Below are 56,964 nucleotides of genomic sequence, written 5' to 3'. Positions count from 1 at the left end.
ACCACATCCGCCGCACGCAGCACTACGTGAGGGCGCTGGCCCGCGCGCTGCGGCACGACCCGCACTTCAGCGCGCAACTGGACGACCGCACCATCGACCTGCTGTTCAAGTCCGCCCCGCTGCACGATATCGGCAAGGTCGGCATTCCGGACAGCATCCTGCTCAAGCCGGGCAAGCTGACCGCCGAAGAGTTCGAGATCATGAAGACCCACACCATGCTGGGCCGCGATGCCATTGCCGACGCCGAAGCCCAGTGCGGTACGCGTAATTCCTTCCTGCGCTACGCACGGGAGATTGCCCAATACCACCATGAGAAATGGGATGGCAGTGGCTATCCGGAGGGGCTTGCCGGCGATGACATCCCGGTTTCCGCACGGCTCATGGCGTTAGCGGACGTCTACGACGCGTTGATTTCAAGACGTGTCTACAAACCCGCGTTCTCGCACGAAGAGGCTGTGCGCATCATTGCGGAAGGCCGGGGCCGGCATTTCGATCCCGACATGGTCGACGCATTCCAGGGCATCGCCGACGAATTCCACGCCATTGCCCTGCGCTTTGCCGATCCTGAACACGAGCCGCAGCGCCGTTTGCCGCCCGCAATCTGAACGATGTCCAAGCCTAATCAAGACGCGGGCTTCTGGCTGCGCGGCTCCCTGCTGGCCTACGGCGCACTGTTGATCCTGGCTGTCTGGCTGGTGGCGTTCGCCGCGATGTCGATGGTGCGCCAGAACGAGCAGGCCAGCGTCGGCGCGCGCCTGGGTGCGACCGTCAACACCACCGCCCGGCAGCTCGAAACGTGGGCGAGCGAGCAGCGCCGCCGCGCCGTGTCGATGAGCACGCTCGAGGCGACGATCCAGCTTGCCCGGCCGCTGCTCGCCAATGGCGCGGACCCCAGTCCCGCGCGGATTCGCGAATTCGCTGACTGGATCACGCCGCTGTATCGCTCCAACGGGTACATCGGCTACGGCCTGATCTCGATGGACAACCGCATCGTCGTCTCGGATCTGGTGGAGCGCAGCGGACAGCCGCTGCAGCCCGAAGCCGCGGCGGCGGCCACACGGGCGCGCGAGAATGGCGCGTCGGTGTCCGCGCCATACCCGGGGCCGATCCTGGCGGACGGACCGGTCGGCCCGGTGGGCCGCAGCCCGTTCCAGGTCGTGTGCTCGCGCCTGTGGGACCATGACCGCGTCATCGGTGCGCTTTGCCTGCGCATCGACCCGTATGCGGTGATGCTGCAGATCCTCAAGGCCGCGCGCTTCGGCAACACGGGCGAGCTTTATGTGATCGACCGCGGCGGCCGGCTCAATTCGCCGAGCCGCTTCGACGAGATACTGGTCGGGCAAGGACTGCTCCAGCCCGGCGATGCGTCCATGTTCAACCTGCGCGTGCGCGTGCCGCACGATCTCGGCAATGGCAGCTGGCGCGCCGGCGACGAGGCGCCGCTCACGCGCATGGCGCAGCAGGTATTGCAGTCGGAGGCCTTGCAGGTCGCGTTCGGCTACCCGGACTACCGGGGGCGGCGCGTGGCCGGCGCCGGCCTGTGGATACCGGCATTGGACTGCGGACTGATCCTGGAGCAGGACATGGAGGAAGCGCTCAGCTCCTACCTGTCCACGCGCACCGTGGTGGCAAGCATGGCGGGCGCGATCATGCTGCTGATCGGCGTGGCGGCCTGGACGCTGCGCAAGAGCCAGCATCGCCTGGCACAGAGCGAAGAGCGGCTGCGCGCCTTGCTGGACCACTCGCCTGCCATCATGCACCTGAAGGACCGCAATCACGCGTTCCTGCAGCTCAATCCGTCGATGGAGACATTGCTCGGCCTGGATCGCGACCAGGTGCTGGGCAAGACCGACCGCGAGCTCGCGGTCATGCCCGACGGCACCCAGGAGCGCTGGGAGATCGAAGCACGCGTGATGGCCACGGGCCGGGCCGAGGAGCAGGTCTACACCATGGCGGCGCCGGAAGGCACGCGCGAGCTGCGCGTCATGCGCTTCCCGGTGAAGGATCCGGCCAGCAACGCGGTGGTGGGCGTGGGCGCGGTGGGCATCGACATTACCGACCAGGAGCGAGCCAACCGCGAACTCAAGGAAATGTCGCAGACGCTGGAGCAGAAGGTGTGGGAGCGCACCCGCGAGCTCGCCGTGGCCAACGCGGAGCTGGCCAAGGCCAAGCACGAGGCCGAGTCGGCCGCCCAGGCCAAGGCCAGCTTCCTGGCCAACATGAGCCATGAAATCCGCACGCCGATGAATGCGGTCATCGGCATGGCACACCTGGCGCTCAGCACGCAGCTCGATCCGCAGCAGCGCGACTATGTCGAGAAGATCCAGCGTTCGGGCCAGCACCTGCTGGGCATCCTGAATGACATCCTTGACCTCTCGAAAATCGAAGCCGGCAAGCTGGAAATCGAGCAGATCGATTTCTCGCTGGAGCGCCTGCTGCGCACGGTGGGCGACCTCGTCAGCGAACGCGCCGCCGCCAAGCAGCTCGAACTCGTGGTCGACGTGCAGCCCGACGTGCCGGATTCCCTGCGCGGCGACCCGCTGCGCATCCGCCAGGTGCTGATCAATTTCACCACCAATGCGGTCAAGTTCACCGAGCGCGGCGAGATCGTCGTCCGCGTGGCGCGCTGTGCCGGCGAGCATGCCGAGACGCAGGTGCGGCTGCATTTCGAAGTTCGGGACACCGGCATCGGCATCGATGCCGACGCCATTCCGCGGCTGTTCCGCAGTTTCGAGCAGGCCGACAGCTCCACCACGCGGCGCTATGGCGGCAGCGGGCTGGGGCTGGCCATCAGCCACCGGCTGGTGACGCTCATGGGCGGCAGGATCGGGGTGCAGAGCGAGGCCGGCAAAGGCAGCACGTTCTGGTTCGAACTGGCACTGCAGCCGGGCACCCGGCGCGCACCGGCACTGCTGGTGCAACCGGAACTGGCCGGGCGCCGGCTGCTGGTGGTGGATGACCACGGCTATGCGCGCCAGGTGATTGCGTCCATGCTGCGCGGCTTCGGCTTCCGCGCGGACGAAGTCGAATCCGGCGAGAAGGCGCTGTCCGCGATCCAGCATGCGGATGCGGTGGCCGACCCCTATCATGCCGTGTTCATCGACTGGCGCATGCCAGGGCTGGATGGCATCGAGACCGTGCGCAGGCTGGCAGCGATGTCATTGCGGAGCCAGCGTCCGCGGCCGCTGATGATCACCGCCAACGGCCGCGAAGAGGTTGTGCGCGAAGGCGAGCGCAATGGCTTCGAGACCACGCTGCACAAGCCCGTCAGCCCCTCGGTCCTGTTCGACGCCACCATGCGCGTGCTGGCTTCGGAGCCGGGGCGCATGGCGGAGCGGGGTGCCGCGCGATCCGTCACCGGCCCGGGCTGGACATTGCCGCACGCGCGCGTGCTGCTGGTCGAAGACAACGAGATCAACCGCGAGGTGGCCACGCACCTGCTCCAGCAGGCCGGCATTACGCCCGATACGGCGGAGAACGGTGCGATCGCCCTCGAACTGCTGGCCGTGCAGGACTACGACCTGGTGCTCATGGATATGCAGATGCCGGTCATGGACGGCTTCGAGGCCACGCGCCACATCCGTGCCAATCCGCGGCTGGCTTCGCTGCCGGTGGTGGCAATGACCGCCAATGCCTTGCCCGAAGACCGCAACCGCTGCCTGGCCGCCGGCATGGACGACCACATCGCCAAGCCTATCAGCCCGGCGACTTTCTTCACGACGCTGCACCGGTGGCTGACTGGCGCGCCGTCACGAACAGGAGCGGGCACGCAGGAGCCAGCCGACTGGCACGACGCCACGGCGAACGTAGTGGCCGAGGTGGCTGTAGTGGCCGAGGCTGAACCTGCGGGGACAGTAGGGGACTGGATGCAGGCACTCGCTGCCACGGGCATGCTGGACGTGGGCGGTGCTGTTGCCCGTGTCGGCGGGCGGACCGACACATTCCGCCAGTTGCTGGGGCGCCTGCTTTCTGGCTACGCTCACACGCCGCAGCAGATCGGTGCGTTGCTGCAAGGCGGCGAGCATGCCGAGGCTGCGCGCCTGGCGCATGCGCTGGCGGGCCTGGCGGGCAATCTTGGCGCCAGGCAGGTGGCCAGCGCTGCCACGGCACTGGAGTGTGCGCTGGTGGGGGGGGCGGCAGCAGACCTAGCTGCCCTGCTGCAGACGCTGGAACAGGCGCATGCAAGCCTGTGCGATGCGCTGCGCCAGCACTTGCCCGCGGAAACGCCCGCACCGGCGGCACTGGTTGCCACCCAGGCTGCCAGCACTGCGGATGTGGTCGACCGGCTGCGCCGGCAACTGGCGGAAGGCGCCAGCGAGGCCGGCCTGACGTTGGCCGCCAACCGCCAGCGCCTGGCCGATGTGCTGGAAGCGGATCGTTTCCGTCGCCTGTGCGAGGCGGTGGAAAGCTATGACTACGAAAGCGCCGTCGAGGTATTGGCGATTGGCCGATAGAGGCGGACAGCACAGCTGATGGCACGGTGCGGCCGCCGCCATGGTCAGCCGTGGTGGGGGATGCCTGGCGTGCTCGCCGGTGCCGCATCGGCAGAACGCTGGTGCGTATCTGCGCACGGATGCGCCGCGCGGGCGGCAGCGCGGCCGCGCTCGATGACGGCCCAGTCAGGGCCGGCCATGGCGGGCCATGCCGCCATGACAGCCGCGGCGCCCAGCAGCGCCAGCAGGATGTTCTTCATTGGGGATCTCGGGAAAAAAGGCGTCTGCGCAGGCGCCGTGGCACGCGAAGCCTGCGCTGGAAGACTGATGGTCAGGCGTTGGCGTCCGTACGTGCGGCGCCATGTGCCGGCGGGGCGGACACGCCGCTGCGGTCCATGCCGGCGAGGTTCAGCTCGGTTGCGGGGCGGTTGGCGCCGTCGGTGAACGGGTCGCGCTTGCCGAGGGCATTGGCACCGTCCGTGTACGGGTCGCGCTTGCCGAGGACATTGGCGCCGTCCGTGTACGGGTCCGGCTTGCCCTGGCGCATGACATAGCCGTAGCGGTCGCCGGAGATGCCGCGGTCCTGCAGGCCTTGAGCGGCCGCCTGGCCGGCCATGACGCTGGCGCCGAGGGTTGCGAGGGTAAGGAGGAGGGCTTTGAGGGTCGTGTTGTGCATGTCTGCTGCTTCTTCTGACTGATTTCAGCCGGCATTCCCCGTCAGGTTGGAGGGGGCGCGGGGCGGCGGATCTGCCGCCCCGCATGCCGTCCGGGTCGCCTTGTGGGCGGTGCCGTAGTGTTTGTTGTGCGGCACGGAGCAAGTGTAGTCATGCGAAGCTATTCCGTTGATGATTTAAACGTTCATCTTCAAGTCGTTTTTTTCATCATCCGTTCATGCTGGGTCCGGCCGCTCAGGGTAGACCCGCTTCATTCCCGGTGGCGGCATTCGCTAAACAGAAGCGTTTCACCCGCGCGGAACAAGGCTGGTCCGAGCTGCCGCGCGCGGGTGCAGCGTTCGAGGATGGCGGCGCGATGCGCGGCCACGTCGTCAAGCCGGTCGTTGCGGTTTCGCGTGACTTCTTCGATGGAGAACGGGGCGATGTCCTGGCGGCCGGTCAGCGTGGGCAGCATCCAGTTCATCAGCTCGGCAACTTCTGCATCTGTCAGCGACGAGCCGGACATGCCGGGCACCGGGATCAGAAACGCGCGCCCGGCGGCCATGGCCAGCAGTTGCGGGACTGTGGTGCTTGTCGTTGCCTGCCGCTGCCGCTGCCGCTGCCGCTGCCGACGCCGCGGCGATGGCATCAGTGCCAGTAGCCGCACCGCAACCGGTTCGGCGCCGATGAACGCCAGCGCCACGGCGCGCGCCCAGGCGGTGGGCACGAGCCGGTAAGCGTCGACGGCGGCATGGAAGCGGTCCGGCTTTCGCAGCTTGGGTGTCACCGAAAGCCACGTCGGAGATATACAGCCGGTTCTCGTCGGCGGGCGGGAGCGGGCCAACGTCAGCGTCTCGGGCGGCAGGTCGTCTGCCAACGCGGCACCGGCGCAGGGCGCGGCGGCAAGCAAGAGGGGAATCATGCGCCGGAATGGCGCAGGATTCGGGTTCAGGCAGGGCCGGACAGGTGATTGGAAGGTGGCGCTGCACCGTGCGGGCGCGTGGCGGTGTCCGGGGGGATATCCGTTTTTGGCAACGCATGCCCGCGATCAGAGGTCGGCGGCGGCGCCGGCGCATGCGGATTTGGCTGGTTTGCCTGCTGCCAGCCCCCGCCAAGTGCCAGGAACAGGTCGATCTGGCGCATGGCCACCTGGCTGTCCGACGCCGCGAGGGCGGATTCTGCATCGGTCAGCGTGCGTTCCGCATCGAGCCGCGCAAGGTAGGGCGTGCGGCCCGCCTCATACCGTTGCCGTTCCTGCCGGGCGGCTTCCTCGGCCTGGTCACGCGCCAGGCGCAGCGCCTGCTGGCGCTCCAGTTCGCGCGCATAGGCGCTGAGTGCGGTTTCCGTTTCCTGCAAGGCGCGCAGCACCACACCATCAAAGCGGGCCAGCGCAGCGTCCGCGCCGGCTTCCATGCGCGCAATGCGCGGCCGCACGCCGTTGGTCGGGAAATTCCAGCTCAGCATCGGGCCGATGCTCCAGCGTACCGTGGGGCCGCTGCCGAGGTCGCTCAGCAGGCCCGTCAGGCCGGCCGACGCGCCGATCCGGATGCTCGGGTACAGGTCCGCCGTGGCAACGCCGATCTTCGCCGTGGCAGCGGCCAGCTCACGTTCGGCCTGGCGGATATCGGGCCGGCGCTTGAGCAGCGCCGCGCCGTCGCCGACCGGCAACGGCTGCTTCAGTGGCGGTTCCTCATGGCATTCGATGTCCTGCGGCGCCAGCGCTGCCGGCGGCCTTCCGAGAACCAGTGCCAGCCGGAACCGGGCCGCGTCGCGCGCGGCTTCCAGCGGGGGAAGAGCAGCCCTCAACGCGTCGGCGCGGGCCCGGGCACGCACGGCATCGGTGGGCTCGGCGCGGCCGGCGGCCGCCAGCCTGTGCGTCGCGTCGGCCGTGCGCGTCTGCAGCGCGATCTGGTGGCGGGCCACTTCCAGTTCGTGGCTGGCCGCGCAACCCTGCACGTAAGCGCGGACCGTCTGGGCGACGACGCCGACGCGGGCCAGGTCCAGCGCAGCCTCGCTGGCCTCCACGTTTGCCAGCGCTGCCTCGTCGGCGCGCGCGAGCTTGCCGAAGAAGTCGATCAGGTAGGACACGCCAGGGCCAAAATCGCCGAGGTTGAACACCGGCGGCTTGGTGGTCTGCAGGTAGCTCTCACCCGACAGCTGGGCGCGCGAGACGCTCGCGCCGATGCCGCCCTGCGGCAGGTTTTCGGCCTCGACTTCATGGAAGGCGGCCGTGGCCCGGCGCAGGTTGGCCGATGCCACGCGGATATCGGTGTTGGCCGCCAGCGCCTGGCGCACGAGGTGGTCAAGGCGCGGGTCGTCATAAAGTTGCCACCAGGCATCCGGAACCGGGCCGACCGACACCGCGGGATCTGCGCTGCCCAGCAGCTTGCCGTTGGCCTCCGGAGCGCGTACGGCGGCGTGATCCGGCACGTGGTAATCCGGTCCGACCGTGGTGCAGGCAAACAGCAGCGGAACCAGCGGCGCCAGCCATGCGCAACGCCACGCTCTCACAGTTTGCGCTCCACGGCGGGCTGCTGCACGGACACCGTGGCGGTGCGTCCCGACACCAGCCGCACGTCAGGCGGCACCGCGTCCAGCATGATGCGCACCGGCACGCGCTGCGCCAGCCGCACCCAGTTGAAGGTCGGGTTCACATTGGGCAGCAGGTTGGACCCGGCGCTGCGGTCGCGATCCTCGATGCCGGCGGCGATGCTCTGCACGTGCCCGCGCAGGTGGCGCGGCTCGCCCATGATATGCACGTCCACCGGGCTGCCGATGCGGATGCGGTGCAGCTTGGTTTCCTCGAAATAGCCTTCCACGTGGAACGACGCCGCATCGACCATCGACAACACGGGCCGTCCGGTGGAAACGTAGTCGCCCAGGCGGGGCAGGCGATCGTTCAGATAGCCGTCGGCGGGGCTCAGCACGCTGGTGCGCTCCAGGTTCAGGCGCGCCAGGCGCACGGTGGCTTCGGCCTGTGCGAGCGCGGCCTCGGCCTGTTCGACGCGGGCGCGGCCCTGTTCGGCCACCTCGCCGGCAACCAGGCCATCGAGCGACCGGTTGCGCGCGGCTTCGCGCCGCGCCTGTGCCAGCGTCGCGCGCAATGCGGCGGCATTGGCCGTGGCCTGCTGCAGCGCCAGCGCGTAGCGGTCGCGGTCGATCTCGAACAGCACCTGTCCGCGCCGCACCTGCTGGTTGTCGTGTACCAGCACGCGCGTCACCAGTCCCGACACATCGGGCGCGATCTGGACGATATCGGCGCGCACATGGCCATCGCGTGTCCACGGTGCCGCCGTGTAGTAATCCCACAAGTGCCGGAGCACAAGGACGGCGGCGGCCAGTGCCACCAGCGTGGGCAGCAGCCTGAGGATCGGGCGAATTCTGAGTGTCATGTCAGCAGCCTCAGACCGAGGGCGACCACGCCGCCCAGGACGATCACATAGAGGCAGAGATTGAAGAGGGAGCGATGCCACACATGCCGGTAGAAACCGGCCCGGGCCAACAGCAGGCGCACGCACGTCGTGAGCGCAAAGGCGGCCAGCATCAGCACCAGCAGGGCCGGCACAAACACGCCGTACAGGTCGATCTCAGTGTTCAATGGCGGCTCCTGAATCCTTCGCGCCGGCCGTGCCCGGCTCGTGCAGCGTGACGCGGAGTGCCACCAGCGCGGCAATGGCCTCGTCACGGTTTCCGGGCAGCGCACCGACCTGGGCAATCGCTGCATCGATGCAGCCGGGCAACTCGGCGGACGGCGCAACGGTGTGCCCGTGGCGAAGACAGGCACGGTAGTGGCGTGCCACCAGCGCCAGCACGCGCCGGACCGGCCGGCGCGCGGCGGATGGCATGGATGGCAGCGCGCGCCGCAGCGCCAGCGCGCAGAAGCCCACATGCAGTTCGCTGAAGCCGTCCGGGCCGGCACGGCTGGCGCCGAGCCGCGGGACAAGCTGGCCCAGGCGGTCCAGCATGCGTGCGCCGAGCTTGGCGTCATGATCCGCGCCGGGCCAGGCGGCGGCGCCGGCCAAGTCTTGCCAGCTTGCGCGGATCAGCCGGCGCGCGGCCACGCCGGCGCCGAACGGGCGTGTCGCCAGAGCCCATAGCGGCGCAAACAGCATGGCAGCCGCATTGGCCAGGCTGCCGTTGAAGGTGCCGAGGAAATTGGCGTCGTAGACGCTCTGGATATTGGCGAACGATGCCGTGTTCACCGACAGCAGCATGGCGATCAGGTTGAAGCCGGGGCGGGCGATCAACATGCCGATGCCGAGGTAGGGCACCGCCAGCATGCCGGCCAGCGTCTCGAAGCTCTGCGCATGCGGCACCACCAGGAACAGGTAGAACGAGGCCACCACGAGGCAGACGGCGCTCCAGCGCAGGAAGGACCGCGCGACCGGCCGCGGCTCGTCGATGGTGGCGAAGAAGCAGCAGGCAATGGTAGCCACCGCGACTGCGCCGGCGCCGTCTTCCCATCCCGAGAAGATCCAGAGCAAGCCGGCACAGAACACCGCAAGCCCGGTGGAGATCGCGCCGAACAACAGCATGCCGTGGTCATGATGGTGGTTGCCTCTTGCCGGCGCGGCTGCGGCGGCCGGCATTGCACTCAGCGCCGGAAACGGCCGGTCGGGGCGGTCGCCGATGCCGTGCTGCAGCGCTGCGCAGTCACTGCAAAGCGCGGCCAGTTGCGCGAGCTGACAGTTCGCCGCCGTCAACAGCTGCGCGTGCCAGGCGTCCGCGGCGGCGCTGGCCAGCGCGGCGCGGTCCACCCGCGGCGGCGGGCCTGCCATGCCGGCGCGCAGCCATTGCGACAGCGCCGCCAGCGCATGCGCGGGCGGGGCCGGTACGCCGGCCGGATGCGTGCGCAGCGCCTGCAGCACCGCCGAGAGCGCGGACAGCAGCGGCATCAGTGCGGTCATGCGTGTCCGCAGGGCACGCGCGTGGCGCAGGGAGGTAGCGCTTTCGGTGTCATAGGAAAGCTGGGCGATCAACTGGTCCAGTGCCAGGATGTCAGCCGCGAGCCGGTGGCGGCCCGCGTCCGCGCCAGGTTTCGCGCAGAGTATGTCGTCAGCCCACGCCGCGGCGTCCACAAGCCAGCTTGCGGCGCGTGCGCGCAGGGCCGGTGCCACCTTGGCGGGCAGGATGATCGCGCCGACCAGTCCCGCGCAGACAATGCCGATGACGATCTCCTCGATACGGGCCACCGCGACATCGAAGATCTGCGCCGGTTGGGCAACCGCCGGCAGCGCAACGATCGGCAGTGTATAGGCGGCCAGCAGGAACACATAGGCGCGCGGCGAGCGCTGCAGCAGGGACAGGTAGACCAGCGCCACGATCCACAGCGAGATCGCGGCCATCAGCGCGATGGGCATGTTGACCAGCAGCGGCACGGTTGCCACGGCGGCAGCGGCGCCCAGCACCGTACCCGCCACGCGGTAGGCGGCCTTGGAGCGCGTGGCGCCGGTCAGCGGATGCGAGACGAAGTACACCGTCGCCATGGCCCAGTAGGGGCGCGGCAGCCCGAGGGCCAGGGCGGTATAGAGCGCGAGCATGGCCGCCAGGAATGCTTTCAGCGAAAACAGCCACTGTCGTGCATTCGGCCGCGTAGCCATCGGATGGGATCGTACTGTTTGAGGTCGGGGGCGCATCGTGCGCCGCCTGCTGCGGTCTTGGTGCCGGCGACAGGCGGAAGCGGGGCGTGGAAGCGAAGTGTAGCCAAATGACAGGCATTCCAATCATGATTTAAAATTCCGCATTCCATTCGGTAATTTCATGGAAGTGCCGCATCCGCCATGCCCATCGATATCCGCGCCCTGCGCTACTTTGTCGAGACCGCGCGCCTGAGGAGCTTCACCCAGGCCGCTACCTCGCTGTTCGTCACGCAATCCACCATCAGCAAGATGGTGCGCCAGCTCGAGGACGAAGTCGGACAGCCGCTGCTGATCCGCGAAGGCAAGACGGTACGGCTGACCGATGTGGGCCGCGTGGTGTACGAGCGCGGCCAGGAAGCGCTCGGTGTCGTGCACCGGCTGACGCTGGAGGTGGCGGACCTGTCTTCGCTCGGGCGTGGCCAGTTGACCGTTGGCATTCCGCCCATGGCCAACCTGTTCTTCTCGCCGGCGGTCAGCGCGTTCCGCAAGCGCTATCCCAACCTGGAGTTGCACCTGGCCGAGCACGGCGGCCACCTGGTCGAAAAGATGGTGGCCAGCGGCGAACTGGAGGTGGGCGCCACGGTGCTGCCCGTGGACAGCGGCCTGGAACTGGCCACACAGCCGTTCGCCAAGTATCCGATCTGGGTGGTCGGGCCGCGCAAGGCGCCGTGGGCGCGGGGCAAGACCGTCAGCCTGGCGGCGCTGCGCGACGAGCCGCTGGTGCTGCTGACCGAGGAGTTCTCGCTGACGCACAAGCTCCGCCTGGCCTTCCTGGAAGCGCGCATCGAACCGCGCGTGGTGGCGCAGAGCGGCCACTGGGATTTCCTCGCGTCGATGGCGGCGGCCGGGCTGGGCACCACCTTCCTGCCGCAGCCATTCCTGGCCAGGCTGCAGGACCGGGACAACCTTGCCGTGGCGCGGCTGTCGGAGCCGGCGATGGACTGGGGGCTCGCGCACATCAGGCTTCCGGGGCGGTATCTTTCGCATGCCGCGCGGGCGTGGCTGGCGGTATGCGATGAGGTGTTGGGCGGGAAGGCGGTGGCGCCCTGACCTGTGTGCGCCAGCGTCCTTGTTTCAGGTGAAACGTTCCGGGCAGGGGTGTTGCGGGACTTCTGAAGTCAGAAAAACGCCGTGGCGCTTCAGGTGCCGGTCTTTTCCGCGCACCGGCCCGGCGGGACATGCAGCACCACCAGCGGCTCCTCGCCAGCCATATAGCGGTAGTCCAGTGTCACGCCGAGCTTGCCGAGCACGGGCACGTCCGGGTTACGGCAGATGCCTCGCTCAAGAATGGGCCTGGCCGAGACCATGAAACCCTTGGTGTCCTCGCGCCGCGGATCGACGCCTGTCACCTGGAGGCGGAACTCCACCACCTTGCCGGGGCGCACGGCACAGCCGGTCAGGCGCGTCGAATCGTCGAGCACAACCGGTGCGGCCCGTGCCAGTTCTGCGCAGGCCAGGCCGAGTTGCCGCTCGGCATCGCGCGCGGTCAGCCGTGTTACGCCCGACATGCCGCCTGGTTTGCCGCGCACGGTGCCCAGCAGCAGGCTGGCCAGCTCGGAGAGCGGCGGGGCGGCAAAACCGTCAGGGGATGCAGCGACGAAGAGGGGCAGCAGGCATGTTGCCAGCCGTTTGACGACAGAAAGGTTAGGGAATGGCATGGGGGCCGCAATGCACGCAAAAGCATCCCGGAACGGGCGATGCTACTGTAGCGCGCGGCGAGGCCGATTGTTGTCAGGCGTTGTCCTACCATGCAACAGCCGCCGGCCCGCCAGCTTGCCTCAGCGTGGCGGGGCAGCAGCAAGGGCGGGCTGGGCTATTGCGTCCAGTAGACATCCACCGGCGTGCTGTCCTGGTGAAGCAGGTAGCTGACTGGCAGCATGGGCGTGGGCTCCATGGTGGCGGCATCGAACACCTGTTTCTTCCATGGGCCGCTGAAGCTCAGCAGGACGCGGCGTGCGCCCAGCAGGGCGCTCAGGTTCAGGCTGACGCGGCGGTGCGGCGCCGCGCGCGGGCTCAGCGCCAGGTAGCCCGGCGGCTCGTCCAGCGACAAGCCCGCGGGCAGTTCGGGGGCATCGGCGAACAGCGAGGCAGTATGTCCGTCGTCGCCCATGCCCAGCACGACCACGTCGGGCTGGCGGTAATTGCGGTTCAGCTCGGCGACCACCGCCGATGCATCGATTTCGTCGATCTCCGTGCAGAATGATGGCACGGGTGGCTGGAACGACGCACGCGATGCAGCCTGGCGCAGCAGCGCGTCGCATACCAGGCGCGCATTGCTGTCGGTGTGGCCGAGGGGCACCATGCGCTCGTCGACAAGCATCACGCTGACGCGATCCCACGGCAACGGCCGTTGCTGCAGCGCCGTGAACAGCGGCAGCGGCAGACGGTCGCCCGAAATGGCCAGGCAAGCGTCTTCCTTGCTGGCCAGCGTGCGCTCCAGCTCGCACGCCACGGCCCGCGCCATGGCGTCGGCGTGGGCGCCGGCATCGTTCAGTTCGATCTGGCGCATGGCTTCCTCCCTGCTGGTGTGCGGCATGGCGTGACGCGTTGCGGCGCCATGGCCTGCTCGCGGCGGAACAGCACGATCATGCAGCTGCACCGGCGCACATTCGGGTCGCGCCTTGGCCCGGATCGGCTTGTTGCCGGGCTCAGCGCTTGTTGGGTGAATCGATTCTATGTTCCAAACCGTGCGCTGCACAATCAGGCTGGCGCTGATATGCCGAGGGAGGCGCGTGGAACTGGCGTCATTGCGCCGCAGCGTGCGGAGCGGGTCACAATCACGCACGCCGGAGGCAAAGGCGGGTAGGGATTACAGGGGACAAGCCGGCTGTTGCAGCGCGAAAAAGCGGCTCAGGAAGCCCCGTGGTTGACCAGGACGACCGTCACGAGCAGCGACGCGTTGGTAATCGCCGTGACATCGTGCACGGCTGCCGGGCCCAGGTAGAGCAGGTCACCCTGATGCAGCCGGCGCTGCACGCCATCGATGCCGATTTCCACTTCGCCCTCCAGGCACTGGATGGTCAATGGTCCGGCGACAGCGTGGGATCCGACATGCTTGCCGGCCGGCAGCACCATGCGCATCACTTCCAGCCGCTGTTCCTTGAACAGGGCTGCGCTTGGCGTTTGCGTGAGCTGCTTGCCCAGTGGCAGCACGCTGGCGACTTCACCGGAAGACAGGTGGGGCAGGGACATGGCGGGCCTCCTCGTTGCGGTGTGGCTTGGCGGTGACGAAATACCTTCTGGTCATTGTAGGAGCCCTGACCGGGCCGCCGGAGCCGCGCAACGATGGCCAGCCCACGTTGCGCGGACTGGCCGGCCGCGTTCAGGAAGATGGCCCCGGCGTCGCCTGGCCCGCCGCGTCGGTCCCGCTGCGGGTCTGGTCATGCCAGCCGCCGCCGAGGGCCTTGTAGAGATTGACCTCGCTGGACAGCTGCTCCTGCCGTGCGACGATCAGCAGCTGCTGCGCGTTGTAGAGCGAGCGCTGCGCGTCCAGCACCGCCAGGTAGCTGTCCACGCCCGTGCGGTAGCGGCGGTCGGCGAGGTTGTAGGCATCCTGCGCCGCTTCGACAAAGCGCACCTGCGCCTCGAGCTGGCTCGTGTACGTGCCGCGCGCGGCCAGGCCGTCGGCTACCTCGCGGAAGGCCGTCTGCACCGTGCGCTCGTACTGTGCGACGTTGATGTCCTTCTGGATGGTGGCGTAGTCCAGGCTCGCCTTGAGGCTGCCGGCCGTGAACAGCGGCAGGTTGATCTGCGGCTGGAACAGCCAGGTGCCCGAGCCGCCCGCGAACAGCCCCGACAGCTCATTGCTCGCGGTGCCGGCCGAGGCCGTCAGCGTGATGCGCGGGAAGAAGGCGGCGCGCGCCGCGCCGATATTGGCATTGGCCGACCGGAGGCGGTGCTCGGCCGCGAGCACGTCCGGCCGGTTCTGGAGCAAGTCGGACGGCAGCCCGGCCGGTACATCGGCCGTGAGCTTCTGCTCGAGGCCCAGCGGCGGCGGCAGATCCGCCGGCATGCCAGTGCCTAGCAGCAGCACCAGCGCGTTCTCGTCCTGCGCCACCAGGCGGGTGTAGCGCGACAGGCTGGCACGCGCGTTTTCGACGGCGGTCTGGGCCTGTCGCAGGTCCAGGCGCGAGGCAATGCCTTCTTCGTAGCTGCGCCGCGTCAGGCCATAGCTGCGCTCGTAGTTGGCCAGCGTGTCGCGCGTGAGCGTGAGCAGCGCCTGGTCGGCACGCCATGCCAGGTAGGCGTTGGCGACGCTGGCCACCAGAGCGATTTGCGCGCTGCGGCGCGTCTCGTCGCTGGCGAAGTATTGTTCGAGCGCGGCTTCGCTGAGGCTGCGGATGCGGCCGAACAGGTCGATTTCCCAGGCGGTGGTGCCGAGCGCCACCCCGTACTGGCTCGCGATCATGCGCCGGCCGGTGGTGGACAGGTCTGCGGGAATACGCTGGCGCGTCTCCTGCGCGGCCACGCCGATGGCCGGGAAGAGGTCGGCGCGTTCGATGCGGTACTGCGCACGGAACGCTTCCACGTTCAGCGCCGCTACGCGCAGGTCGCGGTTGTTTTCCAGCGCGACTTCGATCAGGCGGCGCAACTGCGCATCGGCAAAGAAGTCGCGCCAGCCAAGGTCGGTCGCGGGCACCTGCTGTGTGTCCGCGGCGGCATCGGCGGCCGGATAGGCAGTGCCTTGCGGGTAGGCTTGCGACACCGGCAGGGCCGGCTGTTCATACGAGGGAATCAGGCTGCAGCCGGCCAGCAGGGCCGCGGCGGCAGCGCAGGTCAGGGTCTTCTTCATTGCAGCGCGCCTTTCTCGACGGGGGCGTCAGGCTTGGTCGGCTTGCGTTTGCGTGCGAACAGCGAATTGACGGCGACAAAGAACAACGGCACCCAGAAGATCGCAAGCACCGTGGCGGTGATCATGCCGCCGATCACGCCCGTGCCGATGGCGTGCTGGCTGCCCGAGCCGGCCCCGGTCGAGACCGCCAGCGGGAATACGCCAAGCATGAACGCCAGCGACGTCATCACGATCGGGCGCAAGCGCATGCGGCAGGCTTCGATGGCGGCGTCGACCAGGCTCTTGCCGTGCTCGTACTGGCTCTTGGCGAACTCCACGATCAGGATGGCGTTCTTGGCCGACAGGCCGATGGTGGTCAGCAGGCCGACCTGGAAGAACACGTCATTGGACAAGCCTCGTCCCATGGTGGCGAGCAGCGCACCAATGACGCCGAGCGGCACCACCAGCATCACCGAGAACGGGATCGTCCAGCTTTCATACAGCGCCGCCAGGCACAGGAACACCACCAGCAGCGACAGGGCGTAGAGCGCCGGTGCCTGCGAGCCCGACAGCCGTTCTTCATAGGACAGGCCGGTCCAGGCGTAGCCCACGCCCGAGGGCATCTGCTTCATGATTTCTTCGATCGCTTTCATCGCTTCGCCGGAACTGCGGCCGGGCGCGGGCTCGCCCAGCACTTCCACGGCCGACACGCCGTTGTAGCGCTGCAGCTTCGGCGACCCGTAGTCCCACTTGCCCTCGGCAAACGCGGAGAACGGCACCATTTCTCCTTTGTCGTTGCGCACGAACCACTTGTCGACGTCGTCTGGGTTCATGCGCGAATCCGGACGCCCTTGCACGTAGACGCGCTTGACCCGGCCGCGGTCGATGAAGTCATTGACATAGCTGGAGCCCCAGGCAATCGTCACCGTGCTGTTGATGTCGGCCAGCGAGATGCCAAGCGCGCGGGCCTTCTCATCGTCGATCACGAGCTGGTACTGCGGCTGGTCGTTCAGGCCATTGGGACGCACACGCTGCAGCACGGGGTTCTGTGACGCCAGCGCCAGGAATTTGTCGCGCGCGTTCATCAGCGCCACGTGGCCGAGGCCGGCCTGGTCCTGCAGGTAGAGGTCGAAGCCGGTGGCGTTGCCCAGTTCCTGCACGGCCGGCGGGGCAAACGCGAACGACATGGAGTCACGGAAACTCGCGAACTTGCGCTGGGCGCGCGCCGCCAGGTCGAATACGCTGGTGTTGTCGCCGCTGCGCTCTTCCCACGGCTTGAGCAGGATGAAGGCGAGGCCCGAGTTCTGGCCGCGGCCGGCAAAATTGAAGCCGCTGACCGTGAACAGCGAATCGACGACGCCGGCTTCATCCTTCAGCAGGTACTCGCGCATCTGGCTCAGGACCTTCTGCGTGCGCTCGGCCGTGGCGCCAGCCGGGGTCTGGACCTGGGCATAAAGCACACCCTGGTCCTCGTCCGGCAGGAACGACGTCGGGATGCGCGTGAACAGGAAACCCATTACCACGAGGATGGCGACGTAGATCAGCACGAAAGGCAGGCGGCGCTTCAGGATCGACGCGACGCCGCGCTCGTAACCCTGCGTGGTCGCGATGAACTTGCGGTTGAACCAGCCGAAGAAGCCGCCCTTGTTTTCGCCGTGGTCGCCTTTCTCGATGGGCTGCAGCATGGTGGCGCACAGCGCGGGCGTGAGGATCAGCGCGACCAGCACCGACAGCACCATGGATGACACGATGGTGATCGAGAACTGGCGGTAGATCACGCCGGTGGAGCCGCCGAAGAATGCCATCGGCAGGAACACCGCCGACAGCACCATGGCGATACCCACCAGCGCACCCTGGATCTGGCCCATGGAGCGCCGCGCGGCCTCCCTGGGCGGCAGGCCTTCCTCGGCCATCACGCGTTCGACGTTTTCCACGACCACGATCGCGTCATCCACGAGCAGGCCGATCGCCAGCACCATGCCGAACATGGTCAGGGTGTTGATGGTGTACCCGAACGCGGCCAGCACGCCGAACGTGCCCAGCAGCACCACCGGCACGGCGATGGTGGGGATCAGCGTGGCACGGAAGTTCTGCAGGAACAGGTACATCACCAGGAACACCAGCACGATGGCTTCCAGCAGCGTCTTCACCACCTCGTGGATCGAGCCCGAGATCACCGGCGAGGTGTCATACGGATAGACCACCTTCATGCCGGCCGGGAAGAACGGCTCGAGCCCGTCGAGCGTCTTGCGGATGGCGCGTACCGTTTCCAGCGCATTGGCCCCGGCCGCCAGGCGCACGGCAATACCCGAGGCCGGCTGGCCGTTGTACTGCGCATTGATGTTGTAGTCCTGGCCGCCGAGTCCGACCTCGGCCACGTCCTTCAGACGCACCTGCGAGCCGTCGGGGTTGACCTTGAGCAGGATGTTGCCGAACTGCTCGCTGGTCTGCAGGCGGGTCTTGCCGATCACGCTGGCATTGAGCTGCTGGCCCTTGACGGCCGGCAGCCCGCCGAGCTGGCCGGAGGCCACCTGCACGTTCTGTGCCTTGATGGCATTGCTTACGTCGAGCGGCGTGAGCTGGTAGCTGTTGAGCCTGGCCGGGTCGATCCACACGCGCATCGCGTACTGCGAACCGAACACTTGGAAGTCGCCCACGCCGTAGGTGCGCGACAGCGGATCCTGGATGTTCGAGACGATGTAGTTCGACAGGTCTTCCCGCGTGACCTTGGGGTCGGTGGAGATCAGGCCGACGATCAGCAGGAAGTTGCGCACCGACTTCGTCACGCGGATGCCTTGCTGCTGCACTTCCTGCGGCAACAGCGGCTGCGCGAGCGCGAGCTTGTTCTGCACCTGCACCTGCGCGATGTCCGGGTTGGTGCCTTGCTCGAAGGTGACGGTGATCGTCATGCTGCCGTCGGAATTGCTTTCCGACGAGATGTAGCGCAGCCGGTCCAGGCCGTTGAGCTGCTGCTCGATCACCTGGACCACCGTGTCCTGCACGGTCTCTGCCGAGGCGCCCGGATAGTTCACCGAGATGGCGATGGTCGGCGGCGCAATGGCCGGGTACTGGCTGATCGGCAGCGCGCGGATCGACAGCACGCCGGCCAGCATGATGACCAGCGCGATCACCCACGCGAAGATGGGGCGATCGATAAAGAAATTGGACATGGATGCTCCCTGGCCCTGGTGAAGCCCTCAGGGCTTGGCCGCGACGGCGGCGGATGCGCCGGATGCAGCGGCCGGCGGTGCGCCCGCGCCGCTGTCGGCCTGGGCCACGCGGACCTTGGCGCCGGGCTTGACGAACTGCAGGCCCTCGACAATGACGCGGTCGCCGGCCTTGAGGCCATCCACCACCAGCCACTTGTCCCCGATCACGCGGTCGGTACGGATCTGGCGCAGTTCCACTTCATCCTTCGCGTTGACGACTAGCGCCGTGGCCTGGCCCTTGAGGTCGCGCGTGACGCCTTGCTGCGGGACGAGCAGGCCATTGGCCTTCACGCCTTCACGCAGGCGCGCATGGACGAACATGCCGGGCAGCAGTTCGTGGCGCGGGTTCGGGAACACGGCCCGCAGCGTGACCGAGCCGGTGCCCTGGTCCACCGCGACCTCCGAGAACTCCAGCCGGCCTGGTTCCGGGTACTTGGTGCCGTCCTCCAGCACCAGGTCCACCTGGGCCGCGTTGGCCCCGGCGCTCTGCAGGGCGCCATTGGCCAGTTCGCGGCGCAGACGCAGCAAGGATGCAGATGGCTGGGTCACGTCGACGTAGATCGGATCGATCTGCTGCACCACCGACAGGGCCCCGGCCTGGCCGTTGGTGACCAGCGCGCCTTCGGTCACGGCGGAGCGGCCGATGCGCCCGGAAATCGGCGACAGCACCTTGGTATAGCGCAGGTTGATCTCGGCACGCTCCACCGCCGCCTGCGCCTGCAGCCAGGCGGCCTTGGCCTCGTCATACTGTTGCTTGCTGACCGCTTCGTCGCCCACCAGCCGCCCGTAGCGCTCGGCCAGCAGCCGTGCGGATTCCAGCGTCGCCCTGGCGCTCTTGTAGGTGGCGTCGTAGGTGGAAGGGTCGATCTGGTAGAGCTGCTGGCCCTGGGTCACGTCACTGCCTTCCTTGAACAGCCGGCGCAGGATGATGCCGTCCACCTGCGGACGGACTTCGGCGATGCGGAAAGCCGTGGTACGGCCAGGAAGCTCGGTATCCAGCGTGACGGGTTCGGTCTTGAGCGTGACCACGGTGACCTGGGGCGGCGGCGGGGCGGCGGCCTCTTTCTTACCGCTGCATCCGGCGAGTGTTGACAGGGCGATGGCCAGCGTAACAGGAACCCAGGCGCGGCAGCCGCGTAATCGTTGCATTGCGATTTCCTGCGAAAAAATCAAGCGAATCAAGGTGTCAGCGGCCAAGCCCGGTTGGCCGGCGCCAGGTCGGAACAGCGAGGCGAAGCAAGTGCCATGCCCGATGTCGCGCCGGCGTCTGTTGAGAGCGGCAAGCCGTGACGCGAAGGGCCGGGCTTGCTTGGCGTAGCCGAGAAGTCTATCCCGACTCGGCAAAACGTTCCGGCCGATTATCGGCTTTCAATATTTCAGAATCTTTCATGGCGATTTTCCGGGCGAGTCCGTTGACATGAAAGTTGGGGACCAGCCGGGGCCGGGCGACCGTTGTCGTGCAACAACGGCGCGCGGGCACGGGTGCATAGGCTCCGGGGCGTGTTTTCCCGCTCTTTATTCACCCGACTGGGGGTGTTCCCGCGGAGGCGGAACTGGGAGAATCCGGCTCATTGAGAGACTCGACTCAAGTCCTCAAGCCCTTATGCCCGCGCTTGCGCGGGCTTTTTCTTGGTTCTTCGTTGAATTGTGCGGGGGCTGTGGGGAGGATTGGGTTGGTGTTCTTGACAGGCGTGGCTGTTTCGCCGGCGTAGCCGGCGACCTACTTTTACCCGAGCGGTAAAAGTAGGCAAAAGCGCGTTTTCGTGGTTGACGAACGGCTCGATGAGGTGAAGACGGTCCAGGGGCATAACCAGACTGCCTGCCGCGTAGATGATTAGGATGGGACAGGGCGTACGAACGAACCCGGATTACCGAGTGGTCCCTACTAACAGCGATATCGCGGGGACGCCTACGGCTGCGCTGCGCGCAGTCAGTAGTCGGGGCGCGAAGGTCTGGCCCGAGCCGCGCCGTAGTGACGAAGCGCTGGGCGCATGTGCCATGCGCGGGGTAAAGAAGAGGACATCGTGGTGCCGGCGAGACTGATGAGGTTGCCCGTCGACTAGGACGTGCGCGCAGCGCAGCCGTAGGCGTCCCACCACTGAGGCTATTGGAACGCTGTACCCGAGTCCAACTTGGGGATCGTACAAAAGTCGCTTAACGCCAGGCAGAGGTTCTGACTCACATGGCGTAGCAGGGTCGAACGGGCAACCAGGCATCGCGAGACCAAAGCCGCTCGAACCATAGAGGCGCACCGTTGATGGCCAGCCGCCAGGCGACGCGCTTTTCTGCCTACTCTTTTGTCGCTCGGACAAAAGAGTAGGTCGCCGGCTACGCCAGCGAAACAGCGGTGCCCGCCAAGCACGACAACACAGTCATCGCCAAGACAAAACCCCGCCGGCTCTACGCCGACAAAACAGCCACGCTTGCCCAGCATCAGGGAAGACGCATGAAGACGTGCGGATACGCCGCCGCTAATCGATGTGCGATGCCCTCAGGCGGCACGGAAGGCCTGCCCGCCGTGCCGCGTGGCTGCAGCGCCCAATGCCGGACACCGTGCGCGGCCAGCGTGCCGACGAGGTTGATCAGTTCGTCTTCGCAGAACAGTTCCGGATCCCACGTCGTGCGGCATTCATAGTCCACACCGCTGGCGACGACAAGATCCAGCGACGCCATCACCCTGGTGCCGCTGCCCGGCGTGCGGGTGATCGCATCATAGTGGCGGGCCGGCCCCTTGATATCCAGTCCGACCCAATCCACCAGCGGCAGCACCGCGGCCAGCCGCTCCGGGTACATGCCCGCCGTGTGCAGGGCCACCTGGAATCCCAACGCACGGACTTCGTGCATGGCATCCGGCAGCGACGCCTGCAGGGTTGGCTCTCCGCCGGAGAACACGACGCCGTCCAGCAGGCCGCGCCGGCCAGCCAGGAAGTCCAGCACCTGGCCCCATGGCAGATTTCCCGGCCCGCGTGGTGGAATCAGGTCGGGATTGTGGCAATAGCTGCAGCGCCAGGGGCAGCCCTGGCAGAACACCACGGCGGCAAGCCGGCCGGGAAAGTCGATGCTCGTCAGCGGCGTCAGGCCGCCAATGCGCAGGCCGGCCATGGCTTCAGGCGGGGCAGTGCTGCTCGGCAAAAAAGCGGCGTTCGGCGTGCTCGCCTTTCTTGCCTGTGTTGAAGCTGGCCACGGGACGGTGGTAGCCCATCACGCGGGTCCAGACTTCGCAGCGCTGGCGTTCGTCGTCTTCAAGGTCGATGGCGGTGTTCTGGCGTTCGGATTGGATGGTCATGGTGAATCTCCTTGTTGGGGTTGGAATGCTCAGGCGGCTCGCTGCATGCGCTTGCGAGCCAGGATGTCTTCGTCGCACTTCGGGCAATAGATATGCTCCCCGGCCAGGTAGCCGTGCGTGGGGCAGATCGAGAACGTTGGCGTGACCGTGATGTACGGCAGCCGGAAGTTCTCCAGCGCCCGACGTACCAGGCGCTTGCAGGCCTCGCCGCTCGACAGGCGCTCGCCCATGTAGAGATGCAGCACGGTGCCGCCGGTGTACTTGGCCTGCAGGGCCTCCTGGCGGGCCAGGGCCTCGAAGGGGTCGTTGGTGAAGCCCACCGGAAGCTGCGACGAATTGGTGTAGTAGGGCTGTTCCGCCGACCCGGCCTGGAGGATGCCGGGCCAGCGCTTGCGGTCTTCCCGCGCAAAGCGGTAGGTGGTGCCCTCGGCCGGCGTGGCCTCGAGGTTGTACATATGGCCCGTGGCTTCCTGGTATTCGACGATGCGCGTGCGCACATGGTCGAGCACGCGCAGCGCGAAGCCGTGACCCCAATCCGTGGTGATGTCGTGGACATCGCCGGTGAAGTTCCGGATCATCTCGTTGAGGCCGTTCACGCCGAGCGTCGAGAAATGGTTGCGCAGCGTGCCGAGGTAACGCCGGGTGTAGGGGAACAGCCCCTGGTCCATCAGCGCCTGGATCCGCTCGCGCTTGGCTTCGAGGGAATCACGGCCGACATCCAGCAAGGTGTCGAGCCGCAGGAACAGGCCGGCCTCATCACCCCGGTGCAGGTAGCCGAGCCGCGCGCAGTTAATGGTGACCACGCCTAGCGAGCCGGTCTGCTCGGCGCTGCCGAAGAGGCCGTTGCCGCGCTTGAGCAGTTCGCGCAGGTCCAGCTGGAGCCGGCAGCACATGGAGCGCACCATGTTGGGCTTGAGCTCCGAGTTCACGAAATTCTGGAAGTAGGGCAGGCCGTATTTGGCCGTCATGTCGAACAGCCGCGTGGCATTCTCGCTCTCCCACGGAAAGTCGGGCGTGATGTTGTAGGTGGGAATGGGGAAGGTAAAGACACGGCCTTTGGCGTCGCCTTCCGTCATGATCTCGATGTAGGCGCGGTTGATCATGTCCATCTCGGCCTGCAGGTCGCCATAGCGAAATGGCATCTCCTCGCCGCCGATCATGGGCACCTGCTCTCTCAGGTCCTCTGGGCAGGTCCAGTCGAACGTCAGGTTGGTGAAGGGCGTCTGCGTGCCCCATCGTGATGGCACGTTGAGGTTGTAGATCAGTTCCTGCATGTGTTGCCTGACCTCCGTATAGGACATGCTGTCCTTGCGCACGAAGGGGGCCATGTAGGTATCGAACGACGAGAACGCCTGGGCCCCGGCCCACTCGTTCTGCATGGTGCCAAGGAAGTTCACGATCTGGCCGACCGCGCTCGACATGTGCCGCGGCGGCGCGGCTTCCACCTTGCCGGGCACGCCGTTCAGCCCTTCATGCAGAAGCGTGCGCAGCGACCACCCGGCGCAGTAGCCGGACAACATGTCCAGGTCATGGATGTGAAGGTCACCCTCGCGGTGAGCCGCGCCGGCTTCGGGCGCGTAGACATGGGACAGCCAGTAGTTGGCCGTGACCTTTCCCGCCACGTTGAGAATCAGCCCGCCTAGCGAATAGCCCTGGTTTGCGTTGGCATTGACGCGCCAGTCTTGCCGGTTGAGGTACTCGTTGACGGACGATTCCACGTCGACGAGCGTCCTGGGAATATTCGAACCCACCACGGCCACCCCCCTCTTTTAGCACTATATGTAGGTTGTGATTATTCATCAGGCACTATATGTAGGTTTGCTCCAGATCAAAGTCTGTGCCTGGCAAGCCACTGGCGCGGGTGTGCTCCGGACTGGCTGGCGCGTCGAACGAGCGGGGCGGCGCCGGGCAAGGAAGGATGAAGAAAGACGAAAAAGGATGAAAAGACCGTCGCTGCGGCAATGCCGTGCCTCGGCGGAACTGTGCTCTGTACCTGTGCCGCCGTCTGTATGCACCCGGGCACCCCCGCCCCACCTAATCTGGCGTCACAGCATCGAACCGAACCGTATCCGTTCCGGCCGGCCGGCCGCTGCCCCAAGTCTTACAGGACAAAAAGCCATGAGCTCTCCGACGCCCGAAACGGGCCACATCGCCCCCTATACCCACCCCGCCGCCGGCTGGGGTGCGTTGAAGTACGTTGCCATCAACCTGATCAAGGAGAAGGTTGCCGGCGGCAAGTACAAGATGCTCTTCAAGCAGAACCAGGCCGATGGCTTCGACTGCCCCGGCTGTGCATGGCCGGACCGGCAGCACGCGTCGACCTTTGAATTTTGCGAGAACGGTGTCAAGGCCGTGGCGGCGGAAGCGACCGGCATGCGCGTCACGCCGGAGTTCTTCGCGCAGCATACGGTCACGTCGCTGCTGGAGCAGACCGACTATGAGCTGGAGCAGCATGGCCGCCTGACGCATCCGATGGTGTACGACGCCCAGACCGACAAGTACCGTGCCATTGCATGGGACGAAGCGTTCGCACTGATCGGCCGCCATCTGCGCGCACTGCCGGATCCGAACCAGGCTGCTTTTTACACCTCCGGCCGCGCCAGCAATGAGGCCGCATTCCTGTACCAGCTGTTCGTGCGCGCCTACGGCACCAACAACTTCCCCGACTGTTCGAACATGTGCCATGAGGCCACCAGCCGCGGCCTGCCGAAGACAATCGGCGTAGGCAAGGCCACGGTGGTGCTGGACGACTTCGAGCATGCCGACACCATCCTCGTGTTCGGCCACAACGCCGCCACCAACCACCCGCGCATGCTTGGCGAGCTGCGTGAGTGCGCACGCCGCGGCGCCACCATTGTCTCGATCAACCCGCTGCGCGAACGCGGGCTGGAGCGCTTTACCAGCCCGCAGCACCCGGTGGAAATGCTGACCGGTTCCAGCACGAAGATCGCGTCGATGTTCGTGCAGCCGAAGCTGGGCGGAGACTTCGCACTGATCAAGGGCATGGCCAAGCGGCTGGTCGAGCTGGACGATGAAGCGGTGAAGCACGGGCAGGCGCGGCTGATCGACGTGGATTTCGTGCGCGAGCACACCATCGGCTTCGGTACCTTCGTCGAGGACCTGCGCGTGGAGAGCTGGGCGGACATCGTGGCGGAGTCCGGTGTGCCGCTGCCGGACATCGATGCGCTGACCCGCGTCTATGCGCGCGGCCAGCGCGTGATTGCTTGCTGGGGCATGGGCCTGACGCAACACAAGCATTCCGTGCCGACCGTGCAGATCCTGTCGAACCTGATGATGATGCGCGGGAACATCGGGCGCCCCGGTGCCGGGCTGCTGCCAGTGCGCGGGCATTCGAACGTGCAGGGCGACCGCACGGTCGGCATCGAGGAGAAGCCGGACGATGCGTTCCTCGACCGCCTGAAGGCGGCCTTCGGCTTCGAGCCGCCGCGCAAGCACGGGTATGACGTAGTCGAAACCATCGAGGCGATGCTGGAAGGCAAGGTCAAGGTATTCGTCGGCCTGGGCGGCAACTTTTCCACGGCCACGCCGGATACGCCGCGCACCCATGAGGGCCTGCGCCAGTGCGCGCTGACCGTGAACATCGCCACCAAGCTCAACCGCAGCCACCTGGTGCACGGCAAGGAATCGCTGATCCTGCCGACGCTGGGCCGCACGGAGATCGACGAGCAGGACGGCGTGGCGCAGGGCGTGAGCGTCGAGGATTCGGTCTGCATGGGGCATATTTCGTTCGGCATGAACCAGCCTGCCTCGCCGCACCTGCTGTCCGAGATCGCGATCGTCGCGCGCATGGCGGCCGCGACGCTCGGCTCGGAGAAGATCGACTGGCTGTGGTACGCGCAGGACTATGCGCGCATCCGCGACGCGATCGAGATGGTCATCGACGGCTTCGAGAACTACAACGAGCGCGTCGCCGTGCCGGGCGGCTTTCACCTGACGCCTGCCGCGTGCAACCGTGTGTGGAAAACCCCGTCCGGCAAGGCGCAGTTCCTGGTCCATGCGATCGATAAAGACACCCCCATCCACCGCGCGCGCGAGCAGTACGGCGACAGGCTGATGGTGCTGATGACCACGCGTTCCCACGACCAGTACAACACCACGATCTACGGCCTGGACGACCGCTACCGCGGTGTGTTCGGCTTGCGCCGGGTGGTTTTCATCAGTGCGGCCGACCTGGTGCGGCTGGGCCTGAAGGCCGGGCAGCGGGTCGATGTCACCAGCGCCTGGGGTGACGGCGTGCAACGGCAGGTCGAGGACTTCGAACTGGTCGAGTACGACATCCCTGAAGGTTGCGTGGGCGCGTACTACCCTGAGACCAATCCGCTGGTGCCGCTGGAAAGCACGGGCGACGGCTGCGGCACGCCCACGTCGAAGTCGGTGCCAGTGCTGCTGACCCTGTCGCGCCACCAGCCCGCGGCGGCCTGACGGTGATCCGCACTGCCATGAGTTCCAACCGAATTCCGGGCACCCGGCCCCATCAAGGCGTCGTGCGTGCCCGCCTGGAATCCTTCCTCGGCATGGTGGAGCTGGCGGGGCTGGTCGTGATCGGGCTGGCCACGACGCTCGCCATGGCCGAGGAAGGCTGGAAGGTCGCGGGCATGGGCGCGGTCTCGATTACCGACCTGCTGCTGATGTTCCTGTACCTGGAGGTGCTGGCGATGGTCGGACGCTACCTGAAGCTTGGCCAGCTGCCGGTGCGCTTCCCGCTGTACATCGCGATGGTGTCGCTCGCGCGCGACCTGATCCTGCGCTTCAGCGAATCCACCGAGTTCCACATGCTGGCCTTGTGCGGCGGCGTGGTCATGCTGGCCTGCGGCGTGCTGATCCTGCGCTACGGGCAATACCGCTTCCCCAGCACCGACGACGGCGAGAACGGCGCGGGCGAATGAGTCGCCGCGCCGGCCGGCAGCTGTAGATGGCGCGAAGCCACGCAACTGTACGCCTCGCATCCCGTCGCCGCTGCCTGCCATTGCTGCAACAGCTTCCCACAATGTTCCTGCAGCGCCGGCCGGGTGCCGGCGCGCAATCGATCTTTGCGAGGTCCCCATGGATTGCCCCGAACTGGTTGAACACCACGGCTTTGCCGTACGCAGCATCGTGCGGCACAAGGACGATGCTGCGAAGCCCGCCACCGACAATGTGGCGGAAGAGCTTCCCGTGGCGCTTGTGTACAACGGCATCTCGCATGCCGTGATGATGGCAACGCCGCTGGATCTCGAAGCGTTTGCGGTCGGTTTCTCGCTGACGGAAGACATCGTCAGCCGCAACGAGCAAATCCATGACCTGGAAGTGCAAGTGCACGGGCACGGCGCCGAAGTCCGGCTCCAGATCGGCGAACAGGCTTTTGCCGCCATGAAGGCGCGCCGGCGTGCGCTGGCGGGCCGAACGGGCTGCGGCATTTGCGGCATCGAGAGCCTCGAATTGCTCGACCTGGAACCCGCGCGCATGCGTGCGCCGGCGGCGCGGCTGCAGCCGACGCGGGAGATGATCGCGCGCGCGGCGGCTGCGCTGCCTTCGCACCAGCGACTGATGCGCGAAACCGGTGGCGTCCACGCCGCGGCCTGGTGCGATGCCCGTGGCGAGATCCTCCACGTTTTCGAGGATGTCGGCCGGCATAACGGCCTGGACAAGCTGATCGGCCACCTGGCGATGCAGCGCGTCCCGATGGATGATGGCTTTGTTTTCCTGTCGAGCCGCGCCAGCTATGAGCTGGTACGCAAGGCCGCGCGCATGAATATCCAGATGCTGGCGACGATTTCGGCACCGACCTCGCTCGCCATCCGCATTGCCGAGCAGGCCGGCCTGCGCCTGCTCAGCTTCTGCCGGAAGGACGGCTACGTCGACTACACGGGTACTGCCCACGACGGCGACCACGACGGGTTAGACGAACGCGCCATGGCCGGAGAGGCATCATGCTGAGCTTTGACGAGGCACAGGCGATCTTCGCTGCGGCGGCGGAGCCGGTCCGGGAGACGGAAACAGTGTGGCTCGGGCTGCTGACTGGCCGTGTGCTGTCCCAGGACCTGTCAGCCGTGACCGATACCCCGGCGGCGGACCGCAGCGCGATGGATGGCTATGCCGTCCGCTGCGAGGACTGCCGCGGCGACGCATGCCTGCCGGTGCAGCAGGTGGTCTATGCGGGCACGCGGCCGCAGGCGCTGCGCCCCGGCCATGCCATCCGCATCTACACCGGCGGGGTGGTCCCGCAGGGTGCCGATGCCGTGATTGCGCAGGAAGATGCCGTGGAGAACTATCGCGGCGTGACCTGCAGCAGGGCGCCCGTCGTGGGCCAGCATATCCGGCGCCAGGGCGAGGATGTCCGCCGCGGCGATCTGCTGTTGCCGGCCGGTACGCTGATCGAGGCCGGCCATATTGCGGCGCTGGCTTCGCAGGGGCTGGTGCAGGTGCCAGTCTGCCGGCTGGTCGAGGTCGCCATCCTGACGTCGGGCGACGAAGTGGCCGCCCATGACGAACCGCGCGATGTCTACCAGGTGCATGACGTCAACGGCCCGATGCTCGAATCGCTCGTGCAGTCCATGGGCGCGGTGGTGCGCTGCCACCGCCATGTGCGGGACGATGAACGTGCACTGCACAATGCGCTGCGCGAACTGGCGGGCGATGCGGACCTGGTGCTGGTGACCGGCGGTGCTTCGGTCGGCCAGCGCGACCTGGTGGCCGTGGCGCTGGCCTCGGCCGGCGGCGAACTGCTCTGCCGCGGCGTCAACATGCGGCCCGGCAAGCCAGTGACAGTCGGGCGCCTGCGCGGCAAGCCCGTCGTATGCCTGCCCGGCAATCCGGCCGCGGCCTATACCACCTTTGCACTGCTGGTGACACCGCTGCTGCGGCGCCTGCAGGGCCGGTCCCGGCTGTTCCCGCCGGTAAGCCGCGTCCGTGCGGCACTGTCCGGCGCGCGGGTGCCGCCGTGCGACGCGTTCTGGCGCGTGGGCGAGGTTGGCTACCCGGGCGGCCAGGAAAGCCTGGTCCAGGTCACCGCGCAGCAGGGCGCCGCCGCCGTGTCGGCGCTCGGGCAGGCCAGCGGCTTTGTACGGGTCGGGCCGCAGAATGCCAGTCAACTCCAACATGTGTCGCTGCCGTACTATGATCTCCATCGCTGGCTCAGTTGATGATTGCCCGCAGCAGAAGACCCGGCGAGACAACGCCCGGGAACGCGGAACCGGAATGGCCGGCGAGGGGAGCGCGGCGTGAAACTCTATGAAAAACTGGCGGCCGACATCGAAGCGCTGGTGAGGCAGGGCGTGCTGCTGCCCGGCGAGCGGGTCCCGTCCGTGCGCCAGGCCAGCCAGCACCACCGCATGAGCATCACCACGGTGATCCGTGCCTATGTGCTGCTGGAAAGCCGCGGCGTGATCGAAAGCCGGCCGCAATCCGGATACTTCGTGCGCGCGCGGCCCGGCGAGGCGGCCATTGAACTGCAGCCGTCACGGCCCAGCGCCAAGCCGTCCGCAGTGGACGTCAGCGCACTGGTGCTGTCCACGCTGCGCTCGATCCGCTCGGACGACGCTGTGCCGCTGGGCTCGCCTTACCCCGACGCTTCGCTGTTCCCGTGGCAGCGCATCAACCAGTACGCGAACAACATTGCGCGCCGCTATGCCAAGTGGACCATGCTGGACGACCTGCCGCCCGGCAGTCCGGAGCTGATCCGCCAGATCTCGCGGCGCTATCTGGAGAACGGCTACGCGGTCAACCCGAACGAGCTGATCGTCACCATCGGCGCAACCGAGGCCATCAACCTCTGCCTGCAGGCCGTGGCCAAGCCCGGCGACACCATCGCCGTGGAGTCCCCGACCTACTACGCGATGCTCCACGCCATCGAGCGGCTGGGCATGCGCGCGATCGAGGTGGCGACCGACCCGGTCGAAGGCATCGACATCGACGCCCTGGCGCGGCTGATCGACGAGAAGGACGTCGCTGCCTGCATGGTGATGCCCAATTTCCAGAATCCGCTCGGCTTCCAGATGTCGGACGAGAAGAAGCGCGCGCTGGTGGCGATGCTGACCGACAAGGAAATTCCCGTCATCGAGAACGACGTCTATGGCGAGCTCTACTATGGCGATGCCCATCCCGGCTCGCTCAAGGCCTTTGACACGGCGGGCATCGTGCTGCACTGCTCGTCCTTCTCCAAGACGCTGACCAATGCCTACCGCATCGGCTGGGCGCTGCCGGGCCGCTACCGCGGCGCCGTGGAGCGGCTGAAGTTCCTGAATACGCTGACTACGCCGGCCATCCCGCAACTGGCGATTGCCGAGTTCCTGAAGAACGACGGCTATGACTTCCACCTGCGGCGCGTGCGCAAGGCCTACGCGCAGCAGGCCAACATCATGGCCGCCACCGTGCGCAGGTTCTTTCCGGAGGGCACCAGCACGTCGCGGCCCGCCGGGGGCTATGTGCTGTGGGTACAGCTTCCGGAAGGCGTCGACGCCATGGAGATGTACCACGCCGCGCTCGAGCATCGCATTACCGTCGCCCCCGGACATATGTTCTCGCCCGCAGCCACGTACCGCAATTGCATCCGCCTCAACTACAGCGCGGAATGGTCGCCGGGCATCGAATCCGCGGTGCAGACCCTGGGCAAGGTGGCGCAACACCTGTTCGCGCAGCAGTCGGGCGGAAGAGGTCAGCGATGACCCTGCCAGACGGAAAGGCCGAGGAGAACGGGGCGATCGACCCCGCCATCGTGGACGTCCTGCTCGTGCTGAGGCAGGCCGGCATCGAAAGCGGCACCAGTCCGTGGTCACTCCCCAAGATCGCCAAGCGGGCGCAGTTGCCGATGAGCGTGCTGCGCCGGGTGCTGACGCAACTGCAGTCGGCCGGGCTGGCCGAGGTCAGCCTCGAGGAAGATGGCCGTGGCCATGCCAGCCTGACGCAGGAGGGCGCGGCACTTGCCGCACAGCTGTTTTCCGACCCGGCCTGAGCCGGGCCAGGATCAGCCGCCTACCAGGGACATCCGCACCGTCGGGTATTGCCGCTTGCCCTTGGCGCGCCGTTCCTCGCGCAATTCCGAATAGCGGTCGCCGCGTGCTTGCCAGGCTTCGCGGACCGCATCGGCCACAGCCTCGGCCGGGCGCCCTGCAGCCAAGTGCGAGCGCAGATCCACCGACTGCGTGGCAAACAGGCACAGGAAGAGGCGGCCATCAACCGACACGCGCGCGCGTGCAATCGCCGCAGAACGGGTGTGACACGCTGGAGATGAAGCCGAGCTTCAGGCTGCCGTCCGCGAGCAGGTAGTTGCTCGACGTCTCGCTGGCGCGCCGGATCACCGGGACCATCGGATGCGCATGTTCGACCATCGCGCCGCCTTACTCGTGCGGGGTCCGGATGCGGATCGTGGCGGTCTGGCCGGCGACAAGGTGCATGCCCGGCGGCACCTCGTCCAGCGCAACGCGGACCGGAATGCGTTGCGCAAGGCGCACCCAGTTGAAGGTCGGGTTGACGGTGGGGAGCAGGTTCGGTCCGCTGCTGCGGTCCTGGTCGTCGATGCCCGGCGCGATGCTCAGGACATGCCCGCGCAATACCATGTTCTGGCCCATGATGCGCACATCGGCCGCCGCGCCGACGCGGATCGCGGGCAGCTTGGTTTCCTCGAAATAGCCCTCCACGTACTGCGAGCCGCTGGCCACCACCGACAGCGCGGGCCGGCCGCGGTTCACGAAATCGCCGGCGCGTGGCAGGCGGTCGGCGACGTGGCCGTCCACCGGGCTGGCCACGCGGCAGCGCGCCAGATCGAGGCTTGCCGCTTCCACAGCGGCGTCGGCCTGGTCGGCGTGCGCCCGCACGGCAGCCATGTCCGCCTTGCCTGCGCGCGCCAATGCCGCATGCGCGGTCGCGGCAGCGGCCTGCGCCTGCTTCAGGGCCACGCGGAAGCGTGCCTGGTCGACCACGAACAGCACCTGGCCACGCTTCACGCGGGCGTTGTCGGCGACGAGCACTTCGGCGACGAGCCCCGATACGTCGGGCGCCACCTGTACCACCTCGGCACGGACACGGCCGTCGCGCGTCCACGGCGCGCCGGTGTAGTACTGCCACAGATGCCAGGCCGTCAGCGCCGCGGCCGCTACGGCCATCAGTGTTACCGCGACGGGGACGATCAGCGAAAACTTGCGATTCATGATGGAACCTCCCAGATGAGCGCGACCACCGCGCCCAGCACGAGGATGTACAGCGAGAAATTGAACAGCGACCGGTGCCACACGAAGCGGTAGAAGCCCAGGCGGTCGAGCACGGTGCGCACGCCGGCGGTCACGGCAAACGCGGCCAGCATCCAGACGAGGGTGGCGGGCACGAATACGCCGTACACATTGAATTCAGTGGCGTGCATGGCGGCCTCCATTGGTGAGGGTCCCGGGTGGATACAGTGCGAGCCGCAGACTGACGAGCGCTGCCAGCGCGGCGCTCGGGTAACTCTCTGACGGCTCCGCGAGCGCAGCCCAGGCCGCATCGATCCTGGCAGCGAGCGCAGGTGCTGGCGCCAGTTCATGGCCGGCGTGCGAGCAGTGGCGGTAGTGGCGTGCAACGCCCGCCAGCGCCCGCTCAAGGATGCGGCGGCGCGAGGCCGGCACATCCTGGCAGGCGCGCCGGAGGGCGAGCACAGCGGATTCGACCTGGAAGGCCGCGACACTGCCCCCGGTCCGGTGCCGGCCGGCCACCGGCGGCCATTGCCGCAGCAGGCGGTCGAGCATGCGGCCGCGCAACCGGGCGCTGTTGACCAGCGCGCGCGGATGGGCGGCCAGCGCGATTTCGCTCCAGTTGACCCGGGCCAGCCGGTAAGCCACAAGCTGCCGGCCAAACGGCTGCATCAGCGCGGCCCACAGGGCGGCGAAGCAAAGCGCCGCCAGGCTGGCCAGGCTGCTGTTGAAGATGTCGACAAAGCGCGCCGCATTCAGCTGCGGCATGCCGGCAAACGACGCCGACGTGACCGCGAGCAGCACGCCGAACAGCGCGTAGCGCGACTGCGTCGTCAGCGCCCCGATGACGAGGTAAGGCCAGAACAGCAGCAGCGCCAGCGCACTGAAGTCATGGGCCAGCACCAGCACCACGAACTGGTAGTACCAGGCGAGCAGCGCGCAGGCGACGCTCCACACCACCACGCGCCCGGCCATCAGCCGCGGCTGATCGGCGGCGGCGATGAAGCAGCTTGCCAGCGCCGCCAGTCCGACCGGGCCTGCGCCGTCCACCCAGCCCGAGGCCATCCACAGCAAGCCGGCGACAAAGGTCGCCGTGCCCGCGGTCGCGGCGCGGAACAGCAGCCGGGCGTGGTCGTGGTGCCGTGCCTGGCCCGCGGGCTCCACGCGATACCGGAGCACGGCAGGCTCGGTGCCGCCCTGCCGCAGGCTGGCCTGCAGCAGGCGGCAGTCCTGCCACAGGTCGGCCAGCTCGTCGAGGTACTCGCTGGCAGCCGCAACCAGCCTCGCATGCCAGTCCGCGGTTGCGGCCGGCGTCGAGCCCGCCGGGCGGCAGGCGTACAACGGGCGGCTTGCGCCGGGCGCGCCGGCGATCCATGCCACTGTGGCGCGCAGCCGCTGCGCCACGGCGTCGGGAAGGCCTTCCGGCGACCGGCGCAGTGCGGCGACAGTGTCTGCCAGCGCCAGCACCCTCGGCAGCAGCGCAGCCATCCGCTGGTGCAGCGCGCGAGCGTGCCGCAGCGCTGGCGCGCCATCGGTTTCGTAGGCGAGCTGCGCAAGCAGGGTTTCCATCGCGACGATATCGGCGGCCAGCACGCTGAAGCTGTCATGGCGCCGCGCCGGGCTGGCGCCGGTGCCGAGCATGTCCTGGATCCAGCGAGAAGCGTGCGTGAGCCACGTGGACACGCGCGCCGCCAGCGCTGGCTTCGTCCGGACAGGAAAGACCACTGCGCTGACGACGCTGGCGCAGATGATGCCGATCGCGATTTCCTCGATGCGGGTCAGCGCGACCGCGAAGACGGTGCCGGGGGAGGTTACGGTCGGCAATGCCACGATCGGCAGCGTGTAGGCGGCCAGCAGGCAGATGTAGTTGCGCGGCGCCGGCTCCAGCAGCGACAGGTAGAGCAGGGCGCCGGTCCAGCACGCAATGGCCGCCATCAGCATCACGGGCTTGTCGATCAGCAGTGGCACCAGTGCCACGGCGCACAAGGCGCCGAGCAGCGTGCCGGCGACGCGGTAGGTACCCTTGGCATAGGTGGCGCCGGCCAGCGGGCTGGATACCAGGTACACCGTGGCCAGGGCCCAGTAGGGCCGCGGCAGGCCCAGCGCCAGTGCCGCGTACAGCGCGAGCATGGCCGCGCCGAACACCTTGAGCGAATGGATCCACGGCGACAGGTCCGGCCGCGCCGCCCAGGCCGCGGCCAGGGCGCCGGCCGCGCCGCCTGTCCGGCTGGTTGGCGGCCTGGCGCTGGCGGAGGTACCGGATGCTGGCATGGCTTGCGCTCAGGTCGAGAGTCCGGCCGCGCGCATCAGCAGCCGCATCAGGCAGGCAAAGACGAAGACCGTGCCGACGCCCGCCGCCCAGAGCGCCAGCAGCCAGCCCAGGCGGGCCGCCAGCGTGGCTTTCACGATCCTGGCCATCAGTGGTACCCCTCGCCACGACGGACCTTGCCGCGGAATACGTAGTAGGACCACGACGTGTACGCCAGGATGATCGGCACGATGAACAGGGTGCCGACCAGCGCAAAGCCCTGGCTCTGCGGCGGCGACGATGCGGCCCAGATCGAGATCGACGGCGGGATGATGTTGGGCCAGATGCTGATCGCCAGACCGGTATAGCCCATGAAGACCATCAGCAGCGCGTACAGGAAGGGGGCGGTGTTCGGGTGCCCGCGCAGCGAGCGCTGAATGCCGGCAGCCGCGCCCAGCACCAGCAGCGGCACGGGCAGGAAGAAGAACACGTTGGGCAGCGCAAACCAGCGCGCGGCGATCTCGGGGTGCGTCAGCGGGGTCCAGACGCTCACCGCGGCGATCATCGCCACCATCACGCCGTTCAGCACGTTGGTCACGCGCAGCATGGTCCATTGCAGCCGGCCCTCCGTCTTCATGATGAGCCAGGTGACACCGAGGAAGGCGTAGGTGATGACCACCCCAACGCCGGTAAAGATCGGGAATGGTGCCAGCCAGTCGAGGGCGCCGCCGGTGTAGGTCGTACCCTGCATGGCAATGCCATCAATATAGGCGCCAAGCGTCACACCCTGGAAGAACGCCGCAACGACCGAGCCCCACGTGAAGGCGGCGTCCCAGTACGGGCGGCTGCGGTCGCTGGCCTTGAAACGGAACTCGAAGGCCACGCCACGGAAGATCAGGCCCATCAGCATCAGCATCAGCGGCAGGTAGAAGGCGCTGAGCAGCACCGAGTAGGCTAGCGGGAAGGCGCCAAGCAGCGCCGCGCCGCCAAGCACCAGCCAGGTCTCGTTGCCGTCCCAGACCGGCGCGACGGTGTTCATCATCACATCGCGGTCATGGCGATCGCCGACGAACGGGAAAAGGATGCCGATGCCCAGGTCGAATCCGTCCATGATGACGTACATCATCACGCCGAAGAAGATCAGGCAGGCCCAGATTGCAGGAAGGTTGATACCCATATTGATCACCTGTTCAGGAATTGCGCTGGCCGTGCGGGGTCACGGCGGTGCGTGCGGAAGCCGCGCTCACGGCGGCCGGAACGGCGCCGACGGTGCCCGGGCCGTACGGTTGCGGAGCTTCATGCGCGTGCGTGTCGGCGACGGGGCCCGCGCTCGCCAGCTTGAGCATGTAGCGGATGCCAACGCCGAAGACAACGAAATAGACCACCACGAACAGCGCCAGCGACAGCGCCACCGGACCCGCGGCGTGCGCCGACACCGCGTCAGTAGTGCGCTGCAGGCCGTAGACCACCCACGGCTGGCGGCCGATCTCCGTGGTCATCCAGCCGGCCAGCAGCGCGACCAGGCCGGCCGGGCCCATCAGCACGGCAAAGCGCAGGAAGGCGCGGGAGCGGTACACGACGCCGTCGCGGCGCAGCACCCATCCGAGCAGGCCGAACAGGATCATCAGCACGCCCAGGCCGACCATGGTGCGGAACGTGAAGAACAGCACGGTGGCGTTGGGCCGGTCCGCCTTGGGAAAATCCTTCAGGCCGCGGATCTGCTCGTCCAGGGTGTGCGTGAGGATCAGGCTGCCCAGCCGCGGGATCTCGATCGCGTAGCGTGTTTCCTCGCGCTCCATGTCGGGAATGCCGAAGACGATCAGCGGGAAGCCGTTCTTGTCGTCCTTCGCCGCGGTGTTCCAGTGCCCTTCCAGCGCCGCGATCTTGGCGGGCTGGTACTCAAGCGTGTTCAGGCCGTGGGCGTCGCCGACCACTGCCTGCAGCGGTGCAGTGATGAGCACCATCCACAGTGCCAGCGACAGCATCTTCTTCGCGGCGGGCACGGCGCGGCCGTGCAGCAATTGCCAGGCCGACGATGCCGCGACGAACAGCGCGGTGGACAGCAGCGCGGCGATCACCATATGCGCGACGCGGTACGGGAACGACGGGTTGAAGATCACGGCAAGCCAATCGGTCGGCACCACCTTGCCGGCGACGATGGCGTAACCCGCGGGCGTGTGCATCCAGCTGTTGGAGGCCAGGATCCACGTCGACGAGATCACGGTGCCGAGTGCCACCATCACCGTCGAGAAGAGATGCAGCCCCGGCCCGACACGGTTCCAGCCGAACAGCATCACGCCGAGGAAGCCGGCTTCCAGGAAGAATGCAGTCAGCACTTCATACGTCAGCAGCGGGCCGGTAATGCCGCCGGCGAACTGCGAAAAGAACGACCAGTTGGTGCCGAACTGGTAGGCCATGACCAGGCCCGACACGACGCCCATGCCGAAGTTCAGGGCGAAGATCTTGACCCAGAACTGGTACAGGGTGCGGTAGACCGTGTCCTTTGTCAGCAGCCAGCGCGCTTCCAGGAAGCCGAGGAAGCAGGCCAGGCCGATAGTGATGGCGGGAAAGAGTATGTGAAAGGAAATCGTGAATCCGAACTGGATCCGGGCGAGTTCCAGCGCTGTAAGTCCATGCATCGATGTGCTCTCCGTGGGGTTGCCGCCGGCATGCTGGCGGGGCGCGCGACATTACGGAGAAGGGTAGGGAATACAGCCGGTGCGGGAGGGATACAGTTTTCGGGGAAGCGATCAAGCTCAGTTAGGGCGAGGGTTGTCTTTGCCGGGGCGGGAGCAACTTCCGGGCATTGCTGCGCGTGGATGAAGGCTGCGTGCTCAGGGTCACACCACGTCCTGAACCGGTACAGATGACGCTCCCGCGCAGGATCACAGTTCTGACCGGCGCGCTACCAAAGGGAAGGACCGCCCGAGGGCGGTCCTTGGGGGCGGAACGCCAGCAGGCGCCGGCGTCTCCGTTCCTGTCGCGCGGCTCAGTGCTGAAGGGCCGCGACGATGCCGCCCAAGTTGTTGATGGTGTTCGTCACGCTCTTCATGTCGACGTTGGTGCGGGTCGAGGCATCGACTTGCGTGACCGGCGCGACGATGGTGTTGGGGCTGGCGAACGAGACGCCGCTGCCACCGGTGATGGCGTTGATGCCGGAATTCACGAAGACGCTGCCGCCGCGCACGGCACCCATCTTGGCATGGTCGAGGTCTTGTTCGAGCGGGAGGTTCTGGATGGTCAAGGACATGATGGTCTCCTGGGTAGGCTGAATGAACGGGATGGACGAACTGGATTAGTGCTGCACGGCCTGCACGATGCCGCCGACGTTGTTGAGCAGGTTGCTGATGCTCGTCAGGTCGATGTTGGTGCGGGTCGAGGCATCGACCTGGGTGACCGGGGCCACGATGATGTTGGGGCTGGCGAAGGACACGCCCGAGCCGCCCATGATCGCGTTGATGCCGTTGTTCAGGAACAGGCTGCCGCCGCGTACGGCGCTCATGCGGGCGTGGTCGAGGTCTTGTTCGACGGGCAGGTTCTGGATGGTGAGGGACATGATGGAACTCCTTGGGTGTGCTGGTTTGGTTTGGGTTGGAGAGCATTTAGTGTTGCGCTCGCAGGCATATACGCATAGGGTGTGCCAGCCCTGGTGCCAGCCGCTCAAGGAATCATCAACCCATTGAAAATAAAGAAGAAAAAATCAGCCCGGCGCTTGCAGCCGTGCGGAGCCCCTGCGGGGGCATGTTGGATGGCGGCAGACACGTTTGTGGTCCGTTGTCTGGAGCCGGCAGACACGCAGCCCAAAGCCGCATCCGGACGCCTGCCAGGCAGGCGTCCGCCAGAGAAACGGTCAGATCATCGCGGCAAACCGTTGCGCGGATTCCGCGTCACAGGACGCCCGCGCCGCGCAGCCTTTCCATGTCCTGGCGCGTCAGGCCCACAGCCGCGTAGATCTCTTCATTGTGCTCGCCGACCGCGGGCCCTGTCCTCGGTGGCTCGGGGGCGTAGCCGGAGAAACGCGGTACCTGGCAAGGCGCGGGAATGGACCCGAGATCCGGGTCGGGCAGGCGGACGATTGCCTGCCGGGCGCGGAAGTGGGGATCTTCAAGGATGTCCGCGATGGAGAAGATCTTGCTGAACGGTATCTCGCGCGCGTTCAGCGCTGCCGCAACCGCCTGGTAATCATGCGCGGCGAACCAGTCGCCGATGATGCCGTCGAGCGATTCGAGGTTCTGCACGCGCGCGGGGTTTGTGGCGAAACGCGGATCGTCCGCAAGCTCCGGCTTGCCGATTGCCGCGCACAAGCGGCAGAAGATCGGGTTGGATGACGCCACCATCGACACCCAATGGCCGTCCGCGGTGGCGTACATATTGGAGGGCGCGGTATAGGTCGCCCGGTTGCCGGCGCGTTGCCGGACCTGGCCGAGCTGCTCGTATTCGACGGCGAGCGGCTCCAGTAGCCGGAACAGCGCTTCGGTGGCGGAAAGGTCGATCTCGCGGCCCGGAGCGTCCGGGTCCCGGCGGCGTTCGGCGGCAGCCGTGGCGATGGCGAAGGCGCCGAACAGCCCGGCCATGACATCGCCTGCCGGGTAATTCATGTGCAGTGGCGGGCCGCCTGCATCGCCGGTCAGGTTGGTAAAGCCACTCATGGCCTCGAACACCCTTGCGAAGCCGGCGCGCGCGGCGTAGGGGCCGGTCTGCCCGAACCCCGTGAGGCGCAGGATGATCAGCCGCGGGTTGGCCGCACGCAGGGTGGCCAGATCCAGGCCCCAGCGGTCGAGCGTGCCGGTGCGGAAATTCTCGACCAGCACGTCGAATCCGGGCAACAGCCTCAGGAACAGTTCACGGCCTTCCGGCTGCCGCACATCCAGTGAAATGCCACGCTTGCCACGGTTCGCGACTTTCCAGTAGAGCGGCATGCCGTCCTTGACCGGGGCCAGGCCGCGCAGCGGGTCGCTGCCGTCGGGCAGTTCGAGCTTGACGACGTCGGCCCCCATGTCGGCGCACAGCGTGCAGGCGAATGGCGCGGCCAACACGGTGGCCATGTCGAGGATGCGCAGGCCGGCAAGCGGACCTTGCCGATGTGGATCATCGATGGCGTGATGCGGCGGCGTACGGGAACGATCGTTCATGCATCCACCTTGATGTTGCGTGCCTTGATCAGCGTGGCCAATCGCGCGGCTTCGGCCTGGATCAGGCTGTCGAACTGCCTGGCATCGAGCGCGAAGATTTCGGCGTCGAGTGCCTCGAGCTTGCCGCGCACATCCGGTGTCGCCATGGTTGACTGCAACGCCGTGCTCAGATAGTCGACAATGGCAGGCGCGGTGCGCGCGTGGACGGCCAGGCCATACCATGACTGCACAAGGGCTTCCGGATAGCCCGCCTCGGCGATGGTGGGAATATCCGGCAGCGAGCGCGTGCGTTTGGTAGCGTTGACGGCCAGCGGGCGCACGCGCTTCGACTGGATCAGGGGTAGCGCCAGGTTCTGCGACAGCAGCGCGAACTGCAGCTGTCCGCGCCCCAGGTCCAGCACCGAAGGCGGCTGCCCCTTGTAGCCGACATTGGTCACGCGCACGCCGGTCGATTCGAAGAACAGCTCCTGCGCGAGATGGAGCGAGCTGCCCACGCCCGGCACCGGCACGTTCACCGCGCCGGGCCTCGCCTTGGCCCACACCGTGAATTCCTTCAGCGTCCTGGCGGGCACATCGTTGTGGACGACATATACCGACGGCACAGCAGCCACCGCGCCGACAGCACGGAAGTTCTGGATGCGGATGCCGGAGTCCGGATAGAGCGTCTGGGCGACCGCGAACACGGGCGATACGCCGAGCAGCGTGTATCCGTCAGCCGGGGCGCGGCCGGCGAACTCAATGCCGATGCGTCCATCGGCGCCTGGACGATTCTCGACCACCACGCGCTGCGGCAGGTCGAGCGACATGCGGTCCAGCACGGCGCGCAGCGTGACGTCGACCACGCCGCCGGCCGGATAGGGCACCACGGCGTGCAGCGGCCGGTCGGGAAAGCCGCCCGGCCCCGCAGCCGCGGCAGCGGCCGCGCGTGCCAGCGCCGGCAGCAAGCCCGGGATGGTCGTTATCAGCGCCGCCTGAAAGGCAGTCCTGGCAAAGGTGCGGCGATTCATAGGATGTCCTCCTGTTCGTAGTCCGGTCTGGTACTGCGGGCCATGTACTCAGGCCAGCAGATAAGGGCGAAGGCTGTCGAGAGACTGGCGCGTCTCCCGTACCAGCCGGTCCATGATTCGTGCTACCGGTTCGACCTCCTGCACCCAGGCAACGCTCTGTCCGGCAGCCTCGTACATCAGCGGGGCAATCTGGTGCTCCTCGACGGCGGCCAGCAGCCGGCCGGTCAGGGCCTGCTGATAGGGCATGTCGAGCGGCGCCGGTGCATCGGCGGCTTCCCAGGCGTCCGAAAATGCGCTGCGCACGACGCGGCACGGCTTGCCGCTGTGCGCGCGCGTGAGAACCGTGTCTTCGCTCGTGGCTGCCAGCAGCTTGTCGGTGAGCGCGGCGGGGAGCCGGTGCTCGGAACTGCCCAGCCATACCGTGCCGAGCCACGCCCCCTGCGCACCCATGGCCAGCGCGGCGGCAATCTGGCTGCCTGCGCCAATGCCGCCTGCCGCGAGCACGGGCCGGCCTTCGGCAGCGGCAATGATCTGCGGCACCAGCGTGAACGTGCCGATCGTGCCGGTATGTCCGCCAGCGTCATACCCCTGCGCCACGAGCACGTCGACCCCGGCCTCGATGGCCTTGCGCGCATGCTTGACCGCGCCGACAAGCGCAATGGTGGTCATGCCCGCCCGGCGCACACGCGCAATGCTGTCGGCCGGGGTGCCGACGCCCGCCGCGAAGACGTCCATGCGGCTCTCGGCCACGGCCGTGATCTGCTCTTCGAACAGCGCCTGCGAGCGCACGTATTGCGAGAAGAAGTTTCCCTCGGTGGCGGGCGGGACCTGGAAGCGATCGAACAGCCCGTCGACAAAGCGGCGATGCCCGTCCGGGATGGCGGCGGCGAGATCGCCGGGCGTGGAGACGCCAGGTAGTGCCGTCGGCAGCAGCAGGTCAACGCCTACCGGCGCGTCGGGGCAGAGATCGCGCAGCGCGGACAGCTTGCGCGCCAGTTCATTGGGGCCGTCGCGCGCGGCGGCATAGATACCGAGTCCGCCAGCGTTGGAGATGGCCGCGGCGACTTCGATGCTGTGGGCCAGACCGAAAATGGGGTGCCGGATGCCCAGGCGCGAGCACAGCGCATTGGTCAGGGAGTCGGGCAGGATGCCGTGGTTCGTCGATGCCATCAGCGTGCTCCGAACAGGTCCGGCTCGAAGTCGAGGCAGGGGTGCTGGGCCATGGCCGATGCAGTCTTCATGACGTAGCGGCCGATCAGGTTCTTGTGGACTTCGCTGGTGCCTTCGCCAATCTGGTTCATCTTGGCGTCGCGCAGGAAGCGTTCGATCGGATATGCGTTCAGGTAGCCGTTGCCGCCGAGCAGTTGGGCGCAATCGACCACCACGCGCATGCAGAGATCCGTACTGTGCATCTTGGCGATCGACGCGTGGATCGAGGTCTCGGCGTCCTTGCGGTCATAGCGCTGCGCGGCACTGTAGACGAGGCAGCGCGCGGCCTCGATGCGGGCGGCCATGTCGGCCAGCATCCATTGGATGCCCTGGTGTTCGCCGACCGCCTTGCCGGACACCTGGCGGTGCCCCGCGTACTGCGCCGCGAGTTGCAGCGCACCGGTCATGCGCCCCAGCGCAATGGCCGCATGGCCGACGCGCGCGCGGACCAGCGTGTCCTGGGCCAGCGCCATGCCCTGGCCTTCCTCGCCAAGCCGGTGCGAGGCCGGCACCCGGACGCCGTCGAGCCGCACCTCGGCAATGGGCACGCCATGCCAGCCAAGCTTGGGGATGATCGGCGACACGGACAATCCTTCGGCATCGCGTGGCACAAGGAAGGCGGTGAGTCCCCGGCTTCCGCCCGGGCCGTCGGCGAGTGATGCCACCACCACGAACATATCGGCCACCGTGGCGCGCGTGATGAACTTCTTCACGCCTGTGAGCCGATAGCCGCCTGCGTCCCGGGTTGCCGTCGTGCCCAGCCGCGCCAGGTCCGAACCGGCCCCGGGCTCCGTCAGCGCAAACGCGGACTGCGTTTCGCCGCGGGCCAGCGCCGGGACGGTCCGCGCGCAGAGTTCCGGAGATCCGCCGGCGACGATCGGCCGCGAAGACAGGTCAGTGCCGGTCACAATCGACGCCGCGGTGCTGCACACGCGCGCAATTTCCTCGATGATCCTGACGCGCAGCAGCATGGACGCCTCGGAGCCGCCGAGTTCGCGCGGGAAGGCGGTGGCGATGATTCCGTTGTCAGCCAGTGTGCGGAACGTTTCCCAGGCAAAGGCATCATCGCGGTTCACGGCGTTGGCCTTCGGGCCGATGGTGTCCTGCACCAGTTGCTGCACACGGGACAGCATATCAGCGTCCGCCGCATCGAGCGGTGCCAGCGGGTGGTTTTGAGCGGTCAGCGGCATGTGTGGTTGTCTCCTTGATGTTGCCGGTGTGGTTGCTTCTTACGATAAAGAGCCGATATGCTGCGATCAATGACGGATTGAGAAAGCAGATATCTCTTGATTGGATAGCAGGAGCCGGCATATGCAAGGGGAAGGGGAACAGGAGCTCACGCTCAAGGCACTGGCCACGTTCATCGCCGTGGCGCATGCGCGCAGCGTCTCGGGCGCCGCCGCGCAGCTTGGGCTCGCGCAGTCGGCCATCAGTCGCCAGGTCAGCCTGCTGGAGAAGACTTTCGGCGGCGCACTGTTCTATCGCACGGGCCGGGGCGTACGGCCGACGGCGCTGGCGGAGCAGGTGCTCGGCGATGCGGAGCCGCTGCTTGCCGGGGCCCGGCAACTGGTGGAGTCCGCCCGGGCGCAGGCAGGCAACGTGACCGGCGTGCTGACGGTGGGCCTGGTGCCGGCGGTGGCGCCGCTGATGGCGACCCGGCTCTTTGCGGCCGTGCAGGCGCGCATGCCCGCGGTGCGGTTGCGGATCGTGGAGGGCTACAGCGGCGAGATCGAGGCGCGCCTGACGCAGGGCAGCATCGACCTAGCCGTGGTGAACCGCTATCGCGCCGAGGGCCGGAACAGCTACCGCCGCCTGCTGGAGACGCCGCTGATGCTCGTTGGGCGGCGCGATGCAATGCGCGCGCACTGGCGTGCGATGGGCGCGGTTCCGGCTGCCATGCAGCTACGCCAGGTTGGCGGGCTGCCGCTTGTACTGCCGGTGCCGCCAAACGCTATCCGCAGCCTGCTCGAGGAGATGGCCAGCGCGCAGGATGTTGGCCTCAACGTCTGCATGGAGGCCACATCGTCGGTCGTGATCAAGCGCATGGTCACTGACCACGCAGCCTTTACGGTGTTGCCGTACCACGCGATCAGCGCCGAACTGGAGAGGGGGGTCTTCGACGCGGTGCCGCTGGCGGACCGCGCCTTGCGGCAGGCCGTGGTGCTGGCCACGAGCAGCCAGCGCCCGTTTACCGCAGCGGCCCGCCGGGTGGCGCAGATGATTCCCGGCATCGCCGACGCACTGATCCGCGAAGGCCAGTGGCGACGATGAAGCGGAACTTGGCGGTACCTGAAATAAGCGGGCTCGCGGGGAAGGAAGCGGAACCGTGCCCGATTCCGCTGTTCCTGTAGAGGCTCAGTGCTGCAGGGCCTGGACGATGCCACCGATGTTGTTGATGGTGTTGGTCATGGTCTTCAGGTCGACGTTGGTGCGGGTCGAAGCATCGACTTGCGTGACCGGTGCGACGATGGTGTTGGGGCTGGCGAACGAGACACCGCTGCCACCGGTGATGGCGTTGATGCCGGAATTCACGAAGACGCTGCCGCCGCGGACGGCGCTCATCTTGGCGTGATCGAGGTCTTGTTCGACGGGCAGGTTCTGGATGGTCAGGGACATGATGGAACTCCTTGGGTGTGCTGGTTTGGCTTGGGTCAGAGAGCATTTAGTATTGCGCTCGCAGGCATATACGCATGGGGTGTGCCAGCCCGGGTTCCACTCGCTCAAGAAATCATCAACTCATTGAAAATAAACAGGAAATTCATGCGCCTGCTGGACCGATTGCGGCCTGTTCACGCCAAGGCGTGTCTGGCGGCGACAAACATGTTCCGCAAGCACTGTCTGGTGGTCACAGACACATGGCACACGGCGCAGCCGAAGGGCTGGTTGCGAGAAAGCTAGAATGTCCGCCTTGGCTTCAGGAGCGCGGGCATGAAGAACACCGAAGTGCAGGACGGCAGGTCTCCTTCCCAACTGATCGACGAGAGAATCCGCGAGCTTGGCGACTGGCGCGGCGAGATGCTCGGACGCATCCGGCAACTCATCAAGGCTGCCGATCCGGAGGTGGTTGAGGAGTGGAAGTGGCGAGGTGTTCCGGTGTGGTCGCATGACGGCATCCTGTGCACCGGAGAGACGTACAAGAACGTGGTGAAGATGACGTTTGCGAAGGGGGCGTCGCTGCCGGACCCGTCGCGGCTCTTCAACGCGAGCCTGGAAGGGAATACACGGCGCGCCATCGATATCCACGAGGGCGAGGAAATCGACGAGAAGGCGCTGAAGACCTTGATCCAGGCTGCCGTGGCGTTGAACCAGTCCAAGCCGCGGCGCTGACTGCCCGAGCCGAAAGCAAGGCTGGAAGAGCCACGCTACCGAGAAGCCTGGTGCCTGACCGGTCTGAGCATCTCGTACTCCTTGATGCGTGCGCACCGCGCTTCCACCTCTGAACACTAGCCCCAGGCCGGCGCGGCGTTGACAAGGGGCCAGCGTTCAGAACAGGTGCCGAATTCCGACACGCGAGAGAAACTGCTTGTCGGACGAGGATGTTCCTGCCATGGCAATGGAAGCCACTGTCCCCGAGGCGCCGCTCGCGCGCTGGGCGTGCAGGTCGAGATACACGTCGGTCCGCTTCGAGAGGCGGTAGTCGATCCCGCCGGAAAGCGTGATCCAGCGCGAGCTGTCGAGCCTGTCGATCGAGACCTTTCCGGACAGCAGCACATTGCCACTGAGCTGATACTCGCCGCCCATGTGAAGGACCTGGTCCCTGGAATTGCGGCCGGCAAGTTCCAGATATGTATTGGTATAGAGCGCGGAGAGCTTCAACGACTGCCACTGGTAGGACGCGCCCGTGGCGACGATCCGCTGCTTGTCGGCGAACAGCGTGGCGGCCGGTGTCAGCGGGCGGCCGAACATCGCGGGGGCACCCGTCAGACCTGCGTAGACCGGCGCTCCGTTGATATCGGTGTACGCGGCGCCGGCCGAGAATGCTCCTGAACTGTATTGGGCCAGCCCACTGATGGCGCGGCCCTTGTTGGTCGACGAATTCCCTGAGTCATTGCCGAAGCTGTAGATGCCCCCGAACCGCAGGCCACCGAATTCCTTGCTCAGGAACTGGATGGCATCGTTCAGGCGCTGACCGGAGACGCGGTCCAGGTCAGCGTTCTCGACACTGTGGATGCCGCACTGGAGGCACGGCAGGTAGCGCAGCATCTGATAGGCGAAGTCATATTGGCGACCCAGCGAGACGTCGCCGATGTCCCGGTCGCCCAAGCCCACGAAGGCCTGCTTGCCGAACATCAGCCCGCCTTGTCCGAGCGCCCCCGTATCGACCGAGAAGCCGCTTTCCAGTCGGAAGAAGGCCTGCTTGCCGCTGCCAAGGTCTTCCGATCCCGTAATGCCGAGGGCATTCGCCTTGTTGATGCCGTCCTGGGTGGCCACAAGGGAATGGCCGCGGACATTACTGATGTAAGTGATGCCCTCGTCGACGCTCCCGTAGATGCTGACGCCTTGCTGGGCCGTCGCGGCGGTGCTGAGGCAGGCCAGCGCCAGGCCGGTGATGGTGAAACGGTTCACGGATTTTCCCTTTGTCTCTGTGTGTCGTCGTTGCGGGCAAGACGTTTCCCCGCGGCCTCTGCGGAGGCCGTGTTCTTCTGGAGCGATGTGCGGGAGGCGCGGCAGGATCAGGCGATCCCGCGCCGGCTTCAGATTTCTACATCGCGGGTTTCGGGCAGCAACCACATGGCCACGAGGCTGACGAGGCTGGTTGCAGCGAGATACCAGGCGGGCGACATCGGATCGCCGGTCCAGGCCAGCAGCCCTGTCACTGCAAACTGCGTGGTACCGCCAAAGAGCGTGGTGCCGATGGCGTAGACAAGGGAAATGCCTGTGCTGCGGAACGACGCGGGCAGCAGTTCCGGGATGACGACCATCGCCGCCGCCGCGCTCATGGCCGTAAGCGCGGCAATCACCGCCGTCACGGCAAGAAAGCTGAACGCGCCAGGCGCGGAGATCAGCCACGAGAACATCGGCACGATCAGCAGCATCAGCATCACCCGGGGCAGGACCAGTACTACCTTGCGGCCGCGGCGGTCGCACAGCCAGCCGCCCAGCAGCGCAAACGCAAAGGTGATCGCGCCGCCTGCGAGCGCGCTCGTCTGCGCCAGCGTCGGGGGCAGGTGCAAGGTCTGGATGGCATAGGTGGTCATGTAGTTGCCGATTTGCGACGACACAGCGCCCGCCAGCGTCATGAGTACGCCAAGGATCAGGTAGCCCCGGTACCGGCGCACCACGCCACCGAGGATTTCGCCCGTGCTCCGGCTGGTACTGGCCTCAAAGGTCTCGGGCAGGCTGCGGCGGATCTTCACGGCTACCGGCACCAGCACGATGCTGACCAGGAACGGCACGCGCCACCCCCACGCCGCGAGCTGCTCGGCCGTCAGGACCAGCGATACCGCCACCCCCAGCAGCCCGCCGATCGCGACCGCGATACCCTGGCTGGCCAGTTGCCAGCTCGCATACAGCGCGCGCTGGTTCGGCGGTGCAGCTTCGATCAGCAATGCGGTGGCGGGGCCGACTTCTCCGCCCAGCGCCAGGCCCTGCAGCAACCGGCAAGCCACGACGATCAGCGGCGCCGCGATTCCGATCGAGGCATAGCTGGGCGTCGCAGCCATGCCAAGCGTGCCAACCGTGATGAGTGCGACGGTCAGGATCATTGCCGGCTTGCGTCCGGCACGGTCCGCCAGCGCGCCGATCAGGACAGCGCCGAGCGGCCGGGTAAAGAACCCGACGCCGAAGGTGGCGGCCGATAGCAGCAGGCTGCCGAATTCGCCCTCCACCGGAAAGAAGGCACGGCCGATATAGACGGCGAAGTAGGCGTAGATGACGAAATCGTAGAACTCCAGCGCATTGCCTGCGACGGCGGCGGCCACGGCGGCGCGGCCGATGACCGGGCGCGCGGCTGCCGGCGCGGGCGGGTGTCTGGTGTCGAGCAGGGTGGAAGCGGGCATGTTGTCTCCGTATTGCATATCTGTCGTGGTTCTCCGCGGCTGCAGCGCAATCAGGCCGCGCCGGCGGTGCTATCGGCTAGGCCGTGCACTGTCTGCAGGAACAGCTCGCGTCCCTGCTCCCAGATGTCGCGCTGCCAGTCGTCCGCTTGTGGGTAGAAGGCGTCCTTCAGCGACTGGCGGATGGATGCGGCTTGCCTGGCGTCCGAACTGCCGTGGCAATGCAGCCAATGTTCGGCGCGCATGGCGTCGATGACCTGCCGCGTCGGATAGGTGCCGAACTCGAGGCAGACATTGGTCTGGACTGCCTGCGGGCATTCTTCGTAGAGCGCGTACTGGATCGGCCCCGTCATTGGGATGCTGGTGGAACTGCCGGTATCGACCGACGTCACCTGGTTGCCCCACCAGCGGCGCGCGCGGTCGAGCGCGCCGCCGGTGTCCACGCACGCGAAGATGCGCTCGCCCGCGCCGTACGGGCCAAGGCCCGTGTGGATGTCGATGGAGCCGATCTGCCGGCACTGCACGGCGTAGCGGCGCAGGATGCGGCGGAATGTGACGTTGCTCCATGCCGGGGCCTGTCCCCCGAAATGCATGCCGTCCGGAAACGCGTACTGGCCCAACGACACGGCGCGCTGGAAGCTGCGCGGGCCGACCTGTTGCCGGTAGTCGTCGAGCATGGCCTTGTTGGCATCGGTGGGCGGCCATATGGCCGGCAGCAGCAGGTCATGGATTTCCGCGTAGGGGGCATTGACTGGCAGCGGGGCGGAGAAGTCGACGAAGTTGCGATTGAGGTCGACATTCTCCTGCGTTGCCCGCCGCGAGTATGAGAATCCGTATGGGTTGACTGCGTGGACGTGCAGCACGGCGGTGTGCGCTGCATGCGCGGCGCCCAGGCCGAGCAGGCCCGTCTGGATAGCGGATCCGCAATACCCTTCCACGCCGTGAACCCCGCTGATGACGACGAGCAGATTGCGGGCATCTGCCGGACCGTCGAGCACAACATCCGTGGCGAGCGTCTCGCCATCGGCGCCACCGATCGGAAGCTCGAAAGAGTCCACGGCCAGGTGACGATGGGCTGCGGCGCGCAGGAATTTGTCGCGTGCTTCGGCGTAGCTGCGGCTGAAGAGGGATCGAATTTCGGAAATGTTCATGGATGCTGCGCTGTCTGCAATCGGTAAGGGCGGTGTTCACTTGCCAGTCATGGCGGGCGCGATGCCAGCTCGGACGCGGCCACGCTGCGCGCACGCTTCGCCGAATGTGGCAAAGATGCGGCGCGAGAGCGCACAGTCGCCGACGCGCATTTCGGGGTGCCATTGCACGGCCAGCGTGAACTGCGGCGCTGCTTCGACCGACAATGCCTCCACGAGGCCGTCCGGGGCGGTGGCTTCGACACGCAGGCCGTCGCCCAACCGCTCGATGCCCTGGTGATGCAGGGAGTTGACGAGGCAGGAGCCGTCCGGCGTGATCCCCGCCAGCCGGCCGCCGGGGACAACATGGATGGCATGGCGATCTTCGTACCACTGGGGGATCGGCCGTTCGTGGTCGCCCTCCCGATGGTCGAGTCGGCCCGGCTGGGCATGCACGGCCCGATCGAGGGTGCCGCCGTAGGCGACATTCAGTTCCTGGAGGCCGCGGCAAATACCAAGGATTGGCATGCCCGCGGCGACCAGCCCGGGCAAAAGCGGTAGCACCGAGGCATCGCGGGCCGGGTCTTGCACGGTGGAGGCCGGCAGCGGCGCGGCGCCATAGCGCTCCGCCGCCACGTTGGACGGGCTGCCCGTCAGCAGGATGCCGTCGACCGCATCCATCAATGCAGCGCTGTCCACGGCTTCCGGGCAGGCCGGCAGCAACAGCGGCAGCGCACCGGCCGCCGAAGCGACGGCGCGCACGTAGCCTTCGAAGGCCGAATAGGCGACGTGGTGGTACAGCTCGACGCGGTCAGTAATGATGGCCACCACAGGTCGGCGGGCGGGGCGGATATGTGCGGCTGGCATGGCTCTGCGTGCAAGGGAAGACGAGCGCAGTGTAGGGAGCTGCCATACTTCTGTATATTGCAACTAAATTGATGTTTGATTGCAGATTCTGCAAGTCACTATGAACACTAGGCAATTGCGTCACTTCCTTGCCGTTCTCGACAGCGGTTCGCTGATCGCAGCAGCGGAAACCGTCCACCTGAGCCTGCCGGCCCTGTCGCGCAGCATCCGGGCGCTGGAAGACGGCCTGGGTGTCCCGCTGTTTGATCGCACCGACCGGCGGTTGCAACCCACGGCGTATGCGTATGCCTATGCACCGCGCGCGCGCAGGATGGTGCTGGACGAAAAGGAAGCCATCAGGACCCTCGACCTTATGCGCACGGGTGATCTGGGGATGGTATCGATGGGGATGGGTTCGTCGCTGGCGGAGCCGGTACTACGCCCGATGCTGGCCGAACTCCTCAGAACATCTCCCGGTGTGCGGCTGCGCAGCCTGATCGAGACCTCCGACCGCCTGCTCGATGCGCTCGTTGCCGAGCGTCTGGACTTCTTCGTCGGTGATATCCGCGTGGCGCAGGGCCATCCGGAACTCGCCATCGAGCCGCTGCATCGCAGCACGTTCGGCTGGTATGCCCGAACCGGCCATCCGCTGGCAAGCCAGCAAGGGATCGACAGCAAGACGCTGCGCCAGTATCCGCTGATCGCGACTGGCTACGTGGAGCCGTCACTGCTGCAGAGCCTGGGGCAAAACTATGCGTTGTCGTCCCCGGTGCTCGACCACTTTTCGCTGATTACCGACGACCTGGGCACCGTACGCGAGATCGTCGCATCCAGCGATTCGATCGTGCCGGCCACCGACATTTCGATGCTCGCCGCCATGCGCTCGGGCGCCGTGATGGCGCTCGATGTGATGCCGCCGCTTGAGCTTGACATGACCCTTGGCATCGTCCGGCAAAGCCAGCGGACACTGGCCCCTGCGACCGAGAAAGCGTACGGGCTCGTGCGCAGCCTGTTTGCCGCAGCAGCGGCGGACATTTCAGCACTAAGGCGCGCCGCTGCCGGTCCCGCGCGGGGGCGAAGCCGATCGGGGGCGGCTGCAGCGAGTCATCGGGAAGTAGGGGGATAAGGCGCGGCAGCCCGATGCGTTGGTTTGCTACCGCCGACCGCCGCCACCCCGTCCGCCAAACCCACCGCCGCGCCCGCCACCGCCAAAGCTACCGCCACGGCCTGCACCAGAACCCATGCTCGACCTGCCCCGATTGACGTCGCGTTGCATGGCACTGCCGCCACCGCCCACGCCCTGGAAGCCATTGTCCCGGCCGCCGGCCGCGTCGCGCCCGCGAAAACCGTTGCGGCCCGACGCGCCGGCGGTGCTCCGGCCAAACTTCTCGCGCGTGGCATTGTCGCGATAGGCAACCCCCTGTCGGTGCCGCGCGTCATGTTGCCAGCGGTCGCCCTGGAACTTGCTGGCGTCGAAATTGCGGTCGATGTTCCTGGCCTTGTGGTGCTCTACATGGACCCCGCCATTATTCCAGTCGCAGTTCCCGAAGATCGCGGCGGCCGCGACCAGGCCGATGCCAAATGCGATGCCGCTGCCGACGGCGGCGCCGGGATAATAGGCGCCGTAGGGCGGCCAGTAGTAATACGGATACCCCGCATAGCCCCAGCCGCCATAGACAATCGCCGGATCGTACACAGGCACGTAAACCACCTCGGGATTGGCCGGCTCGATACGCACGATGGTCTGCGGCGCGCCGGCCGCGCCGGCTGTTTCCACGGTCACGGTCTGCTGCGGCCCCGACTCGAGGTGGCCGGCCTGCCGGGCGCGCAGGCGCAGGCGCTGTATGGCATCGAACACGTCCTTCTGCTGGGCCAGGAAGGCATCCCCCAGCTTCTGGGTCCAGTCAAGCTTGTCGCCCATGGGCTCCAGGATCTGCGGGAATGCCACCAGCGACTTCACGCTGACATCCCACGTTTCGCCCTGAACCGCCTTGACCGCCGCATCGCCCTTGAGGTTCGGATGCGCCTTGACCCAGCGCGCGGCGAGGGCGACTTCCAGCGGATAGGTCGAGGCCATCAGGACCTGGGAGAGCAGGGGATCGGGATAGAGCGCGATCGGCGCGACCATCGCCTCGATCTCCTCCGCCTTGTAGGGCGCGGGCTCGCCTTGCGCCTGCGGCGTCGCTGCGCCAGGCATCGCGGGTGCGGGCCCCGCTGTTGGCGGCGCGGCGGTCTGGCATGCGCTCAGTACCAGCACGGCACAACACGCTGTGGTCAGGATGCGCGGTTTCATGGCGACACCTTTTTCCAGCCAGGAGCCGGGTCGAATGACTTCGTCGCCGCGGCCTTGCCGGCGCTGTCAGGACCGAGGTCGCGTTGGTAGACCTGTCCCTTGTGGTTGACGATGAAACTCATCACGCCGGTGTCGCCATAGCGCACCGGCCACGCCATGACCGCGAAGCCGCCGAACAGCCTGCCGTCGACCACGTAGTTCAATGCGCCGCCGTCGCCATGAGGCCCTTGCGCGGTCAGCAGCTTGTACTGGTAGCCGTGGTAGCCCTCCTTGCTGGCATTGCGCTCGCCGGCGTCGCGGAAGGCGGGGCCGAGCGGGCTCGGTGGTTCCTCCGGCCCGGTTGGCCAATAGAGCCCGTCATGCTTGCCGGGGGAACTGGTCAGCATGCTGGCATAGACCATCCGCTTCTCGTCGTCGTGGGTGGTCTGGGCGTACTCGTCCTGCGCGTCGCAGATGGCCTGCATGGTCTGGATCACGGCAAGTTCGTTCCGGCCGATGCGTCGCACGCGCATTTCGCGGGCGCCCGCCTGCGTATCGAACTGCCATCCTTTGGCGGACCTGACCAGCGGCACGGGCAAGGTCCATCCGTCGTTGCCTACGGCGATCACTGCGTGCTTGCCAGATTGCCGGACGCGGTGCGACGTGGCCCAGGCGCTGTCGAAGTGGCTCCGGACGTCGGCGCCGACCGGCGGAATGACGTCGCGGTAGTCGGCGCCCAGCATGCCCTTCATCGCGGCTTCGTCATTGTCGCGGACCGCCTGGCCGAAGGCGGTCATGGCGGCGTCGGGCGTGTCGAAATACTGGCGCGCCACGGCATGTGTCGCAGCGAGGCCAAGCAGGCAGGCACAGCCCAGCGCGGCGATGGATTTCCTCAGGTTTCCCGACCGTCTTGTCATAGTCCAGCCTCTTGTTATGAATCCCTGTTCGGATGCGACGTAGTGCAGCTTCAGCAAACGTGCCGTTTCAAAGCAGCAGGGGCACGCCGATCAACAGGAAGGCGACAATGTAGATGACGCCAAAGATTGCACCGAGCCGCCAGTCGTCGCCGGCAGCAGGGCAATCCGCCTGCCCAGGCCGGTCTTCTCGTATCCCATGGCAAACATGAAGGCGCCAAAGATCAGCCACACGGTGCTGTTGGCTAACCCGGAAAGCGCCCACGCCAGGGACGCGTTGCCCGGATTGAAGCCCGCCTTGGCAAGCTGTTCCGGACTGAAGAACACCCATTCGCCAAGTATCGCCACCATTGTCACCGCGATCATTCCGATGGCCGCGCCCCGAAGAGGCTCCAGCATCAGGCCGACAATCACGCCGACGAAGATCGCAAAGTAGTACCAGGTGTGCTGTGCAAGGTCCTCGGGCGCCGGGATGAGGGCGATCGCAATCGCCGCAAGCAGGGCGCAAGAGGTTTCCAGTAAGCACGCATGCGACGCTTCATTCGCAAACCTCCACTGTGCTAAGGTTTATATGACCTTTTGGGCGGAAACGCCAGTATGGCGCCGGCGGCGCCTGCGACAGGGGCGAGACGATGGGACTGGTTCGCATGAGCATCCAGGGGCGCCCGGTCGAGGCGCCGGCCAATTGCTCCATCCTGCAGGCATTCCTGCATGCCGGTGAAACGCTGATCGAGGGTGTCGGCTGCATGGGCCAGGGCGTATGCGGGTCGTGCCGCGTCATGGTGCGGCGCAGCGGCGAGCAGGACGTGAAGACCGCGCTGGCCTGCGAAACCCTGGTCGAGGACGGCATGCAGGTCGCCCGCAGCTGCCACCTGTTGCGGCAACGCAATAGCGTCTAGAATTCGCGAATCATCAGCCACGAAGCGAAGAGCGGATCATGAGTCTCCTCATCGACGCTGTGCTGTTCCTTGCCGCTGCCCTGGTTGCGGTGCCGATATCGGTAAGACTGGGGTTCGGTTCCGTGCTGGGCTATCTCGTTGCCGGCGTGGCAATCGGGCCTTCTGTTCTCGGTCTCGTCGAAGATGTCGACCGGGTATTCCATGTCTCCGAGCTCGGCATCGTGCTGATGATGTTTGTCATCGGCATAGAAATGGACGTTCGCAAGCTGTGGAAGATGCGGCAGTCCATTTTCGGCTACGGCGGAATCCAGGTTGTCCTGTGCGCGGGCCTGTTGGCGGTTGCGTTCATCAGTTTCGGGGTGAACTGGCGCGTCGGCATTGCCGCCGGATTTGCGCTGTCGCTGTCGTCAACGGCAATGGTCATTGCAATCCTGGAGCAACAGGGCCTGATGCAGGCACCTGTTGGCCAGACAAGCTTCGGGATCCTGCTGTTCCAGGATATCGCCGCGATCCCTATGATCGCGCTGTTGCCACTGCTGTCCCCGGTGCCGTCCGCCGATACGTCGAGTGACGGCTGGAATCTTGCCATCAGGGCGTTGGCAATGCTCGCCGCCGTGATCGTTGTCGGCAGCCTCCTCTTGCGGTATCTGCTGCCCTTCATCAGGCGAAGCGGCACCCGGGACACCCTGACGGTATTCGCGCTGCTCTGGGTAATTGGTATTGCGCTGCTCATGCACAGCGTGCACCTTTCGATGTCGCTCGGTGCGTTTGTGGCCGGTGTGCTGCTGGCTGGGTCTGATTGCCGGGAGGAGATCGAATCGGATATCGCGCCATTCAAAGGCGTGCTGCTCGGCTTGTTTTTCATGGCCGTCGGCATGTCCATTGATTTCGGCGTGCTGGCAAGAAACCCGCTGTTGGTCGCCGTGCTGGTGTTCGTGCTGGTCGGCACCAAGCTTGGGGCCTTGCTGTACCTGGCAAAGCGATTTCAGGTGCCGCAGCGGGAACGGTTGTACTTCGCGATCCTGATTTCCCAGGGCGGAGAGTTTGCGTTCGTCGTCATGGCCGCCGCCGAGGAGGCTCGCCTGGTAAATGGCGAGCAAATGTCGATCGTGACCGCCGTGGTCGCGCTATCCATGGCCGCCACGCCGCTCCTGCTGATGGCGCAGCACGGGCTGGCGCGCCGGAAACCGGGTGAACCGTACCACCGGGCGGCAAAAAGTCCGCCTAACGAAGCTCACGACGCTGATTTGCGTTGATGCGTGTGGGGGCTGGCGAAGGACATTCTGATCTGGCTGGAAGCGGACATTCTGGTTTAGCCCCTACAACCAACCGTTGTTTGTCCAGGCAAAGTTGAAATGTCCGGGCAGCAGCAAAGTTGAAATGTCCGGCTGTCCTTTGTCCTTTCAGCTTGTTTGTTCAGTCTTTTGGGGTGCCCGTCGGGCGGTGGTGCTGGCCTGACGCGATAGAGTCCAGCTCAGGGTGAAGCTGTCATCCCAGCAGGGCGGATTTGAATTCCCGGGCGCGAGCTGAAATCAGTTCTCGGTTCCGTTAAGCGGCCACGGTTGTTGCTGTAAGCGCTTTAGCGCTTCCAACATATCGTTCTGATCCAGCGAGCGCTGCGACTTCTTGCCTGGTGGTCGTCCGCGCTTGCGGACGACGCCTTCCGTGGCAGGCAACGAGAAAGACCGCGTGTTGTCGCGCTTCTCTTGAACGTATTGCGCCAGTTGCAATACGTGCCCCAGCCGCTTGTTGTCCACGATCGAACCTTGATCTACTTCCGAGAGCCGGTCATAGGTGGTGTAGGGCAGGGCGACGCCATTTGCGCGTGGCTCGATCCTGCCATCGGCATAGTGATAGACATCGATATAGCGACCGGCCAGCTTCCGATGCTCGGGGGTATCCGCCAACAGGTAGAGCACCTTGTCATACTGGATCGTCAGGCTCTTGGAGACACAGCGCGGCTCGCGCCAGGCGAAGATCAGATCCAGGTTCTCGTCCGGTCGCAGCGGGCGATGGGCGTTATGGCTGTTACGCGGGACCTTGGCAAAGCGCGCGTTATAGTCCGCGATGAATTCGGGCATGAAGGCGTTGGCGGCTTCCATGGTGCTGATATTGCGAAGGCGCAACTCCTTGACCAGGCGATCCTGCAGGGTCAGGTGGGTCCGTTCCACGCGCCCTTTGGCCTGGCTGCTGTTGGCGCAGATGCCTTCGATGTTCAGCTCGAACATGGCCCGGGAGAACTGGGTATGACCGTCGCCACCGGTCGCGTTCGGATTGTTGACCCGGAAAACGCTGGCCTTGTCGCTATAGAACGCGACGGGCTTGCCATGGCGCTCCAGGTAAGCACGGGTCGCGGCAAAGTATGTGAACGTGGACTCGGAATGGGCAAAGCTCAATTCCATGATTCGGCTGCTTGCATCGTCGACATAGACCAACAGCGTGCATGCTGGTGCGCGTTCCTCAAACCAGCGGTGATCGCAGCCGTCAATCTGAATCAGTTCGCCATAGCAGGCGCGGCGGTTGCGCGGCTGGTGGACCTTCGGTGGTCGCTGTTTGCGCGGCACCCATAGGCCGGCCGCCGCCATCAGCCGGCGAATCGTTTCCTTGGACAACGTCAGCCCATGACGCTCGCGCAGCTTCTCGGCGGCCAGGGTCGGGCCAAAGTCAGCGTAGTGCTCCCGGATCAGGCCCAGCGCCGCGGCTTCGCGATCCGCTGCCAGGCGATTGTTGCTGGGACGACCGCGCCGGCGAGACACTAGCCCGGATGGGCCTTCTTGCCGATAGCGTTCCAGCAACCGCCGCAACTGCCGGTCAGTGATCTCCAACCGTTCAGCGGCCACACTTGGCCGTAACTGACCATCCACGACCGCCTGGACGGTCTTGAGCCTGTCTAACTCACGCATGCTGACTGTAATGACCTCGGATTTAGCCATCGCCTGGCGTTCCCATCGTGTTTAACCGGGCAGGCTAAATACCATGAATAGAGCACTCAGGCGGACATTTGAACTTTGCCAAAACCGGACATTACAACTTTGCCGCTACATTGTTTCTTCGCATTCTTGGCACCTGTGGCCTAGTGTTGCGCTGGGCTTTTCCCGTTTTGTTGTATTTCAGCGGGAAGGTGGCCGAGTTCTCCACTGGGCACCCACTTTTTTGGCTGGCA

The 56,964-nt window shown here is 66.5% G+C and carries 50 protein-coding genes and 2 pseudogenes (1 of these 52 only partly in view); 14 read left to right on the top strand and 38 right to left on the bottom strand.

Going from position 1 to position 56,964, the window contains the following annotated elements:
• Window positions 1-605 carry the 3' portion of a response regulator gene (locus LDO29_RS24775; protein WP_224082390.1) on the top strand. The gene continues 529 nt to the left of window position 1, outside the view, so only the last 605 of its 1,134 coding nucleotides appear in the window; its start codon lies beyond the left edge, outside the window; the stop codon is at window positions 603-605.
• A gap of 3 nt (window positions 606-608) precedes the next feature.
• Entirely contained in the window at window positions 609-4,454 is a 3,846-nt protein-coding gene (locus LDO29_RS24770; protein ID WP_224082389.1) for a response regulator, read from the top strand.
• A gap of 44 nt (window positions 4,455-4,498) precedes the next feature.
• On the opposite strand, the gene LDO29_RS24765 is transcribed toward LDO29_RS24770, so the two are convergent.
• The 7 genes from LDO29_RS24765 to LDO29_RS24735 all read right to left on the bottom strand — a co-directional run bounded on the left by LDO29_RS24765 (window position 4,499) and on the right by LDO29_RS24735 (window position 10,686).
• Window positions 4,499-4,693, bottom strand: a complete 195-nt coding sequence (locus LDO29_RS24765) for a hypothetical protein (RefSeq protein ID WP_224082388.1) — start codon at window positions 4,691-4,693, stop codon at window positions 4,499-4,501.
• 71 nt (window positions 4,694-4,764) lie between these two features.
• A complete protein-coding gene (locus LDO29_RS24760) occupies window positions 4,765-5,109 on the bottom strand; it encodes a hypothetical protein (protein WP_224082387.1) in 345 nt (114 codons plus the stop codon).
• Between the two features lie 248 nt (window positions 5,110-5,357).
• On the bottom strand, window positions 5,358-6,008 hold the full coding sequence (locus LDO29_RS24755) for a MauE/DoxX family redox-associated membrane protein (RefSeq protein WP_224082386.1): 651 nt from the start codon (window positions 6,006-6,008) through the stop codon (window positions 5,358-5,360).
• A gap of 26 nt (window positions 6,009-6,034) precedes the next feature.
• A complete protein-coding gene (locus LDO29_RS24750; protein WP_224082385.1) occupies window positions 6,035-7,597 on the bottom strand; it encodes an efflux transporter outer membrane subunit in 1,563 nt (520 codons plus the stop codon).
• The gene (locus LDO29_RS24745; RefSeq protein ID WP_224082384.1) at window positions 7,594-8,478 is read right to left on the bottom strand and encodes an efflux RND transporter periplasmic adaptor subunit; all 885 of its coding nucleotides are present in this window, start codon (window positions 8,476-8,478) and stop codon (window positions 7,594-7,596) included. Before LDO29_RS24745 ends, LDO29_RS24750 begins: the two co-directional genes overlap by 4 nt.
• Entirely contained in the window at window positions 8,475-8,684 is a 210-nt protein-coding gene (locus LDO29_RS24740) for a DUF1656 domain-containing protein (protein ID WP_224082383.1), read from the bottom strand. Before LDO29_RS24740 ends, LDO29_RS24745 begins: the two co-directional genes overlap by 4 nt.
• Complete coding sequence (locus tag LDO29_RS24735; protein ID WP_224082382.1) at window positions 8,674-10,686, bottom strand: FUSC family protein; 2,013 nt, start codon at window positions 10,684-10,686, stop codon at window positions 8,674-8,676. Before LDO29_RS24735 ends, LDO29_RS24740 begins: the two co-directional genes overlap by 11 nt.
• A 180-nt stretch (window positions 10,687-10,866) precedes the next feature.
• Between LDO29_RS24735 and LDO29_RS24730 the strand changes: the two genes are divergently transcribed.
• Complete coding sequence (locus LDO29_RS24730) at window positions 10,867-11,775, top strand: LysR family transcriptional regulator (protein ID WP_224082381.1); 909 nt, start codon at window positions 10,867-10,869, stop codon at window positions 11,773-11,775.
• 89 nt (window positions 11,776-11,864) lie between these two features.
• Here LDO29_RS24730 and LDO29_RS24725 read toward each other — a convergent pair whose 3' ends face one another.
• The 9 genes from LDO29_RS24725 to LDO29_RS24685 all read right to left on the bottom strand — a co-directional run bounded on the left by LDO29_RS24725 (window position 11,865) and on the right by LDO29_RS24685 (window position 23,745).
• Window positions 11,865-12,383 (bottom strand): hypothetical protein, encoded by a 519-nt coding sequence (locus LDO29_RS24725; RefSeq protein ID WP_224082380.1) that lies wholly within the window; start codon window positions 12,381-12,383, stop codon window positions 11,865-11,867.
• A gap of 155 nt (window positions 12,384-12,538) precedes the next feature.
• Complete coding sequence (gene pgl, locus LDO29_RS24720; protein ID WP_224082379.1) at window positions 12,539-13,261, bottom strand: 6-phosphogluconolactonase; 723 nt, start codon at window positions 13,259-13,261, stop codon at window positions 12,539-12,541.
• A gap of 314 nt (window positions 13,262-13,575) precedes the next feature.
• Complete coding sequence (locus LDO29_RS24715) at window positions 13,576-13,917, bottom strand: cupin domain-containing protein (RefSeq protein WP_224082378.1); 342 nt, start codon at window positions 13,915-13,917, stop codon at window positions 13,576-13,578.
• Window positions 13,918-14,047: 130 nt separating this feature from the next.
• Complete coding sequence (locus tag LDO29_RS24710; RefSeq protein WP_224082377.1) at window positions 14,048-15,517, bottom strand: AdeC/AdeK/OprM family multidrug efflux complex outer membrane factor; 1,470 nt, start codon at window positions 15,515-15,517, stop codon at window positions 14,048-14,050.
• Window positions 15,514-18,666 (bottom strand): efflux RND transporter permease subunit, encoded by a 3,153-nt coding sequence (locus LDO29_RS24705; protein WP_224082376.1) that lies wholly within the window; start codon window positions 18,664-18,666, stop codon window positions 15,514-15,516. The genes LDO29_RS24710 and LDO29_RS24705 overlap by 4 nt, the downstream gene beginning before the upstream one ends.
• 27 nt (window positions 18,667-18,693) lie before the next feature.
• Window positions 18,694-19,854 (bottom strand): efflux RND transporter periplasmic adaptor subunit, encoded by a 1,161-nt coding sequence (locus LDO29_RS24700; protein WP_224082375.1) that lies wholly within the window; start codon window positions 19,852-19,854, stop codon window positions 18,694-18,696.
• Window positions 19,855-21,138: 1,284 nt separating this feature from the next.
• Complete coding sequence (locus tag LDO29_RS24695; protein WP_224082374.1) at window positions 21,139-21,807, bottom strand: anaerobic ribonucleoside-triphosphate reductase activating protein; 669 nt, start codon at window positions 21,805-21,807, stop codon at window positions 21,139-21,141.
• A gap of 4 nt (window positions 21,808-21,811) precedes the next feature.
• Window positions 21,812-21,991 carry an anaerobic ribonucleoside-triphosphate reductase gene (nrdD, locus tag LDO29_RS24690; protein ID WP_224082373.1) on the bottom strand — a complete coding sequence of 60 codons (180 nt, stop codon included), beginning with the start codon at window positions 21,989-21,991 and terminating at the stop codon, window positions 21,812-21,814.
• 29 nt (window positions 21,992-22,020) lie between these two features.
• Window positions 22,021-23,745: a ribonucleoside triphosphate reductase gene (locus LDO29_RS24685; protein WP_224082372.1), complete on the bottom strand. Its 1,725-nt coding sequence runs from the start codon at window positions 23,743-23,745 to the stop codon at window positions 22,021-22,023.
• Window positions 23,746-24,109: 364 nt separating this feature from the next.
• Between LDO29_RS24685 and LDO29_RS24680 the strand changes: the two genes are divergently transcribed.
• The 6 genes from LDO29_RS24680 (at window position 24,110) to LDO29_RS24655 (ending at window position 30,941) form a co-directional block, all read left to right on the top strand.
• Window positions 24,110-26,434 (top strand): FdhF/YdeP family oxidoreductase, encoded by a 2,325-nt coding sequence (locus LDO29_RS24680; protein ID WP_224082371.1) that lies wholly within the window; start codon window positions 24,110-24,112, stop codon window positions 26,432-26,434.
• Window positions 26,435-26,451: 17 nt separating this feature from the next.
• Window positions 26,452-26,898, top strand: coding sequence for a phosphate-starvation-inducible protein PsiE (locus LDO29_RS24675; protein ID WP_396022713.1), 447 nt, complete (start codon window positions 26,452-26,454; stop codon window positions 26,896-26,898).
• Between the two features lie 157 nt (window positions 26,899-27,055).
• Entirely contained in the window at window positions 27,056-27,928 is an 873-nt protein-coding gene (fdhD, locus tag LDO29_RS24670) for a formate dehydrogenase accessory sulfurtransferase FdhD (protein WP_224082370.1), read from the top strand.
• Window positions 27,922-29,133: a molybdopterin molybdotransferase MoeA gene (locus tag LDO29_RS24665; RefSeq protein WP_224082369.1), complete on the top strand. Its 1,212-nt coding sequence runs from the start codon at window positions 27,922-27,924 to the stop codon at window positions 29,131-29,133. The genes fdhD and LDO29_RS24665 overlap by 7 nt, the downstream gene beginning before the upstream one ends.
• Window positions 29,134-29,211: 78 nt before the next feature.
• Window positions 29,212-30,654 (top strand): aminotransferase-like domain-containing protein, encoded by a 1,443-nt coding sequence (locus tag LDO29_RS24660; protein WP_224082368.1) that lies wholly within the window; start codon window positions 29,212-29,214, stop codon window positions 30,652-30,654.
• Window positions 30,651-30,941: a helix-turn-helix domain-containing protein gene (locus LDO29_RS24655; protein ID WP_224082367.1), complete on the top strand. Its 291-nt coding sequence runs from the start codon at window positions 30,651-30,653 to the stop codon at window positions 30,939-30,941. The genes LDO29_RS24660 and LDO29_RS24655 overlap by 4 nt, the downstream gene beginning before the upstream one ends.
• A 12-nt stretch (window positions 30,942-30,953) precedes the next feature.
• On the opposite strand, the pseudogene LDO29_RS24650 reads toward LDO29_RS24655, so the two are convergent.
• The 13 genes and pseudogenes from LDO29_RS24650 to LDO29_RS24590 all read right to left on the bottom strand — a co-directional run bounded on the left by LDO29_RS24650 (window position 30,954) and on the right by LDO29_RS24590 (window position 42,937).
• Window positions 30,954-31,296 (bottom strand): annotated as a pseudogene (locus LDO29_RS24650) (hypothetical protein).
• Between the two features lie 30 nt (window positions 31,297-31,326).
• Entirely contained in the window at window positions 31,327-32,136 is an 810-nt protein-coding gene (locus tag LDO29_RS24645) for an HlyD family efflux transporter periplasmic adaptor subunit (RefSeq protein ID WP_224082366.1), read from the bottom strand.
• Window positions 32,133-32,345, bottom strand: coding sequence for a DUF1656 domain-containing protein (locus LDO29_RS24640; protein WP_224082365.1), 213 nt, complete (start codon window positions 32,343-32,345; stop codon window positions 32,133-32,135). Before LDO29_RS24640 ends, LDO29_RS24645 begins: the two co-directional genes overlap by 4 nt.
• Complete coding sequence (locus tag LDO29_RS24635; RefSeq protein WP_224082364.1) at window positions 32,332-34,422, bottom strand: FUSC family protein; 2,091 nt, start codon at window positions 34,420-34,422, stop codon at window positions 32,332-32,334. The genes LDO29_RS24640 and LDO29_RS24635 overlap by 14 nt, the downstream gene beginning before the upstream one ends.
• A gap of 9 nt (window positions 34,423-34,431) precedes the next feature.
• Window positions 34,432-34,569 carry a DUF2474 domain-containing protein gene (locus LDO29_RS24630; RefSeq protein WP_224082363.1) on the bottom strand — a complete coding sequence of 46 codons (138 nt, stop codon included), beginning with the start codon at window positions 34,567-34,569 and terminating at the stop codon, window positions 34,432-34,434.
• The gene (gene cydB / locus LDO29_RS24625) at window positions 34,569-35,576 is read right to left on the bottom strand and encodes a cytochrome d ubiquinol oxidase subunit II (RefSeq protein WP_224082362.1); all 1,008 of its coding nucleotides are present in this window, start codon (window positions 35,574-35,576) and stop codon (window positions 34,569-34,571) included. Before cydB ends, LDO29_RS24630 begins: the two co-directional genes overlap by 1 nt.
• A 13-nt stretch (window positions 35,577-35,589) precedes the next feature.
• A complete protein-coding gene (locus tag LDO29_RS24620) occupies window positions 35,590-37,038 on the bottom strand; it encodes a cytochrome ubiquinol oxidase subunit I (RefSeq protein ID WP_224082361.1) in 1,449 nt (482 codons plus the stop codon).
• A 350-nt stretch (window positions 37,039-37,388) separates the two neighbouring features.
• Window positions 37,389-37,649, bottom strand: a complete 261-nt coding sequence (locus LDO29_RS24615; protein WP_224082360.1) for a hypothetical protein — start codon at window positions 37,647-37,649, stop codon at window positions 37,389-37,391.
• A 45-nt stretch (window positions 37,650-37,694) separates the two neighbouring features.
• On the bottom strand, window positions 37,695-37,955 hold the full coding sequence (locus LDO29_RS24610; protein ID WP_224082359.1) for a hypothetical protein: 261 nt from the start codon (window positions 37,953-37,955) through the stop codon (window positions 37,695-37,697).
• Window positions 37,956-38,286: 331 nt separating this feature from the next.
• A complete protein-coding gene (locus tag LDO29_RS24605) occupies window positions 38,287-39,531 on the bottom strand; it encodes a CaiB/BaiF CoA transferase family protein (RefSeq protein ID WP_224082358.1) in 1,245 nt (414 codons plus the stop codon).
• Window positions 39,528-40,538 carry a Bug family tripartite tricarboxylate transporter substrate binding protein gene (locus tag LDO29_RS24600; RefSeq protein WP_224082357.1) on the bottom strand — a complete coding sequence of 337 codons (1,011 nt, stop codon included), beginning with the start codon at window positions 40,536-40,538 and terminating at the stop codon, window positions 39,528-39,530. Before LDO29_RS24600 ends, LDO29_RS24605 begins: the two co-directional genes overlap by 4 nt.
• A 48-nt stretch (window positions 40,539-40,586) precedes the next feature.
• Window positions 40,587-41,708, bottom strand: a complete 1,122-nt coding sequence (locus tag LDO29_RS24595; protein WP_224082356.1) for an NAD(P)H-dependent flavin oxidoreductase — start codon at window positions 41,706-41,708, stop codon at window positions 40,587-40,589.
• Window positions 41,708-42,937, bottom strand: coding sequence for an acyl-CoA dehydrogenase family protein (locus LDO29_RS24590; RefSeq protein ID WP_224082355.1), 1,230 nt, complete (start codon window positions 42,935-42,937; stop codon window positions 41,708-41,710). Before LDO29_RS24590 ends, LDO29_RS24595 begins: the two co-directional genes overlap by 1 nt.
• Window positions 42,938-43,058: 121 nt before the next feature.
• On the opposite strand from LDO29_RS24590, the gene LDO29_RS24585 reads away from it, so the two are divergent.
• Window positions 43,059-44,018, top strand: a complete 960-nt coding sequence (locus LDO29_RS24585; protein WP_224082354.1) for a LysR family transcriptional regulator — start codon at window positions 43,059-43,061, stop codon at window positions 44,016-44,018.
• A gap of 84 nt (window positions 44,019-44,102) precedes the next feature.
• On the opposite strand, the gene LDO29_RS24580 is transcribed toward LDO29_RS24585, so the two are convergent.
• On the bottom strand, window positions 44,103-44,363 hold the full coding sequence (locus LDO29_RS24580; protein WP_224082353.1) for a hypothetical protein: 261 nt from the start codon (window positions 44,361-44,363) through the stop codon (window positions 44,103-44,105).
• Window positions 44,364-44,675: 312 nt separating this feature from the next.
• Here LDO29_RS24580 and LDO29_RS24575 point away from each other — a divergent pair, with 312 nt between their 5' ends.
• Window positions 44,676-45,074, top strand: a complete 399-nt coding sequence (locus tag LDO29_RS24575) for a DUF1801 domain-containing protein (protein WP_224082352.1) — start codon at window positions 44,676-44,678, stop codon at window positions 45,072-45,074.
• Window positions 45,075-45,230: 156 nt separating this feature from the next.
• Here the strand turns inward: LDO29_RS24575 and LDO29_RS24570 are convergent, their stop codons facing one another.
• The 4 genes from LDO29_RS24570 to LDO29_RS24555 form a co-directional block, all read right to left on the bottom strand.
• Window positions 45,231-46,313 carry a porin gene (locus LDO29_RS24570; protein ID WP_224082351.1) on the bottom strand — a complete coding sequence of 361 codons (1,083 nt, stop codon included), beginning with the start codon at window positions 46,311-46,313 and terminating at the stop codon, window positions 45,231-45,233.
• A 128-nt stretch (window positions 46,314-46,441) separates the two neighbouring features.
• Window positions 46,442-47,746 (bottom strand): MFS transporter, encoded by a 1,305-nt coding sequence (locus tag LDO29_RS24565; protein ID WP_224082350.1) that lies wholly within the window; start codon window positions 47,744-47,746, stop codon window positions 46,442-46,444.
• Window positions 47,747-47,796: 50 nt separating this feature from the next.
• Complete coding sequence (locus LDO29_RS24560; RefSeq protein ID WP_224082349.1) at window positions 47,797-48,894, bottom strand: M14 family metallopeptidase; 1,098 nt, start codon at window positions 48,892-48,894, stop codon at window positions 47,797-47,799.
• Window positions 48,895-48,930: 36 nt separating this feature from the next.
• Entirely contained in the window at window positions 48,931-49,737 is an 807-nt protein-coding gene (locus LDO29_RS24555) for a gamma-glutamyl-gamma-aminobutyrate hydrolase family protein (protein ID WP_224082348.1), read from the bottom strand.
• Between the two features lie 100 nt (window positions 49,738-49,837).
• Here LDO29_RS24555 and LDO29_RS24550 point away from each other — a divergent pair, with 100 nt between their 5' ends.
• A complete protein-coding gene (locus tag LDO29_RS24550) occupies window positions 49,838-50,842 on the top strand; it encodes a LysR family transcriptional regulator (protein WP_224082347.1) in 1,005 nt (334 codons plus the stop codon).
• A 27-nt stretch (window positions 50,843-50,869) separates the two neighbouring features.
• Here the strand turns inward: LDO29_RS24550 and LDO29_RS24545 are convergent, their stop codons facing one another.
• The 3 genes from LDO29_RS24545 to LDO29_RS24535 all read right to left on the bottom strand — a co-directional run bounded on the left by LDO29_RS24545 (window position 50,870) and on the right by LDO29_RS24535 (window position 53,376).
• The gene (locus LDO29_RS24545; protein ID WP_224082415.1) at window positions 50,870-51,913 is read right to left on the bottom strand and encodes a DUF3300 domain-containing protein; all 1,044 of its coding nucleotides are present in this window, start codon (window positions 51,911-51,913) and stop codon (window positions 50,870-50,872) included.
• 92 nt (window positions 51,914-52,005) lie between these two features.
• Window positions 52,006-52,905, bottom strand: coding sequence for a DUF2950 domain-containing protein (locus tag LDO29_RS24540; RefSeq protein WP_224082346.1), 900 nt, complete (start codon window positions 52,903-52,905; stop codon window positions 52,006-52,008).
• Between the two features lie 90 nt (window positions 52,906-52,995).
• Entirely contained in the window at window positions 52,996-53,376 is a 381-nt protein-coding gene (locus tag LDO29_RS24535; protein ID WP_290369622.1) for an anion permease, read from the bottom strand.
• Between the two features lie 158 nt (window positions 53,377-53,534).
• Between LDO29_RS24535 and LDO29_RS24530 the strand changes: the two are divergent.
• Window positions 53,535-53,762, top strand: a pseudogene (locus tag LDO29_RS24530) (2Fe-2S iron-sulfur cluster-binding protein); the annotation flags it as partial.
• A gap of 77 nt (window positions 53,763-53,839) precedes the next feature.
• On the top strand, window positions 53,840-55,057 hold the full coding sequence (locus LDO29_RS24525; RefSeq protein ID WP_224082345.1) for a monovalent cation:proton antiporter-2 (CPA2) family protein: 1,218 nt from the start codon (window positions 53,840-53,842) through the stop codon (window positions 55,055-55,057).
• Window positions 55,058-55,333: 276 nt separating this feature from the next.
• Here the strand turns inward: LDO29_RS24525 and LDO29_RS24520 are convergent, their stop codons facing one another.
• Window positions 55,334-56,734, bottom strand: a complete 1,401-nt coding sequence (locus LDO29_RS24520) for an ISNCY family transposase (protein WP_224082344.1) — start codon at window positions 56,732-56,734, stop codon at window positions 55,334-55,336.
• Window positions 56,735-56,964: the final 230 nt, after the last annotated feature.

This window comes from Cupriavidus laharis (genome assembly GCF_914271435.1).
Lineage (GTDB): Bacteria > Pseudomonadota > Gammaproteobacteria > Burkholderiales > Burkholderiaceae > Cupriavidus > Cupriavidus laharis.
Note: the sequence above shows the minus strand (reverse complement) of the source record. Positions and strands in the feature narration are given on the sequence as shown.

Bases quoted from the DNA above. Each gene is read 5' to 3' on its own strand.
- LDO29_RS24585 (WP_224082354.1), top strand. From the start codon at position 43,059: ATGCAAGGGGAAGGGGAACAGGAGCTCACGCTCAAGGCACTGGCCACG.
- LDO29_RS24645 (WP_224082366.1), bottom strand. From the start codon at position 32,136: ATGAATCGCAAGTTTTCGCTGATCGTCCCCGTCGCGGTAACACTGATG.
- LDO29_RS24695 (WP_224082374.1), bottom strand. From the start codon at position 21,807: ATGGCCGGCCTGCGCATTGGCGGCCTGACGCCGCTGACGAGCATCGAC.
- LDO29_RS24735 (WP_224082382.1), bottom strand. From the start codon at position 10,686: ATGGCTACGCGGCCGAATGCACGACAGTGGCTGTTTTCGCTGAAAGCA.
- LDO29_RS24550 (WP_224082347.1), top strand. From the start codon at position 49,838: ATGAACACTAGGCAATTGCGTCACTTCCTTGCCGTTCTCGACAGCGGT.
- cydB (WP_224082362.1), bottom strand. From the start codon at position 35,576: ATGGGTATCAACCTTCCTGCAATCTGGGCCTGCCTGATCTTCTTCGGC.
- LDO29_RS24610 (WP_224082359.1), bottom strand. From the start codon at position 37,955: ATGTCCCTCACCATCCAGAACCTGCCCGTCGAACAAGACCTCGACCAC.
- LDO29_RS24755 (WP_224082386.1), bottom strand. From the start codon at position 6,008: ATGATTCCCCTCTTGCTTGCCGCCGCGCCCTGCGCCGGTGCCGCGTTG.
- LDO29_RS24540 (WP_224082346.1), bottom strand. From the start codon at position 52,905: ATGACAAGACGGTCGGGAAACCTGAGGAAATCCATCGCCGCGCTGGGC.
- LDO29_RS24575 (WP_224082352.1), top strand. From the start codon at position 44,676: ATGAAGAACACCGAAGTGCAGGACGGCAGGTCTCCTTCCCAACTGATC.
- LDO29_RS24655 (WP_224082367.1), top strand. From the start codon at position 30,651: ATGACCCTGCCAGACGGAAAGGCCGAGGAGAACGGGGCGATCGACCCC.
- LDO29_RS24600 (WP_224082357.1), bottom strand. From the start codon at position 40,538: ATGAATCGCCGCACCTTTGCCAGGACTGCCTTTCAGGCGGCGCTGATA.
- LDO29_RS24745 (WP_224082384.1), bottom strand. From the start codon at position 8,478: ATGACACTCAGAATTCGCCCGATCCTCAGGCTGCTGCCCACGCTGGTG.
- LDO29_RS24560 (WP_224082349.1), bottom strand. From the start codon at position 48,894: ATGAACATTTCCGAAATTCGATCCCTCTTCAGCCGCAGCTACGCCGAA.
- LDO29_RS24620 (WP_224082361.1), bottom strand. From the start codon at position 37,038: ATGCATGGACTTACAGCGCTGGAACTCGCCCGGATCCAGTTCGGATTC.
- LDO29_RS24705 (WP_224082376.1), bottom strand. From the start codon at position 18,666: ATGTCCAATTTCTTTATCGATCGCCCCATCTTCGCGTGGGTGATCGCG.
- LDO29_RS24765 (WP_224082388.1), bottom strand. From the start codon at position 4,693: ATGAAGAACATCCTGCTGGCGCTGCTGGGCGCCGCGGCTGTCATGGCG.
- fdhD (WP_224082370.1), top strand. From the start codon at position 27,056: ATGGATTGCCCCGAACTGGTTGAACACCACGGCTTTGCCGTACGCAGC.
- LDO29_RS24760 (WP_224082387.1), bottom strand. From the start codon at position 5,109: ATGCACAACACGACCCTCAAAGCCCTCCTCCTTACCCTCGCAACCCTC.
- LDO29_RS24590 (WP_224082355.1), bottom strand. From the start codon at position 42,937: ATGCCGCTGACCGCTCAAAACCACCCGCTGGCACCGCTCGATGCGGCG.
- nrdD (WP_224082373.1), bottom strand. From the start codon at position 21,991: ATGACCATCCAATCCGAACGCCAGAACACCGCCATCGACCTTGAAGAC.
- LDO29_RS24635 (WP_224082364.1), bottom strand. From the start codon at position 34,422: ATGCCAGCATCCGGTACCTCCGCCAGCGCCAGGCCGCCAACCAGCCGG.
- LDO29_RS24640 (WP_224082365.1), bottom strand. From the start codon at position 32,345: ATGCACGCCACTGAATTCAATGTGTACGGCGTATTCGTGCCCGCCACC.
- LDO29_RS24770 (WP_224082389.1), top strand. From the start codon at position 609: ATGTCCAAGCCTAATCAAGACGCGGGCTTCTGGCTGCGCGGCTCCCTG.
- LDO29_RS24580 (WP_224082353.1), bottom strand. From the start codon at position 44,363: ATGTCCCTGACCATCCAGAACCTGCCCGTCGAACAAGACCTCGATCAC.
- LDO29_RS24565 (WP_224082350.1), bottom strand. From the start codon at position 47,746: ATGCCCGCTTCCACCCTGCTCGACACCAGACACCCGCCCGCGCCGGCA.
- LDO29_RS24595 (WP_224082356.1), bottom strand. From the start codon at position 41,708: ATGGCATCGACGAACCACGGCATCCTGCCCGACTCCCTGACCAATGCG.
- LDO29_RS24605 (WP_224082358.1), bottom strand. From the start codon at position 39,531: ATGAACGATCGTTCCCGTACGCCGCCGCATCACGCCATCGATGATCCA.
- LDO29_RS24665 (WP_224082369.1), top strand. From the start codon at position 27,922: ATGCTGAGCTTTGACGAGGCACAGGCGATCTTCGCTGCGGCGGCGGAG.
- pgl (WP_224082379.1), bottom strand. From the start codon at position 13,261: ATGCCGCACACCAGCAGGGAGGAAGCCATGCGCCAGATCGAACTGAAC.
- LDO29_RS24730 (WP_224082381.1), top strand. From the start codon at position 10,867: ATGCCCATCGATATCCGCGCCCTGCGCTACTTTGTCGAGACCGCGCGC.
- LDO29_RS24630 (WP_224082363.1), bottom strand. From the start codon at position 34,569: ATGGCCAGGATCGTGAAAGCCACGCTGGCGGCCCGCCTGGGCTGGCTG.
- LDO29_RS24710 (WP_224082377.1), bottom strand. From the start codon at position 15,517: ATGAAGAAGACCCTGACCTGCGCTGCCGCCGCGGCCCTGCTGGCCGGC.
- LDO29_RS24525 (WP_224082345.1), top strand. From the start codon at position 53,840: ATGAGTCTCCTCATCGACGCTGTGCTGTTCCTTGCCGCTGCCCTGGTT.
- LDO29_RS24680 (WP_224082371.1), top strand. From the start codon at position 24,110: ATGAGCTCTCCGACGCCCGAAACGGGCCACATCGCCCCCTATACCCAC.
- LDO29_RS24520 (WP_224082344.1), bottom strand. From the start codon at position 56,734: ATGGCTAAATCCGAGGTCATTACAGTCAGCATGCGTGAGTTAGACAGG.
- LDO29_RS24555 (WP_224082348.1), bottom strand. From the start codon at position 49,737: ATGCCAGCCGCACATATCCGCCCCGCCCGCCGACCTGTGGTGGCCATC.
- LDO29_RS24725 (WP_224082380.1), bottom strand. From the start codon at position 12,383: ATGCCATTCCCTAACCTTTCTGTCGTCAAACGGCTGGCAACATGCCTG.
- LDO29_RS24545 (WP_224082415.1), bottom strand. From the start codon at position 51,913: ATGCCTGGCGCAGCGACGCCGCAGGCGCAAGGCGAGCCCGCGCCCTAC.
- LDO29_RS24675 (WP_396022713.1), top strand. From the start codon at position 26,452: ATGAGTTCCAACCGAATTCCGGGCACCCGGCCCCATCAAGGCGTCGTG.
- LDO29_RS24700 (WP_224082375.1), bottom strand. From the start codon at position 19,854: ATGCAACGATTACGCGGCTGCCGCGCCTGGGTTCCTGTTACGCTGGCC.
- LDO29_RS24615 (WP_224082360.1), bottom strand. From the start codon at position 37,649: ATGTCCTTGACCATCCAGAACCTCCCGCTCGAACAAGACCTCGACCAT.
- LDO29_RS24715 (WP_224082378.1), bottom strand. From the start codon at position 13,917: ATGTCCCTGCCCCACCTGTCTTCCGGTGAAGTCGCCAGCGTGCTGCCA.